The following is a 57,671-nucleotide window of genomic DNA, read 5'->3' as shown; positions in this document are numbered from 1 at the left end:
CTATGAACACCATTGTGAGTGTCTTTAACAAGGATAACGGTAAAAGCACAGTGGTGCGCATTAATGATAGAGGTCCTTTTGTGGAAGGAAGAATTATTGATTTGTCCAACGTTGCCGCTAGAGATATTCAAATGGTAGGCAAAGGAGTGGCTAATGTAAGGATTGAGGTGGTAGGGTTTGGTGGAGATTTGCAAAATAATAATCCCAAATCTGCGACAAAGATTACACAAGATTCTAAGAAATCTCCTGCGACTCCAAAAGCTACCATATCTGTTGCGCAAGATTCCCAAGTAGATTCTCATGTATCTAGTAGTAAGCCCGAGTCACAAAGAATATTAGCGTCTGACGAAATAAAATCTCAACCTCCTGAACCTATTCAGCTTTCTACTCCTCCAGAATCTCTTTCATCCAACACGTCTCTTGGAGCTGCTGATTCCAATGCGAATCGCTTATATAGTGATAACTCAACTGAAACTAAACAGCAAGTTAGTAGTCAGACTAAAACTAAGGGTAGCAATTTAGATTCCCATAAACTAGAGGTTATAGAAGACACATTAGATGAGCCTATTGTATCAATGGTTTTACCCAATCAGAATCCCCACCTTGTTAAAAGTGCGCCCCTTGCTCAAAATAGCCATTCTAACCAATTGACGCAACGTGATGTATCTAATAATTCAGATACTCCAGTGGCAGATTCAAAGAATATTCCGATAAACAAAGAAGAACAAAAGCAGGAGGCAACACAAGCCGTACAAAATGAAAATGCCAACAACGATTCATTTGAGCCTATTATGTCTGATATTGATAACACGATTCAAAAGCTTAAAGATTCCACTAATCACTTGCAAATGCAGCAAAATAAGGCAGAATCGCACAAACCACAATCCGAATCTGAATTTCAAGATTCTCCCAAAGAGATGTCAAACCTATTAGAATCGGAGATTCAAAAACCACTCGCCACGCAGGATATGTCAAAGGATACACCAATTAATAATTCAAAAGCACAATCCGCACCGGATACTAGCAGTACAGACAATCTGGGCAATACGAAAAAGCAAAAAGGTCGCTATATGATTTCCTTGAATGTATTTAGTCAAGAAGAGAGAGCTAAACGTTTCCGAGATGAGATTTATGCGAAGTTTCAGAATACTTCTTATGATGTTGATGTGATTAAAACAGATAAAGGGCTATATCGTGTTGCATTACGTGGTTTTCAGAATAGTGATGAAGCGAGAGCTTTTATTAATTCAAAAGCGATAGTTGGACATATTGTAGCAGAATAACAGAGATAAAAGTCAGAGATTAAAAATAGTCTGCTCTATACCTCAAATAATCTCGAATAATTAAGTTTTTGAATTGATTTTATATTCTGTATCACAATTTCTTTAGAATTGTAGATATAGCAATAGCATATTTTGTTGTTTATCTCGAATGGAATCTGTATGGATAACTTGAAAGATAGGCAATGATGAAATCAATGTAAATTACGTTAGTCTTGTCATGACACTAAAATTTTTGTGATAATTCTTATTATAGAATCTTACTTGTGCTAGATTAATGGCAAGCCTTTTGTGAATTTTATGATTGATTGTGTATAGCCTTTAGAGTTATCAAAGAAACGATTCTAATGATTCTAAAATGACTCTATTATTTGCTTTCTATGAGGAATCCTATTCTCTCGTGCGTGATCTAAGGTGGCAGAACAATAAATAATGCTATCTATATAAATAGGAAACTAACTATCTGCCAATAAACTTTGCTTAATGGCAGCAATTAATAAAAATATTATATAACTTTGCACAACAAAGAGAGCAATTATCTTTTATGTGGCATACCATGAGGCATGCCACCTTTCCCACCGCCCACGTGCGTTATTGTGCCGTCTTGAGCGATTTTATACGCTTGCCCAAAACCCTTAACAAAACGTCCTTGCTTAAAATGCAGTTTTATTAAATGGAAATCAGTCATTTCACGTATTGCGCCTATACCGCCTGATTTACCGCCCATCCTTTGTTCAAAAGCATCGTATACTGCGTCAAAGAATGAATCTCTTGGTAGAAATTCTGCGCTTGCGTTATATATTAGTCGTTTGCGAGCAAGAATTGTTTTAGTTTGGCTCTCGTCTTCAATGAGCATAACCTGTAAGCTTTCAGGATTATTTTTAAGATTAGTATAATGTTCAGCAACTTCACTGATATAGAGAAAATATTCTTTGTTGTAACGTAGTAATGGGGAATAGCTGATATTTGGCAGATTATCAGTAGAAAGAGTAGAGAGTAGAATGGTATTCAAAGATTCCATAAATTCTTCAATTTCTTGTTGAATATTTTCTGGTTTTTTATGAATTGTACTGCACAATGCGATAATTGCATTTTTGTAATCTTTTTCTTCTGTTTTTGCGGGGAATGGAGCAAAAACTTCTTTTTCATCTGCCTGTATTGTTAAGCCATGAGAATCAACATGCGTTAAACTTATTGTGTTGGCTTCAAATCCGCCATACAATCGAACCAATCCTTTGAGTTCCTCTATATGATGGTTATTCATGTGTTCTTTAATGCTTGCAACACTCATTGTGTCTCCTTAAAATAAGATAAACTAAAGTATAGCACATTTTAAAAGCAATAGCGATTTTTATTGAGTTTGTATCAAAGTTGCGAAGCAAAGCCTAATTGCCCAATGCTAATGCTGTAATCATTGCATGGTAATTGAGGGAAAAAGCTATTAATACCCACGGAATCTAAGAGCTGTTTTACTCTTGCGCACAAGACAAAATTTGCAAAGACTCCTCCACCAAATAGCGCATAATCAGCCCCCAAAAGCTTGAGGGAATCTTTTATGCAAAAACTCAAGGTATCAATGAAACGTAGAGCCATAACGCTTTTACTTTTGTTTTGTAGTGAATCTTGAAACATTGCATGAAAGCATCCAGATATATCAATGCCTTGCTTTGTGATTTCGTAAGGATAGGGCGAAAAATTAACAAATCGCAACAAAAAGGCTTTGTGCGATAATTTTTTCGATGCTTTATTGAATCCTTGTGGGAAATGAAGAGTGTATGGATTGGACATGTCGTGAAATTGTGGAATATCAACCGATAATGAAGCGAGCAGTTCCCCGCTTTGCCCTTCATAATCAATAGAATCTAATCCGCAAAAAAATCCTGCAATGTCAAAGAGTCTGCCCACAGAGCTAGTATATGGCGCATTTAACGCGTTGTTAAACATAGTTTGTAGTATTGTTAATTCTTGTCGAGACATTACGGTTTGTAGATATTCTATAATCGCATGTAGATGATTTTCCATAGCATAACTTAATGTGAGTTTTTGACAATCTTTGATATTTTTTTCTCCGCCTAGGATTCTAAAAGGTTTAAAAAATAATTTGCGTTCAATTTTCTTGAGATTTCCAGAGAGAAATTCGCCGCCCCAAATGCTTCCATCATCTCCTAATCCGCTTCCATCAAAGATTACGCCTATTGCTTCTTGCAAGCCAGATTCTAACAAAAGTGCATTGTGATGCGCATGGTGGTGATAAATACTTTCAATATGAATAGATTTTCCATTGCGATGGTATTTTTTTGTGAGAGTATGGGCTATTTGAGTGCTTGCGTAGCGTGGATGCTTGTCAGTGATAAAAACTTCTGGTGTGCCGTAAAGAGATTCAAAGAAAGAAAAAGTTTCTTGAAAATGCAAGCAATTTTTTGTGCTAAATAAGTCTCCAAGATATGGACTAACAACAAGAGAATCGTGGATTCCAAAAGCGAGGCTGCTTTTTTGCATAGCACCAAAACTTGCGCTAAGCACTTTTAAATGTAGTTTGCTGCTGACAATATGTAGCGGAGTGAAACCTCTAGCAAGACGTAGACTACGTAATGAAAGGCTATTTTGTAGGGACATATTAGAGAAAGAATGCTTAGTTTTCGAGTGAGAATCCAGATTGACTAAATCGCAGCCTACAACAATGCTATCGTCGATTCTATGGAGGATTTCACGTTCGTATTCAAAAACAGCGAGTTTCGGATAGACATTATTGTCTTGATAAGAATGAGATGGCGATATGTTATCTTGCGTAGAATCTTGTTGTGTTAGTGCGGCATTTTGACTAGCTTGTTGCGTACTGTGCTGTGCCATTTGATAGAGAATAGATTGTATGTTGAGTTCCGATATGTCTTTTGCAATCATTTCGCCTTTATTATTAGCAGAAGTATAAATAAGCACAAAATCCTTTGGTAGATATTCAAAAAGTAGCAATAACGCAGGAGTGTATGGACGCATAACGCCAATAGTCGCAAGGTTGCTTACTTCTTTTGGCAGGTTACAATGCCTGCTTTTTAAGACGATAACGATCGGAGATTCTGCGCTATTTAGAACTTGTTGGGATTCATCATTCAATATCGCGAGCTTATTTAATGTGTCTGTATTTGCCATAATAACGAATGGTTTATGTGGGCGCGATTTGATTTTACGTAAAAGCGATAATGATTGTTTATCATACGCATTAGCAAGAAAAGCAAAGCCACCTAGTCCTTTATAGAGGGCAATATGATTATCATTAAGAGATTGCGCTAAGGATTGGAGTGCAGATAAACCGTAGATTTCTTGCGTGAAAGAATGGTTATAGGCTATTTGATAATACCTCATAGGAATAGCGCATGTATTGCAACTTATTGGTTCAGTATGGAATCTCTTATTGTGTGGATTGTTGTAGTCATTTTGACAAGAATCACAAAGTGTTAGATTCTTCATAGAAGTGTGTTTTCTATCGTATGGTAAAGATTCTATAATGCTATATCTTGCTCCGCAATTTATACAGGCAGTGAAAGCATAAGAAAAGAATCTTGAATCCTTATTGCGCATATCCTGAAGGCATTCTTTGCAAATGCCCATATCCGTTGGTATATTCACACGAATGGCTTGAGATTGAGTGGTGATGTTTTGAGATTCTATGATTCGAAATTCATGTAGATTCTCAAATATAGGCAAATATTCAATAGAGAACGCGTGAATACAAGCGCGCATAGGAAGAAAGAGTGTCTTGCTGATAATATTGCATTTTTGCACTATGAGATGTGTTTTTCTGTCAATGGATTGAAGATGTTTAATTAATCGTGTTCTTTCATGTTCCTGTCTGCATGCAAGAAGTAGAGAAAAGAGGAATGTTTCTAGTATGTCGTTATGGTTTTTGGGCAGAGCATGATGAGTGAGGAGAATTTCTGTGCAATCATGCAAGTTTCGGATAAAACCGTGAAGTTTCAACGTCTTTGCCAATCCAAACACAAAAGGGCGAAATCCTACACCTTGAACATTGCCAAAAACCTGTATTCTCTGTGCTTGCGCAGAATCATTTTCTTGACAAAAAGTCCTCCATGTTTGTAAAAAATTTACTATATTAGTCTCTTTTGTTTCATGGAGCTTGTGCCATTTGCAAAATATTTTTGTTGGTGTTTCTCGTTGTAAATAAGCAGCATTCATGCTTGCCCCGTGATTCAGTATATTTTGAAAAATGCTACGAATAATAGCGCAATCTTTATAATTTTAGAAAAACAATATTTTTGTATTGCAAAACTCATAAAATAAAGGTAAGATTCTTTAAGTTCCTAAAAAGAGATGAGATTATGAAACTATATTTAGATGTGTTTTCATTTGATTCAAGAATAGATTTTCAGAATGGTTATATACGGGTTGAGATTCACTGTAACGTCGAATCTACCTTAAAAGATATTTTTCGGAAGATTCCGCAAAAGTTATTTGGCTATCAAGAATTTGGCGTGGATATGGATTTTGTGCATTGTCGTATTAACGGTATAGCAATATTGGAGGATATAGCTGTTGGGCAGTTGGTAGAGAAATTTGGCGTTTCGTGGATAATTGAGCCTCTTAGCAAAAGATATGTAAAGAAAGATTTGTTACTGGATTTAGATTTAGCTTTTCAGAAGTATCAAGGATTTTTTTATATGGCTAATTTTATTTATCCTACTGAACGAGAAGAATTAAAAAAGTACCTCCTTATGAATTTCATTGCAACATGTTATGAGGAAGAATATTATGGAGATGGGTTTTTACTTTATATAAAGTGGCTTATGGGAAGACATCCTATGCAAGCAACAAATCTTTTACGTTTTATTTCCCATAGAGAAAATGGTATATTCTCTCACGTCCCTGTGGCGAATCTTATTTTCCCTGAAAATCCTTTGATTGATGATGAAATACAATCATTGCAATCGCAGCTTATTAATAGTTCGCGTTGTCCAGTACATAAAGGCGAATGGGTTTTTTTGGGTAAACAGCTCGATATGAATTACGGATTCCAATGTGTCAATAAAATACAAATTGATGAGAATGCTATTTCACGTTGCCCTATATTCAGTGGCAATATGGGTACAATTGATATGCAAGAGATATTGGCAAAGAATCATGTGCAATAAGACGGCTTAGCAAACAGCTGTTATTAGAGTAAGCTTATTTGAGGAATAGCATAGTTGAATATGGTGGTTTGATACTCTCTACTAATATACTGATAACAAGAAGTTGATAAGGATTTTTATGTATTTACTTTATGATTGTTTTACGCATCCTAGTTCTTTTGCGGTTGCTTCACGGGCAGTATTAGAGCAACTTAATATATCGCAGCAAGTGTTAAATAGTAATGAGAAGTTTAAATATCATGGTGGTTATTATGGACGTATAGGTAAGATTGAACAGTTCGTTTTTGCTAATATTTATAATATTTGGTTAGCCGCAAAGAGAAACTGCATTTTACTTGCTTTAGAAGAAGATTCGTATGCGAATATCATTTGTGCAATTAGTTTTGTTTATAACAATGAAGCAATACGTGACTTTCTTGTAAAAGAGATGAAAATACAGAATATCGATATTGATATTTCTATGCTTCATAAATATGTAGCTTATTTTCCTACTATGGTTGCAGAATATATGCAGGATATAGAGCAACATATTAAATTGCGTTTTATGTCTAATGGTGGTTTTGCAGATAACACCGCATTAAAAAATATTTACTCTGTTAGTAGAAGTAGTGCTATGCCGCTGATTTTACCCAAACAAGATATTGGCAACGGCCATACGGGTTTTTCTACCTGCCTTTATTATTCTAATAGGCATTTTGATTGCAATCTCAATGGTGAATATCAGGGTTTGAGTAGAACTTTTGCACAAATAGGTTTACAGGCATTTGAAATGCCCTTTAGTATGCAATCTTACACACATTTGCTACCCTTTAACGAAAATATGGCATACCAAAAAAGTGGAGAAATTCTTTATGCTGGAATTGATTTAGGTGTAGATTTTCTTTGTGTATTTTCAAATTCTTCGCTTAATATCTTTGATAAACATTTTAAACTTTGTTCGAAATATTGTAAACGAGATAGAATCGAAATTCCCATATTACATTTGGCACAATTATTGCTACTTTGTTTTGACAAACCAAAAGAAGCTGCCTTTGATTTGCATGCCATAAAGCCAAGCTTTATTTTGGATAATGTAAAAGCTTCTTAATCTTTATGTTTGAAGAAAGATATGATTCCCGTATTGAAGATTTTTTTTGCTTGTTTGATAGGTGCTGCATGGTATCATCTTAATGGTCCACAACAAGCTCCTATTGCGGTTATTTTGTCTGCAATGATCTTGTTTGCATTTTTTATGAAACCTGTTAAATATCAAGATCCGAAAGAGAGAGATGCCTATCGCTTGAAAATTCAAGAAGCAAGAGAACGTAGAAGGCTTATCGCAGAAAAGCAATTAGAAGAGAAACGTACACTCAAGAAGCAAGCTCTTGAGGCAGAACAAGCTCGTAAACAAGAGTTGAGGAAAAAGTTAAAAATCTGAAAGGAAATTCTATGGAATTCTTATTATTTTTTATAGCAGCGGGCATTATTTTTTATCTTGTAAAAAGTTTCAAAATTTATCTTAGCAATCCACTTACGCCATTAGATTCAGAATCTTCTTTTACACAAAAGCAAGATATTCCTGTTCAAGAAGTGATATTAAATCCCAAAGAAAAATTAAAAATTTCTGAATATGGGATTCTAATGAGGATTTTAGGCAGATTGAGCTATGCCGACGGGAAAAGCTGTTTATTAGAACAAAAGCTTATTGAAGGAATAGTTGAAGATATGGCAAAAGATTCCTTGCAACCAGAATCTTTGTTTTTAGAAATTTATCGGGAATCCGGCAGTGAAGATATTCAAGAGCTTGCTATGTTGTTTCGTGATGAAACTATTGGGCAGTATAAAAAAAGGGTGAAAATTATTGAATTTATGTTTGCATTAGCTTATGCAGATGGATACTTTGCTCAACAAGAAGAGGAATGTATTATCGATGTAGCTGCAATTTTAGAAATAGAAAATAACGACTTTAATCAGCTCTATGATGAATTTAAGGCGATTAACGAGAAAGATTCTACCACTACTATGGATTTACAACGTGCCTTGTTATTGCTTGGGCTTACTGATGATTTTGATTCTAAACAGCTCAATGATGCTATGGATACGTTGTTTCGAGAGAAGCAACAACATATTCTTGATCATAAAAATCTTACTAAACCCTATAATCAATCAAGTGCTAAAGATTTGCAGGAAATTTCACGTGCTTATGCTTTTCTTTCTGAATATCTTTCAGCCAAGCAGAATCAACCTAAGGTAAAAGAGGATGACAAGAGCCAATAAAGATTTCAGATTAATCTGTTTTTAGGTAAATTTGTCTATTTATAATAAGTATTTATAACTATGTTTGCTCAAGATTCTATTGCTTTGCATATTGTTTTGGTTAATCCACAGATTCCGCAAAATACAGGTAACATTGCAAGACTATGTGCTGCGATGAATGCAACTTTACATCTTATACATCCGTTAGGCTTTAGTTTAGAATCGAAGTTTGTAAGAAGAGCGGGGCTTGACTATTGGGACAAACTTAATGTAAAAGAATATGAAAGTACAAAGGCTTTCTTTGCCGCATTAGATGCTCAATATTTTTCCCTAGCCCATGAATTAGAATCAAAGCCCACATTTTCTTCTTTGCATTTTGCCTTTAGTTCTAAAGTCAATACTTCTTATTTTATGCAGGATTTTTTTGCTATGCAAAAATCCAGTCAATGTATAAAATCTTTCCATTATTTTTTGTATTTTGGTAGCGAAACAAATGGATTAAATGATTGTTTCCAATCTTGTTTCTCTCTTATTCGAGGCAAATATCTTACTATTCCTATGGCTAAAGATTGTCGTTGTCTCAATCTTTCTAATGTTGTTGCTATTGTAGGTTATGAGCTAATACGGCAAGCACACATCTATTTGGCGGCTAAGAATCTTTAAGCATTGAATTTTCACTTTGACGATGCATGAATTGCTTAGAATTGCTTAACTTAAGTTTTCATAGAATCATGCTATAATGTTACTATTGTTGATAATTAAGGAAGCAAATGGGGCTTAAATCAGATACATGGATAAAACAGCAAAGTTTAGAAAATGCTATGATTACGCCTTTTGTTGAAACACAAATTAATAGAGGTGTGATTAGTTATGGACTAAGTAGTTATGGATATGATATTCGAGTAGGTTGTGAATTTATGATTTTTACTAACATTGGTGCAACCATTGTAGATCCTAAAGACTTTCACGAAAAAAATGTTGTTGAAGTGAAAACAAATAAGGAAGGATTTTGCATTGTTCCTCCTAATTCTTTCGCACTTGCAAGAACAATAGAATATTTTAGAATCCCCAAAAATGTTTTAGCGATTTGTCTTGGTAAAAGTACTTATGCGCGTTGTGGAATTATTGTAAATGTTACGCCATTTGAGCCAGAATTTGAAGGTTTTATTACGATTGAAATATCAAATACAACACCGTTACCAGCGAAAATTTATGCTAATGAAGGTATAGCGCAAGTTCTTTTTTTTACAGGAGATGAAACTTGCATGCAAAGTTATAGAGATAAGGGAGGAAAGTATCAATATCAGCAGGGCATCACTCTCCCAAAGATTGATGGATTGTTGGAATCATAACGTTCATTTCTTTTTACACTAACGATGATTCTACTAGGTTAGAGAACATTTTTTTGCAATTTTATGTTAATAGAAATACACCTTGACTATAATTTTGGATTACTTTTTGCTATAAATCTTAGTTTAATTTATTTATTTGGGTATTTCTATGAATAGGTTTTTTACAATGAACGGGTTGAGATTTGTTGAGTATGTGTTTTTTATGGCATTTTTTTTTAAAAAAAGTAATCTATCTGCGTTTTTACGATTCAATAAAACAAAGGTAATGGCAATTTACTGCATGGTATCTTGTTCAACTTTTGCTTTTTCCGCAACACCTCATAGCTACAATCAAAGTACGGAGGCGCAGAATCTTGTCGATGCCTTTTGGAAGAATGGCTACCACGATTTATCTGCCTCATTGTTTTATCAACAGGCTTTTGGTGATGAATTAACTATTTTGGATGGTACTTTTTTGGGTTATTATGAGACAGGTAGGTTAAAAGGTCTAAAAGCTGGAATTGGCTTTGTGCTTGCCGCTCCTATTCTTACCATTCAAAATGCCTCGCACGAACGTTATGAAGATGCTAAGCAAATATTCCTTTTGGATTCTGCATATATTGATTATATTGACAATCGATATGGCATTCACTTTACGGCAGGTCGCTACAGATCTAATGCAGAATGGAATACTTTTAATTCACAGGGTTTTGCTATTACCTATGATGGAATTAAATACACTTCGCTTCATGCTACTGCCTCCTATGGGAGTGCAATGGTTTCAAATGAGTATGTTACGCCCTTTCGAAGTGAATTAAGTAGTTTTGGTACATATCTTCTTCACGCAAAAATTAAGTTGCCACATCATATTTATTTAGAACCTTATGCTTATGTAACGGGATTTTTTAGCGCATTTGGTGTTAAAACACAAGTTGGTTATCACGTTACGCGAGACCTTGAAATGAAAACAAAGCTGCATATTGTAGCTTATAACAAATATTATAAAGCTCCACATACCTATGTTATTGGCAATACAGCACCTAGTCATAATTTTGAAAGTGCGGCTGACGCGAGTTCTAACGCAGGCACAGCGCGAGATTTATCCGCAATTGCATGGGCTGAACAAGAAATGATATGGAATCAATTTCTAAAGGTTAAGTTTGGGTTAATTGGTGTGAGTACAAGTGGAGCAGAGCTCATTGATTATTATGGGCATAAAGCACCTTTTAAATATAATGTTGGTATGTTTTGGGGAGGAGCAATTACTCCTTATGCCGCAATGAGTATTGGTATGAAGCATCTTTTTAAAGTAGAAGCTGGTGTAAGAGGTACTTTTTCAGAATTTGGTAATATTTTTAGTTTTGAAGCAAAAGGAGAATATGAGTTTTCTTTGTGGAAGCATTATGTACGCGGGAAAATCGGCTTAAGCTTTGTCGGTGTGTATAATAATACAGCTTATCCTTCCCCAACAAGTACTAATCCCCTTAATACTATTCCAGCTGTGAATTTCTATGGTGGAAATAATTATACGCTTATTCGTGGGTTTATTCGCGTTTCAGTGTGATGATGTTAATGTCTAAGTTTATTAAGCTCAATATTCAGTCGTTAGAGATTGAAACCATTATTGGTATATTGCCTCATGAACGTAAAGAAAAACAGCCTTTGTTAATTAATGCTTCCTTATATTATCGGTATGAGGGAGAATTCTTGGATTATTTACTCGTGCGCGATTCCTTAATTACTATCCTTTGTCAGGGAAAGTATGGTTTAATTGAGGATGCTTTATGCGATACAGCTTCCAAGCTTTTCTCACTTTATCCTTTAGTGCAAAAAATCAAATTAGCACTTATGAAGCCAAATATTAGTCAAGATTGTCAAATAAGTATGGGCGCAGTTTTTAAAAGAAAGACTTTTAAGTGCGAAGACTTACGGTAAGTTAGGAAATAAATTATCCAATTTTGTGTTATGATTTACTTTTGATTTTGCTTAATTTTTACTAAAGGCTTCAACATGGCGATGTCTAATATCGATCAAGTAACAAGTTTATATAAAAATAATGAGTTACAGCTTTTGTGTTTTCGGCTTGAAAAAAACAAGGATTTATATGCCGTTAATGTTTTTAAAATACGCGAAGTAGTGAAATATGATGGTGTATTGACTATTGTAAGTCATGAAAGCAATTCTCTCGTTGAAGGGTTGATTACTATTCGAGAGCTTACTATACCGCTGATTGATATGCGGAAATGGTTTTTTTATGATTCGGAACTGCCCAATAAAGATTTACGTTCTTTCAAGGTTCAAAGGGAAAAGGGAGAAGAAGATATTATTATGATATGTGAGTTTTCACGATGGACAATTGGTGTGAGAATCTATGAAGCTGATAGAATTCTCAATAAGAAGTGGACAGAAATTGAGCAAAGTGCAGGCGTTGGTGGAAGTAGCGGTAATGGTAAATTAGTATCCAGAACAAGGTATTTTGATGGAAGGCTTGTGCAAGTTGTAGATATTGAAAAAATGCTTGTAGATGTTTTCCCGTGGATTGAAGAAGAAAAAAATAAAGAAATGCAAAACGTTAAACAAGTTAATTCCTCAAAAAAGATTCTTTTAGCTGATGATAGTCCAACTGTTCTTAAAACAATGCAGGCAATTCTCAATCAATTGGGCGTGGCACATATAGATTTTGTCAATGGGCAGCAATTGCTTGACTATATTTTTGATCAAGGAACTGATATTAATGATATAGGGTTAATTATTACGGATTTGGAAATGCCAGAAGCAAGCGGATTTGAGGTTATTAAGCAAATAAAAACAGATTCTAGAACTAAACATTTGCCTATTGTTGTTAATTCTTCTATGAGTGGTAGTAGCAATGAAGAAATGGCACTTTCTCTTAATGCAGATGAATTTATCTCAAAATCTAATCCAATTCAAATTGAAAAGGCAGTACGCGAATTAATGTTATAAATAATAGAATATATAATTTAGGGTAGAACGTGCAAAAGGATAGAGCTACACAGACAAAGACTTGTTTGCAAGACTATTTAAAACAGATGTTATATATTCCAACAAATGAAAGTTATCAGTCGAGGTATAACAAACAATATAGAATCAATCAGCGAATCCGCAATGATTTAAGTGTTTCTACTGGGTTGGAAGCTTATGAGAGCGAATCGAAACTACATTGTAACGTTTCATTATATGATTTGGTTTCTGCTATACCTAGCCCCTGTTATGTTTTATATTACGATGCTTTGGAATTTAATTTAAAATTATTACATGAAATTGCCCATGCTAGCGATTGCAAAATACTTGTGGCACTCAAAGGTTATAGCTTTTGGCGTGAGTTTGATAGTGTTTGTAAATATCTTCATGGTGCTACGTGCAGTGGAGCATGGGAAGCTCGTTTGGCTTATGAAGAGATTATTAAAAGGCAAGAGCAGTGTCGGCAGGAAGTAGAATCTTTTGATAAAAATTCTACGCATATAGGAAGTAAGGATTATTATTCCGTTAAAGATATTTGTGTTTTTTCTCCTGCTTATAAAGAATCGCAAATGCAAGAGATTTTAGAGTATGCTACCCATATTATTTTTAATTCTTTTGGACAGTGGCATAGATTCAAACCGATGATTGATTCTAAAAATAGGCACTTACTTAAAGAGAATAAGAAAAAAATTGAAATTGGATTGCGTATAAATCCCCTTTATAGCGAAGTGCAACCCCCGATTTATAATCCGTGTGTTTCTAAAAGTAGGCTAGGTATTATTCCTAGCGAATTTTATAAAGATATAGAATCTTATGCATCGCTCTATGGATATGCAACTATACAGGATTTTTTTGCAGCCGAGTTTAATGGATTGCATTTTCATACACATTGCGAACAAGATTCTGAAGCTCTAGCTCGCACTCTTCCCCATGTGATACGGTATTTTGATTCATTTATCAAGCTTTCAAGTTGGATTAACTTTGGTGGTGGACATCATATAACAAGAGAAGATTACAATTGCGACTTGCTTATTTCTTTAATCAAGAATTTCAAAAATCAATATCATAATATCGAGATATTTTTAGAGCCTGGCGAAGCAGTGGGCTGGCAATGTGGAGATTTGATTGGCACTGTAGTGGATATTATTCATAACGAAGGAAATATTGCCATTTTAGATATAAGTGCGAGTTGTCATACTCCTGATTGTCTTGAAATGCCTTATCGACCGATGTGTTATAAAATTTCCTATCAAAAGAGCACTCTATCCCCAACTTTGCATATAGAGAGTGATTTGGGCGCAAATAAAGGGAAATATTCCTATCGTTTCGGTGGTCCTACTTGCTTGGCTGGCGATATTATTGGCGATTACAGTTTCGATACGGAACTTCATATTGGAGATAGAGTAGCTCTTTGCGATATGATGCATTATACAATCGTGAAAAATACTACGTTTAATGGCATTGAATTACCAAAGCTTGGTGTAATTAAGGAAGATAAATTTACACTTTTAAAGGATTTTAATTATCGTCATTTTAAAGATAGAAATTAAAAGCATACAGGATTTTGATAGATAGAAATAAAGCAAGACAACACAAGATTATATTGACTATATTTTGAAAGCAACTTAAGATTCCTTAGAGCGCTTAGATAGTTCTTCAGTGAATTTGACAATTATCTATCAAGAGGTTATTCTTGTAGCCTAGTGATTTTTGCTCCTAGCGCGTTTAATTTTTGTTCTAATTTTTCATATCCTCTATCCAAATGATAGATTCTGTGAATCCTGCTAATTCCTTTTGCAACAAGCGCAGCGAGCACTAACGCAGAAGATGCTCGTAAGTCTGTCGCCATTACATCAGCACCAATGAGTTCATTTTTGCCGTTAATTTGCGCTACATTGCCATCAATAGTAATGTTGGCACCCAAACGTTGTAACTCACTAGCATGCATAAAACGATTTTCAAAGAGAGTTTCTTTAATGAAGCTAGAGCCATTGCATTGCGTGCTTAAAGCCATGAATTGTGCTTGCATATCAGTCGGGAAGCCCGGATATTCAGTTGTGGTGATTCTAAAAGCCTTTGCTGGGCGAGACATAGGTAATATTTCAATTGATTGGCTATTTAGCGAGTCACGATAGAGAATCTCAAAGCCTATTTCGCGTAGTTTTGCACTAATACTCTCTGTGTGTTCTATATTGATATTCTGTAAGCAAATATGCGAATTGGTAATCGCCCCCGCACAAAGATATGTTCCTGCCTCGATTCTATCAGGAATGATATGAATGGGTTTGAAATCAAGTAATTCACCATTGCTACCTTCTATTTCTATTTCTGGAGTGCCAATTCCTTTGATTTGTAATCCAGCATCTTGTAGTGCCTGACAAACTTGTATGACTTCAGGTTCTTTCGCGGCATTGATAATTTTTGTTCGTCCCTTTGCAAGTGCTGCTGCCATGATGACGTTGCTTGTTCCTGTTACTGTGATTTTGTCAAAAACTATATCTCTGCCTTGTAGTTTGTTTGTGGCTTTTGCGATAATGTATCCACCATTGACTTCTATATCTGCCCCTAATTGCTGCAATGATTTGATATGTAAATCCACAGGTCGAGCACCGATTGCACAACCCCCGGGCAAGCTTACTTCGCAATGTCCAAACCGTGTGAGCAATGGTCCCAATACAAGTATAGAAGCACGCATTTTACGGACAATGTCATAGATTGCTTTGGTATTATGCACATCCTGCGTATTAAAAATCAGAGTTTTTTCTATGATATTTGTATTATTACTTGAGGGCAAAGAAACTTTTGCGCCTAGCATATTAAGTAACTTAATAAAGGTAGAAATATCACTAACTTGCGGTATATTTTGCAAAATAAATTCATTTTTAGCTAAAAGAGAGAGAGCCAATAAAGGAAGAGCCGCATTTTTTGCGCCAGAAATTTTAACATTGCCTTGTAATGTATGTCCGCCTTCAATTTCTAAATAATCCATTATTTTTCCTTAATGTTATCACGATGGTATGATTTTATCACAAGACGGCTTTATTTGATAAATATTTAATTTTTTAATTTTTTTAATATTTGCTATTGCAAATATTAAAGGATTTTTTGCTAAACTAGCAAGGTTTTTTAGTTGGAAATGCTATAATGATTTTCCATATACTTTAGTATTTTTTTCTATATTTTTCTATGACTTTTCTATTTCATTGTGCAGAGTAAAATGGTTTTTATTTAAAGATATAATTACAAAACAAAATATCATTGAGGGTAGAGTATGGGAAGAATTTTGTTGGTTGAAGATGATATTGAATTGCAAAATCTGTTGCGAACCTATCTTAGTCAAGCGAAATTTGAAGTAATATGTTCTAGTTCTCCAAGTAAGGTGTTGTCATTGCTTACAAAAGAGAATTTGGATTTGATTATTCTTGATTTGTGTTTGCCAGAGATGGATGGTTTTGAGTTATGTCAAAAAATACGCGCAATAACACAATCTCCAATTATTATTTCTTCTGCAAGGAATGATATATACAACAAGATTCAAGGGTTTGAACAAGGAGCTGACGACTATATCGCTAAACCTTATGAACCCGCAGAGTTAATTGCACGTATCAATGCTCTTTTACGTCGATTAAAACCCCGAGAAATGGTTTTTGGAGGTCTTAGCGTGGATACAAAACGTCGTGTAGTGAAGATTCAGAATAAAGTTGTGGATTTAACAAATACGGAGTTTGACATTCTTGTTTTTTTAATTGAGAATCGCATGCAGCCAATTAGTCGCGACAGAATAGCAAATACAATTAATGCTATACACGAAGATACTGGATTACGAAGCATAGATACGCATATTAGAAATTTACGTAATAAATTGGGAGATTCGGCAAAAAAGCCTAAATACATTCAATCTGTTTGGGGTATTGGTTATAAGTTTTGTCTTTGATTGTTTGCCTAATATGAGTAATGAATGAAAAAATATAATCAATATAATTTTTATGCTATTTGCAGTAGTATAATAGGATTCTTATTGATTATATGGCTGATTTATCAATTTAATAATCGAGATAAGCATAATTTTACAAAGAATTATGAGCAAATACTTTTTTTAATCAACGAAATTGTTCTTTGTACTAAAGATAATAATGAAGAAGCCATAATGACTTTATTGGAAAAATATGATTATTATCAAATAGTACATATTCCGACAAATGCAATAATCACTAGGAATCATCAAGCAGAAAATTTTCATTTTATCTTTTTTGAAGCGCCAGATATAGAGGGATTTTCATTGGAAGTTGACGGAAAGAAAATTTCAGCTATTACAGAGAAACATCAAACCTTAAATTCTTATGTTATTCCTTGTTTGCTTTTTGTGTTGATTATTCTTGTTGGTATTATCGTTTACTTGTTTAGACAAATCAATACACAATACTTACTTTTGTCCAAAGCTATACGAGGCTTTGTTGCTGGCGATTTTGCTATTGATCAAAAATTAAGCAATCCAACTAGAGAAAAGATGCGCAGGATTTCCACTCTCATTAGGAGTCGTGAGTTTGTGTTACGAACAATAGGGCATGAGCTCTCTGCTACTATTACGAAAATGAAACTACTTATAGGATTGCCTTCATTGCAACGTCTGAATCAAGAAGATATTAACTCTTTGCGGAAATATATCACTGAATTACATGCTATTTCAGATAATATGTTTAAATTTGAAAGAGCCTTAAGTTTTAATACGCAGCTCGATTGTCAGAGTTTTTCGAGTGAGACCTTACTTCTTGAAAGCCTAAAGAAATTTGAAGATGAGAAAATGAATATTTTTCTTAAAAGTGATTCCATTTTTATTATTTATGGCGATCTGTCGATGCTTTGTATTGCATTAGGGAATCTTATTCATAACGCATTAAAATACAGCATAAATAGACAAATTGGTATAGAAGTTATGCAAAATCAAATCACAATATATAATATCGGACATTCATTACAGCATGATATTACTTACTATCTACAACCTTTTTCAAGAGATAGAAAGCATTTTCAAACTACTGGTTACGGCTTGGGGCTTTATATTGTCTCTGAAGTCTTAAAATTACATAACATTACACTTTCTTACCGCTTTGAATATGCTGGTTTTGATGAGAAATCTAATAAATTTTTACAGAATTTACAAATAAGTACGCGGGAAACTAATAAAAAAGATCTGGGCATACATGCTTTTGATATTTTATTTAAATAACACAAATAGTTTAATATCCAATATCTCATTCTTTATTCCACAATAGGAATAAAGAATTGCGGATTGCTTTCTACCATAAAGCTTAGAGATTCGAATTGCACTCTCATAAAGGCTAAGACTCGACTTTTGGTGATACTAACTCTAAAGGGAATGAATTGCAAGACGGGCGTTTTGAGATTGCGTAAATACAGAATCGGATTATGTGAATTGGTTCGCTCAATAAAGAACTTGCGCTCAAAGATGCGCGAAATATTACTAAAGTGTTCGGCAATTTCATTACTAAAGTGATTGTCTGGCTCAAAATCATAAACTTTTATATTTAGTTGTAGCTGCTTGCTGATGTCAAAAATAACCGTTGAAATATGATAATCTTTATAGCTATCTCCAGTAACTACTAGCAAACTTTCCTTAACTGCCGGAGGATATCGAAGAGTATTTTTTTCATAAAGTTTGCTTTTTACTATATCCGTTGTATAGTTATTAGCACTTAACGGGTTTTTTGCTGTTTTAAATACGGGAATTTTGCTTTGCCATAGAATCTTACGATAATTTTTTTTAGAAAAAATCTCTCTACCCACAACAATTAATCCAATTTTCTTACCAAACTTATTCCGCACGGTTTGAATGAAATCAAAATTTTTATAGTCTACAATCACAGAAATATCATTTTGGCTCAAGCTATCAATTTCTTGAATAATTTGAAAATTTGTGGGATTCAGGATTTTAATCGTCAAACGTATGCTCTTTAGATGTTTATGCAAATAAATAGCCTCCCTACAATCAAAAAGCATTTGCTCTCTACGTTGCAACGACATGTCTAATATTAAATAGATTTCTCTCCCAAAAGGCAGCGGGAATTGCCCCATGTCGGATTTGATTCGATGATAGATTGTTTGCATAACATTAGGATTACCTGCCACTAAGAGTGTATCGCCTGGCATAATGATAGATTGGGAAGTAGCTAACATAAAATTTTGATGTCTGTAAATGCCTATGATTTTCCAGTTAATTTGTTGAATAGTTCCTATTTGTCTATGCGCGAAAACACTGCCGCTGGGCACACCAATTTCCATTACTTCGCCTTGTTCCAATCCAAAACCGCGTGGAATAACAGGCACATTTGGCAGGCGAGATAACAATCTTAGAGATATAGCATTTGTTTGTGAAATACACATAAGATTCGAATCTTGTTTCATTAATTGTTGGTATTTGGAATTTAAATCATAAATACTTTTTATAATACGCGTCTTTTTATAATTGTTTCGTAGATATTCATATACAGTATTAGATTCGTTAGGATCCTTTAGCACGATAAAAGCATCACTAATATCTTTGTTGGCTAGAAGATTGTTGAGTCTAAACGAAGAAGTATAATCACATTGATAGAATTGAAATGTACTTGGAATCTCCGAAGGAAGAAAGACAGGGTCTTGGTAAAAGACAATATAAAAGTTATTGCTGTAATACGCATTCACAACTTTTTGTAAGAAATACAAGGCAATTTCACCGTCAACAATAAGTAAAATATGCTTCAAAAGTTCTCCTCATTGGTTGAGTAGTTATGTTACAAAGTTTGTATTCTATCACATAGCCCAGAATAAAACAATAAATGAGCAAAAAAATCTTTTCTCAATAAAATATTGTATATAATAACAACACTGACAGAATATTCGTTTCTTTCAATGAAAATAGTTTTTATGAAAGAGAAATTCTTTTGTGTTAAGGATTCATTATGCAACAAGATAAGAGGTTTGATTCTACGACTAGTACCGTTATAAATGGCTCAAAGATGCTCATAGAAGCATTGCATCAAGAAGACGTAAAAGTGATATTTGGCTATCCTGGTGGTGCTGTGCTTAATATTTATGATGAAATTTATAAACAAAAGTATTTTCGGCATATTCTTACTCGACATGAACAAGGAGCTATTCATGCTGCAGATGGTTATGCAAGAGCTAGTGGTAAGGTAGGCGTAGCTATTATTACTTCGGGACCAGGATTCACTAATGCGGTAACAGGTATTGCGACTGCTTTTAGTGATTCTATCCCTTTAGTGATCATTAGCGGGCAAGTTCCTCTTACACAAATCGGTACTGATGCTTTCCAAGAGATTGATGCGGTAGGCATTTCTCGCCCGTGTACAAAACATAATTATCTTGTTAAAGATATTACGGAATTGCCACGTATTTTAAAGGAAGCATTTTATATTGCAAGAAGTGGGAGACCAGGACCGGTTCTTGTAGATATTCCAAAGGATATAAGTGCGCAAGTAGCTCCTTTTAATTATCCAAATAGCATTGCGCTTGCAAGTTATAAACCAACCATTAAAGGTAATACAAGGCAGATTAAAAAGTTAGCAACAGCTATTTTAGAATCTAAAAATCCGCTTTTTTATATTGGCGGTGGCGCAGTAATTTCTAATAGCTATCGGGAGATACAAAAACTTTTAGAAATAACTAAGATTCCTAGCGTAGAAACACTTATGGCAAGAGGAGTAGTACAAGGTAGCCCTTATTTTTTAGGTATGTTGGGTATGCACGGCTCCTATGCCGCGAATATGGCGACAAGCGAATGTGATTTACTGATTTGTCTTGGGGCGCGTTTTGATGACAGAGTTACAGGTAAGGTTAGTGAGTTTGCGAAATTTGCAAAAATTGCACATATTGATGTTGACCCTAGCTCGATTGGTAAAATTATCAACGTAAATTATCCTATTGTAGGTGATTTGAAGCTTGTATTACAAGAACTCATTAAAGAATTGCAGGATAAAGAGGTAGATTCTCATATCCTTAAAGAAAGGGAAATGTGGTGGCATAAGCTTAAAAAATGGAATGAAACACATCCTTTGACGTTTCGCGATATACCTGATGAAGTGAATGCTCCCTTAAAGCCGCAATGGGTTATACAAGAAGTAGGCAAAATATTGGGTGAAAGAGCTATTGTTACGGTTGATGTTGGACAGCACCAAATGTGGGTAGCGCAATTCTATCCTTTTAGCGCAAAGAGACAATTTATTACAAGTGGTGGTCTTGGGACAATGGGTTTTGCTCTACCTGCAAATATGGGAGTTTTTGTGGCATTAGAAGAAGCAAGAGCGGAGGGCAATAAAGAAAAAATTGCTCTTAGTTTTAGTGGTGATGGTGGCATACTAATGAATATTCAAGAATTAATGACTTGTGTAGAATCTGGTATCAAGACGATTAATATTGTCCTCAATAATGGATATTTGGGTATGGTGAAACAATGGCAGGATTTCTTTTATGAAAAAAGATTATCCCATGTCAATCTGAATCAACCTAATTTTGTTTTGTTGGCACAAAGTTTTGGTGCATTAGGCTTAGAGGTACAGACTAAACAAGAACTTAGGGAGGCTTTACAAATGGCTATAGATAGCGATAAGCCTAGTTTAATTAATGTATGGATAGATAGAGATGAGATTGTATTGCCCATGGTCCCAGGTGGCAATCCGCTTTATAAAATGATATTGGAATAAAGGAAGCGTAATGCAAAAAAAAATTGTTTGTATAACCGTTATTAATGAACATAGCGTTTTAGCTAGAATTTCGGGGCTTTTTGCGGGTAGAGGTTATAATATTGATAGCCTTACAGTCGCACCTTTACCTGATAATAATCTATCGAGAATCACAATTGCTACACGTGGCGATGAAAGAGTGTTAGAGCAAATTATTAAGCAGCTTCATAAGCTTATTCCCGTACTCAACGTGATAGAAAGTGAAGAGATTATCACACAAGAAATAGCATTAATAAAATTTGAGAATAATGAGAAAATCGGTGCAATTAGCGCGCTTATTAATGCTTCTGGAGGTAGAATTGTCAGCTGGGGCGAAAAATACATTGTGTATAGCGTTAATGGCGATACTCAAAAGATTACAGATGTTATTAATTGTTTAGGGATATTTATGCCTAAGGAGATCATTAGAAGTGGTGCTGTGTCTATTGAAAAGTAAAAGTATTGCAAGTAAATTTGAATCAAACTAGATATTTTAAAAGGTTAATTATGAAAAAAATACAAACACTACGAGCAGTGTTAGTCGTATTATTGATGAGTATTGTTTTGGGGGAATCGCTCTTTTCTCAAGAGAAGCAGAATCTTATTGTTGCGGGCAGTGAAAATGCCTATAAGCCTTTTGCTTATTTGGATTCTAAGAATAACCCGATAGGTTTTGATAATGAGGTATTGCAGGTAGTTATGTCCTATATCCCTAATGCTAGATTACAAATTGTCTCTGTTCCATGGAATGTTATTTTCACGGGATTAGATTCGGGTAAATTTGACGTTGTTGCGAATCAAATTGCAAAAAATGAGCAAAGAGAAAAGAAATATCTTTTTTCAAAGCAACCTTATTTTTATGGTGTAAGTGGGTTGATACTTGGTAAAGATTCTCGTATTACGCACATAAAGGAGTTAAACAATACTAAAATTGGCGTTACGGTAGGTTCGAATCATGCAGCAAATCTTGAAAAATACGTACAAGAACATCCAGAGCAAAATATCACTATTATGTATTATAAAACATCTCCTGCATTGGTAGCAGACTTAGGCAATGGCAGGATTCAAGCAATGATAAATGATCCAGCAAGCGCAGCTGATTATGCAAAATCACAACATGTACAGTTGACCGTTACAGATTTTGCTTTTGAAAAAATACCTGTCTATTTTATTTTCCGAAAGGATTCTAAAAGGCTAGCACAAACTTTAAATGAAGCTTTAGAACAAGCACTTCGGGACGGTAAAATTTCAGAGCTTTCTATAAAATATTTTGGTGTTGATCAAACCAAATAATTTAGACATCTGTAATATCAAGCAAATGAAATTATAAGGGGCTTATGTGTTTGATATTATGTATTTTTTCCAAACTGCAAACGTATTGCTTCCTAGTCTACCACTTACTTTTTTTATCGCTTTTGTTTCGTTCTGCGTAGGTAGTTTACTTGGTTTACTTATGGCATTAGCGCGGATTTATAATATTCCTATTATCAAACAAGCTGTGATATTGTTTGTTTCCTTTTTTCGTGCTACACCTTTGTTGGTGCAACTTTTAATATTTTATTATGGTATTCCTATTTTTTTGAAGAATTTGGATATGCAAATAGATATTAGCAACATTGAAGCTATTTATTATGCGCTTGTTGTTTTTTCTCTGTATGCAAGTGCGTATTTGTGTGAGATTTTTCGTTCTGCAATTTTGGCTGTTGATAAAGGGCAGCTAGAGGCAGCTTATTCTATTGGAATGAATGAATATCAGGTTTTAAAACGCATTATTCTTCCTCAAGCAGTTATGATAACTTTGCCGAATCTACTCAATTTTTTTATTTTACAGCTTAAGAATACTTCTCTTTGTTCTATTATTACTGTACCCGAATTGATGGGTGTAGCTGATATAGAAGCAGGAAGGAGTTCAAAATTTTTAGAAGCATATTGCATGGCTGCATTGTTATATTGGAGTATGTGCGTAGTGCTAGAAGCTTTGTTTTTTCGGTTAGAGAAAATTGCACAAAGATACAAAAAACGTTACCTATAAGGTTTTGTAATGCTAAGAGTAGAAAGTATTCATAAAAGTTTTGGAAATACAGAGGTTTTAAAAAACATTAGTTTGCATGTTAACACCGGGGACATTATTGCTATTATTGGACCTAGTGGATCTGGTAAAAGTACATTTTTACGTTGCATTAACGCTCTTGAGTTTGCACAAAAAGGCAAAGTGCAAATCGATTCGGTAACATTTGATTTTGCAAGATACACTAAAAAAGACGTGCTTGCTTTGCGTAGAAAAAGTGCTATGGTTTTCCAACATTATAATTTATTTATTAATAAGAATGTCATTGATAATATTATGGAAAGTCTCACCATTGTACAAAATATGCCCAAACAGCAAGCAAGAGAAATTGCCATGACAAAGTTACAGCAGGTAGGATTGGAAGATAAAGCAAAATGTTATCCCTATCAGTTGAGTGGTGGACAACAGCAAAGAATAGCAATTGCGCGGGCATTAGCTATTAATCCTTCAGTGATTCTATTTGATGAGCCAACAAGCGCACTTGATCCTGAACTCGTAGAAGAAGTACTTGCAGTAATTGTAAATATCAAACACACGACAATGCTAGTTGTAACACATGAATTAGATTTTGCGAGAGCACTGGCTACAAAGATAGTTTTTATGGCAGATGGCGTAATTATGGAAGAGAGTGAACCAGCAACATTTTTTTCTTCTCCTAAACATGTAAGAGTGCAGACTTTTTTGGAGAAAATGCTTGTTAGACAAAGATATAATTGTTTGCAATGATATTATCTTATGTTTATATAGAACCCATGAAAGGTAGCTTATGATATTGCAAATCCTTTATATTATCGCTATTGTTTCGGAGGCTATCACAGGTGCTTTAAGTGCAGGAAAATACCGTATGGATTTATTTGGTGTTTTGCTTATTTCTCTTGTAACTGCTATTGGTGGTGGCACTATTCGGGATATTGTCTTGAATATGCATCCTATGATATGGGTGCAACATCCTGAATATGTTATTATACTTTGTTTTTTTAGCATGCTTACAGTAATGATTCCTTATTTTTTTGCGAGATTCGATAAGCTTTTTTTGCTTTTGGACGCTCTTGGTTTGATTTGTTTTAGCATTATTGGTGTCAATAAAGCATTAGGACAAGAATTTGGATTTATTATTTGCGTGATTGCAGGCGTTATTACTGGAGTATCAGGAGGGATATTGCGGGATATTTTATGCAATAAGATTCCATTAGTTTTTCAAAAGGAGCTTTATGCGAGTATTTCCATTGTCGCTTGTATTTTATATTATTTGTTGTGTGTGCATACAACTATTCCTAATACATTTGCTATTCTTATTACATTGGTGTTCGGATTCGGATTGCGAGTAATCGCAATCCGCTATAAATTAAGCTTGCCTATCTTTATTTTCGATGAAGTAAAACAAAAAAAGCTTACCCACAAAGACAAAAAAGATTCTGTATAGTATGATGAACTTTACCTAAGAGCTATTTGCCAAAAGTTCTTTCTCTTTTCTTAAAATCCTTGATAATCTTTTTGCATTCTTTTTTTGTTAAGCCTGGAAATAGGGTATCGCTAAAAAATATTTCGGCATAGGCGCATTGCCAAAGTAAAAAATTGGAGATTCTTTGCGCATTTCCCACTCGTAAAAGCAAATCAACATCTTGGGTTAAATCAAGATTTGCTTGAATGTTTTCTTCATTGATAGTCAAGCCTTTATCAATGACACGTTTAACCGAACGTACGATTTCATCTTTTGCTCCATAAGAAATAGCCACATTAACGCATAATTTCATGCAGTTTTTTGTCATATTTTCAGCATTTTGAATCTTTTGACGCAATCTACTATTAATGTGTTCCAAATTACCGATTGCACGGAAACGAACTTCATTGGTTATGAAACGTTCCAAATTATTTTCCAAATATTTTTCTAGTAGTTCGAATAAATAAGTGATTTCTTCTTGCGGTCTTTGCCAATTCTCTGTGCTAAAGGCAAAGAGTGTTAAGTTAGTGATACCTTCTTCTATGCAAAGTTCTATGATTTTTTGGACAGTTTTTGCTCCGTGTAAGTAACCAATTTTCTCTAAAATACCATTTTTTCTAGCCCACCGCCTATTGCCATCCATAACAACGGCGAGATGTTTTAGTGTATTCATTGTGTGCCTTTGATTTAAATTCTTAGAAAGATTCAATTATCATCATTATGTAAAAACTCAATATACATAGCCAATGCAAGACTTATCGTAAATTTATTGCCACTTATTTGGTATTCGTTGTAAGATGTAGAGTTTAAAGAATATTTCGCATAGTGAGAATCTTTAAGATGTATGTTTGTATATGCAGAGATTAAACGTTCTAATTTTTGTTGTTCAAGCTGCATTGTATGAGTCGTATTAATTACTTCGGATTTTTTATGGAGAACATACAATGTATTATTTTCGCTACCGAACGCCTTATTATCATTTGCAATAATATTAAGACACACCATTGCACAATTCTTAGAATCCAGAAGAGACACAGCATTTCTTTTTGCATTATCTGTATCACATTCCGCCTTAAAGGCGATTTTTATAAGGTTTTTCTCGTTGAGAGTTTGGAGAATATCTATATTTTCATAAAGCTCAAGCCACATAGTTGGTCCCATCTCTCTTTTTTTTATTTTGCCTTGTTTACTATGGGGAATGTAATCGCTAATTGCTGCAGCCATAAATAAATAGATTTTTTCTTGTGTTGTATTGTTCTGTGCAATTTGTTGTTGTAATGAATCTAGATAATCTTTGGAGCTATAAACTTTAATGATAGTAATATCATTGGGCATTTTTAGCGGGATTTGCGAGCTAATTAATGAAACTTTTGCTCCCAAAAAATAAAGAGCCAAAGCTAGATTGCAAGCCTGTAACCCACTTGAATGATTGGTAATGCAACGTATTGAATCAATATTTTCACTGCTGCCACCTCCTGTAATAAGTACTTTTTTATTACGCCAAAAGTCTCTTGTATAAACAGCCTTTTTCAGAGCAAAGGTAATTTCTTCAATATCTGCCATAGCCCCATTACCTATTTCTCCACAGGCTAGATTGCCTTCTTGTGAGGGTATTATTGTGTATCCATTTTGTTGCAATGTTTGTATACTTGCTTGTGTAATCGGGTTTTCTAACATTTGAGTATTAGCACTTGGGGCAAGCAATTTTGGAATATCAGGAAGAGCTAAGGCACTTGAAAGATAAATATTATCAGCTATACCGTGCGCTAGCTTATTGAGGCTATTGGCTGTAATTGGGGCAAAGAGTGCTATGTCTGCCCATTTTGCATAATTGATATGATTGGGGGTATATACGTTAGATTCTGTATGCCAACATTCGCTATCTTCGGTTAAAAGTACCGTTTTGCTAAGCGTTTCAATGCTTAATCGCGTAATGAATTTTAACGCACTAGAGCTAGCTATAACGCGTATTTCCGCTTCTTCTTTTATCAGAGAACGTATTAATAATAGACTTTTATAGACAGCAATAGAACCACCAAGGAAAAGCAGAATTTTTTTGTTTTTTAACATCAATATTCCTTAACAAAAGGCATTATAGAATCAATTCAAAAGAGAGCGTGATTGGTCATTTATGCCATTATCTTATCATTCTTTGGTCAGAAATCCCAATTTCATAATACGAGAAAAAAGATTCTATAATATTTTTTACTATATCGTCCTTTTTAGCGGAAGTAGCTGACGTGTGGAATAGAGTATAAAGTTTTGATAGAGAGTGTATTGCCAATGGAGGATTTTTCGTTTTGGCAGTCATGTTAAAAGTTATATCTTTGGTTGTGCCATTAATGTTGCTTTCTAAAGTCTCTAATCCTTTGTTAGCAAATAAAAGAATCTTTTCTGTAGCGGGACTATCTTTGAAAGCCTCTAGTTCGCTCGGATAATCCGCTTTGGGAATATTAAGGAAATTCTTTGCAGTTTGTAGGTATTTTTGCAATTCTTGTATTGCCATTGATTCGGGTTGTGTATTTTCCATATTCTTCCAATAATGAAACGCTTTAGCAATGTTACCGTGTATGTTTAGAGAATATTGACTAAGGGATATATCATAGATATTTTGAAACTTTGTGAGTTGTTCTTGCGTGGAGAGAGTTCCCCCTAATATATCCCCAAACTCATCGCGTAATTGCGTGCTTGTTAGCAATGTATGTAAAGTTTGGAAGAAGTTTTGTCCCAAGAATCGAGAAAAAAGCGAATAAGTTTGTTGTATCTGCACATGCCATTCTTGCCCCTTGTATAAATACGTCTCTTGACATATTGCTTTGTTGTCTTGATAGATAATGTAGCCACTGTATTGATAGCTTATCGGCAAGAAATAATGCATGCGCGGATTCTTTAATGAATCTGGATATTCTATTTTGTTTATTTGGATTTTAATCGGCACTTTTGTTGGATTGTTCGCATTGACGAAGAATTGAATGTTGTGTAGTTTGAAAACGTCTGTGCCGTCATTTTTATCCGCTAGCGTGAGCGATTGGAGGTTGCATAAGATTCTTTTATCTCCTTTGCAGATTAACGGACTATACGTTAGACTAACCTTAGTGTCAACTTCAACCTTGTTTGATAGAATTTGCAACAAATTTGTGAGATACGTTTGTAGTATGGTTGAAAACGATTCGTCAAAATGTTGCTTAGAATCTAAACTTAAAGATTCTAATCTATGAGTAAGAGATTGGAAGAACATATTGTTGGTATTGGCAAATACACCATAGTAACTTAAGCCTAACCAAAAACCAAGAATCCTTATCAAAATCTTTTTCATTATTCTCCTTTTTATGTCAATTGAGATTTAGTAGGGGGCGGATTGTTTATTGTAGCAGGAATTTTATTATTTTTTGCTTGTGTTTCCATTTCCCAAGCTTTTATTTAGTCATTATGTTTTTTGAAGGCACTATTAAATAATGATTAGCTTTTATTGACTTGACTCTTGACTTTTTTTTGTAAAAATGCAGGCTTTATATTTATGAATAAGGAGAATGTATGTTTTTAAATTTACTGAATCAAGAAGAAAAAAATATATTTTTGGAATTTGCTCATCATATCGCATGGAGCAACAATGATTTTTCAGATGCACAAAAGCGCATTATTGCAACTTACTGCCTAGAAATGCAAGTAGAAGACATCAAGTATGATAGAAACAATGAGGATAATTTTAATATTACTCAAACATTAGCAAAGGTAACCAACCCGCAAAGCCAACGCATTATGCTCTTAGAATCTATGGCATTAGTTTTTGCAGAGCATGTTTCTCGTCTTGATAGCATTCATAAAGAAGAGAGGCGAGTAATTGATGAAATGATTCAAGCCTTTGGACTTAATACGTCTTATGCAGTTATTTATTCGGAATGGACAAAAGCTATGTTGTCTCTTGCCAATCAGGGTAGGGCACTCATTAAAATTTGATAGTAGTTTTCCTTGCACGATTTGCGGAGCGTGTTGCAAGAATATTGCAGGGATTGTAGAGCTTGCGGCTTATGACGCGGGCAATGGAATCTGCAAGCACTTAGACTCACAAAGCAATCAATGCAGGATTTATGACAATCGACCAGAGGTTTGTAGAGTTGATTTACTCTATGATAGAGTGTATGCGAAGTATTTTAGCAAGGATGAATTTTATTCGTTGAATATTCAGTCTTGCAGAGTTTTACAAGAAAAAGAAAATGTTGCACAAGATTTGAGAATCTAGATTCTTATTGTAATGTCAAAGTGTAATAAAAATAGATTTGTAATATGGAATAATAGAATATTTGATTGATGAAGATTCTATAAATTACAATAAACATAAATAATTTATATTGAAAGGAAGCATTATGCCATTACCGTTACTTCCACTGTTGGCTATTGGAGGAGCTGCTCTATGGACAGCAAAGAAAGGCTATGACACTTATAGCGATAAGCAAGAAGCAGAAGAATATAGTGATAGAGCTAGAAGTTTGTATTCCAATGCAGAATCTAGTCTCAAATACGCTGAAGAAAAGGCATAGCAAAAGTTTGAAGATCTAGGTAAAAGATAGCAAAAAATATCCGAAACGACTTTACAGAGATATAAAAAGATTATTGATAAACTTGATGTGCGGAGTCAAGAATGGGAAGATATTCTTGGTGAAGAAACACATACCAAGATGATTATAGTTCATCGAACTATTACGGATTTAAATACTACCCTTGGAGGATTTGCTGCGGGTACTGTAGCGGGGGCAATGGCTGGCTTTGGTGCATTTGGTACTGCTGGACTACTCGCAACTGCCTCCACAGGTACGGCGATTGCTTCGTTAAGTGGTGTAGCAGCAACTAACGCAACTTTGGCTTGGTTTGGTGGTGGAAGCTTGGCTGCTGGAGGCTTAGGTATGGCTGGGGGAACAATGGTACTTGGCGGTCTTGTTGCGGCACCTGTTCTTGCTGTATTTAGCACTTTTCTTGCGGCTGATGCAGAACGTAAAAAATATGATGCAAGATCATATTATCAGGGTATCCAAGCCTTAACAGAAGTGATGGAGGCGCAGGAGCTTGTATATCGCAAACTTTATAATAAAACAGATGAAAAAATAAGAACCCTATTACAGATAGATTCTGAGTTAGATAGACAATTAGATAAAGTTGTTTCGATTATTGAAGTCAATGGATTATCCGTAAGATATTGGGATGAGGATGAACAAAGAGAAGCGAGAAAAATGATTCAATTTGCAGAAACTGTTGTAAATGCCATCAATGCGCCAGTTATGCACGATAAGGACACTTTGACACAAAAATTAAAAAGATACCAAAAAGAAAGTGAGCGACTTATGGAGGAAATTAGGCAAAAATACAGCTAGGTAAGTACTTAGAAGATCGGCTTTACAACGAATTGGCAATATAACTACAAAGTAAAAGGTAAAAAGAAATGTAGGGATTGCGGTTATTTTGGCGAGTAGTTTCTTGAATAACTTGAATAATAAATTTAACACAATAATTAAAAGTGAGGAATTATGGCAAAAGCACTCTATGAAGAAGTAATAGATGAAATCGGCACGCAAACTCTTGCGCGTTTGGGGTTGAATATTTTTAGCTTTAATACGTATGCAGCGTATGGGGCGAGTGTTACGATGACCAACGATACAGCGAGAGCGTATAATAGGCACAAAAATAACGACAAGTATTTTGGGCAGACTTTCGAGGAGTTGGATGTTCAATACGGGGAATAAAACCTACACGACCGATACTCTCGCAGACATCAAAAAGACGCAAGAGATTCTGCGAAGCGGCAAGAATCCTGCTAACCTAGAACCAAAAGACAGGGCGAAAGTCGAGCATATTTGGGCGAACTATTCTGACGAAGTGGAGAGTATGGACTTTAGCAATCCCGATTCTGACTTGGGCAAACTCGCTACAAAGAATCATTTCACAACTGACACCGTTACGTTGAATAAAAACGGCGAAGTCGTACAAACCGCACAGCAAAAAGTCGTCAAAAAAACAGAGGATTTGCTCAAAGACCGCTATCTTGAAGGAGATTCTGCTGTCGATAAATTCAAAGTGCCTTCTAGCGATTACAAAAAGCACAAAGAAGAGCTTGAAAAGATGATTGCCAAAGGCAAGGATTCAGACGATCCGAAAGTCAGAGAAAAGGCGCGCAAGGCAGAGATTGCACTTGAAAAGCTCAATGCAAACAATGTCTACAATCGCCTGATGTGCGAGAATCCACGCATTGCGGCGGTTGCTACACAAGCCATTGTCGCAGGCGGGCATGTCCTCCAAGCGAGCGCGAGCGGTGCGATTGTCGCGGCGATTTCGACATTTGCGAGCGGCGTGGTTTGGGAAGTCAAAGATATGTGTGCGAATCGAGGAATTGATTCGGAAACATCGATTATGGACAGAATCAAAAGGCTTTTGCGAAAAGTTATCGATTCTTTCAAGGGTGTTTTTGCAAGAGGTGCGGGATTTGGAATCATAGATACAGCAATGGGAATCGTTGGGCAAATTTTTAAGTCTTTTGCTGCAAAGCTCAAGACATTATGGCACAACATTCGAGCAAGTGCGAAGAGTATCTACAATGGAATTTGCGATTATGTGAGTGGAAAAATTACAAGCATCCGTGAGTTACTTAGCATGATTCTAAAGTCTCTTTTCTCTGCTGCGTGGGTTATTCCTGTCATCGCGCTTGAGCAAAAGCTCGAACTCATGCTTCCTTTTGGGACGATTCTTGCACCTCTCTTCTCTATTGCGGTTGGAGCTTTTGTCGTTGTTTTGACGCATCGTAGCATCGATATGGCTCTTGATGTATTATTTACGATGTTTGCTCAAAGGGACAGGGCAAAAATGCGCGCCGAAGAAATCACTACGCTTGTTGTAGAGAAACTTCCTGCACTTATAAATGAACGCAAGGAGCTTACTGCGCTTATTGAATCAGTGCATAAACAAAGATTATTAAGTCTTGAATCTTCTTTTGCTGATTATCGGCAAGCAAGTATAAATTGCGATGATGAAGGCATATATCAGGCATTGAACAGAATCAATAAACTTTGGGGAGCGGAGTTAAGTGTTAAAACCATAGATGATGTTAAGGCTATTTTGCAAAAACCTAATCGTACAGGCAAATTGCAATGGTAGCAGAGCTATATAGCTTATCCTATTCTACTAAGATAAAGATTCTTTAGAATCTTTATAAAATAATAATAACTTGTATTTATACTCTCAATATGCGGTAGTTTATCACTGAACAAGAAAAGAGATTCTCAATTTTACGATAAATTTAAAAATTTGGTTGATAACATATAGGCATATTACATACAGCAAAACATAGCTTTGTTACTGCAAATTCTGCAAACTCATCACTTTTTGACGCAAGATTCTCATTGCAGTTTTGATTATTGATAATAATCTTTCGTTTCTATAAGAATACAATCCATAAAAACAAGACAATATTGCTTTTTATCTCGTTGTAGAATCATATTAATAAAATAATAATAATTTGTTTATTTAAAATTAAATAGATATAATTATTATTTTAATTAATGTAGAAAGGATATGCTATGTTAGATGTGAAACTAAAAAAATATTTGTATCCACTAAAGATTTGGAATATAGGCAATGAAATAAAAAATATGATTCCTAACGTTAATGCTGTATGTTGCGCTGCTGTGATGGGTTCTTTCAGCTATGCCGATAATCTGCAAACAAAAACACTTTCTGCTAGCTCAATAAACAATATTGCATTGCACAAGAAACAATCCGACTTGCTTATTGCTAAGGCAGATCTGGATTCCGCAATGTCAAATAAAAGAAATAATGAGCAGCAAAGTGAAGATATAGCGCATGCACGGGCTGATAAGGTTATCGCAGTTAGTGCTATGCAAACTACTTTTGATGATCTTAATCGTAATGTTTATGCAGTTTCGAGGGAGCAGATTCAGAATAAAGGCTATCGTTCGGCAGAGGATATTTTCCGTTATATGCCTTTTGTTGGATTGGCAAATGTCGGACTTGGTAGCAATTTGGATCTTCGTGGGCAAGGCAATCGAGCGAATACTTCCGTGCAGGTAATGGTTAACGGAATATACACAAATATGCTTGATTCAAGTCATGGCGTTAGCCCCATCAATACATTTTCTCCGACCATTATAGAATCTATTGATATTTTACCCGGCGGAGGCGCAGTTATGTATGGGAATGGTACGAGAGGAGGTGTAGTCAATATTACAACGCAAAGACGTTATGATAAGCCTTTCTTTAGCGCGGGCATGAATTATTCAAATATTATTGCCTCTATCGGAAATAATGTAAATGCTGATGCAAAATTTGGTACAAAAGTCGGGGAGCATACACATTTATCATTGGGAGCAGCCTATATTTTACGAGGTGGTTCTCGTGATGGCGATATAACTCAAGGCGCGCAAGCAAACTTCGGAATCATTCATGATTTTACACAGAGATCGAGCCTAGCCTTTGGCATTGATTATTTCTATGGTGATATTAAAACTTCTCCAAATAATTCTTTTCAGATTACGCCAAACCCTACGAAATCCGATAGGAAAACCAAAGGCTTAGGGAATTATCATAATCGACAACAGCGACTTGATGTTAATGTAAGCTATGAAAGTACATTCGCAGAGAATCATAAGCTTAATGTGACAACCTTTTATCATTTGAATCGACTGACTTATTTGGATTCTAAGGGTGTGATTGCTTCGTATATGGGATTAAATAATGTCGCGTATGATCAGAGTGGTTCTCTGTTTGATGACCAAAAATTGGGATTAATTGCAAAATATGATTGGAAACATTTGAATGGAAGACTCATTGCTGGCTATGAATCTCTCTATCAATTAGGAAAACGAACTTTAGAACAGCTGATTTATGGACGCGGTATGGTTGGACAAATCCCTAATTTCGTCTATAATCATCCTTTATATGTTTCATTGCAGGGGAATAAATGGAGCAATGCGCTTTTTGCAATAGAGAAATACGACTTCACGTCTAATTTTTCGCTTACGACAGGGGGTCGTTATGAAAATTCCTTTTATGATATTGATGTAACCAATCGTCAAACTATTTCTGTAGCTAACAATATAGCAAGTAGAGTGAATGAGCAAAGGCAATATACCACTTTTGTCAATAATTTCGCTTTTGAACTTACATCAAATTACAAATATTTAGATTCTGGGAATGTTTATGCCAAATATGAGAAAGGCTTTTTTTCTCCAAGTCCAAACAATCTACTGACAAGACAAAGCAATGTCAATAATGGTGCTTACTATCCTACGAATCTCAAACAGGAAAATTATCATACTTTTGAGATTGGACTTAAGGATTTCTTTGCGGATATGATAAGTTTTTCTGCAGCAATTTTCTATACGCTCACGCAAAATGAATTTTATACTATTGGGAATGCGCACTCTATTGGCGGTGTAGTTTATGGGAACTATGATTTGACAGGACGAGCGGGCATAGAGCTTTTCTCCGAACAATTTTTCTTCAATGATATGTTACGTTTGAGTGAAAGTTTTACTTATATTGATGCAAGGGTATTGAAAAATAATGGAGTGCATTCGAATCTTATGATTCCTTATGTCGCTAATTATAAAGCAACCTTTACCATTCATTATCAACCTCTCAAATCACTTGGAATTTGGATTCAAAATAGCTTCATTGGAACACAAAAAGATGTTGAATCTTTCACTACAACAGGACGACCAAACGTTGTTACAAGAAGTGAAGGGCAAAAGACTATTCCAAGCTATATTCTCACAGATATAGGGATACATTATAGCTTTGATGCTCGACATAAATTCTCTATGAGTGCTGGAGTGCGAAATCTTTTTGATGTGTTTTATTATAGTTACTTTAATGGCAACGCAAGCGATCCTATTGCTGGATATGGATACCTTATTGGGCAGGGTAGAAGTTTGTTTGTTGAGGGAAGGGTTGTTTTTGATTAGACGATTCTTCTTTATGTCGCTCGCTTCTTTATGGGCATGCGTTGATCTATGTGTTAGTCTATGGGATTGTGTAAGTAAGGCTTTGAGAGAAAAGTTCTCTCTTGCACAAATATTTGTTGTTAGGATTGAAACTAATCTTAGTGCAACGTGCAATAAATGCAATTTGCATTTGGATTCAATCTATTAAGAATCTTGCGCTAATTATTCAGAAATACTTAGGCGGTAATTTGGCGCATATCACCAAATTCTAAAAACTCATGAAACACACAAACAACAAGAGCAATACGATTTGTACGTAATGTTCTATCATCGCAATAAATTAACACATCATCAAAAACCTTATCAAGATACTCTTTTAATCCAAAAAGAGATTCTAATTGTTGCATGAGACTCGCAATATATGCTTCATTAAGGAAATCTTGTGATTTTGGCGAAAAATCATTATGAATAGAATGCAAAACTTTCTGTCGTTTTTGCTGTTGGTAGATTGATAAATTGGCATAAAGCTTTTTTTCGCTTTCTTCAAAGAGATGAGGATTAATCTCTTGTTGTGAAATATCTTGTGGGTTTTGCACAATATTTGCCACACGTTTAAAAGTGGCAGTAATGGCTTTCAGATCAACCCCATCGCAATAGCGAGCTAGTGCTACGATTCTATGGAAAGTCTCGCCAATATTTATATCAAGCTCTAACACAGCCCGGACAATGCTAGGGTTAATCTCACTGAAAATTCCATATACGCGTTCTATAATGAAACTATGAAACGTTTTATGATCAATATGCTGATAATTTTTGTCATGTAAAGCCAAATTGCAAATATCATAGATTCTAAAATTGCAATTAAATTTCGCGCATATTTTCAGAATGGCAGTTGTCTGACGTCTTAATGCAAAAGGATCTTTTGAACCTGTTGGAATCTTATTGAGATTAAAAAGGCTAAAAACGGTATCGAGTTTGATCACAAGATTGACAATCGCACTGAAAGCAGTACTTGGCAGTGCAGAATCTTGTCCATGTGGAAGATATTGTTCTTTTATTCCTAGACATTCATTTTCGTTTAAGCCGATTAATGCTGCAAAATTTGCCCCCATAATCCCTTGAAGCTCTGGAAATTCACCAACACTTTGAGAAAGCAAATCATTCTTTGCATAATGGAGTGTTTTTATAACGCTTTCTTGTTGGTCGACGAGTAAAGACAATTCATTGTGTTGATTGACATTTGGATTCTGCAAAAAATGAAAGACTTTTTTGACAAGATTAATTTCGCGCAATACTTTATCTTGTAAATTACCAGCCCCTTCAATGAAACCTATATTTTCTAAGCTGCCAAAATTCATATTAGCTTTCTTATCATTATGATAGAAAAAAAGAGCGTCTTCTAATCTTGCCCGTAGGACTTTTTCATTGCCTTTTAGAATTAAATCAAAATTGCCTTGGAAAGCATTGCTTACCACGACAAATCCAGCGTAAAGATTGGCAAATGATTTATTGGAATCGCCATGTTTATTTTGTTGATAAACAGCAAAATACCGCTGATTTTCTTTCATGGAGGCGATAATCATTTCCTTTGGAATCTCTAAAAATTTTTCATCAAAATGTCCTAGCATTGCAGTAGGATATTCCGTGATAGCTACAATTTCTGCTAATAGCTGCTTGTCGATTTCGATGTCTACATTATGTTTTTGCTCAATAGCATAAAGTGATTCTAAAATAATTTTCTCACGTTCATTTTGATTCACTATTACTCCATGATTTTGTAAAATGTCGAGATAAGAATCTATGCCTGTTGCCTGCAAATTGACTTGAGTATTTTCTGTGTTGTAAGAAGTTTTTGTAGCAATTTTTGCTTGTCTATGCGGGGTAATAATATTGCTTGACTTTATGCCATAAGCCTCACAGGGAATAAGCTGTCCATCAAAAAGAATACATATATTACGAATTGGACGAATAAAAGTCTGGTGATAGTTGCCCCAACGCATGGTTTTCCCGAAATGCAGACTTTCTAACCATGCTATTACCATATCAGCTAGAATCTTTGTGGATTCAGTGCCCTGTATTGTTTGTTCCACATAAACCACTTCTTTATTGTCTTTTATTGTTGTAGTAAGCTGTTCTTGTGTAAGTTGGTTTTTCGCGAGAAAACTTAATAATGCTCTTGATAACGTTTTATCATCGTTATAGGCGATTTGAACGGGCGGTCCATAAAGTGCGAGATGAGAATCTGCTTGTTTGCAGGCAAAGTCCCTATGCAGGAGAACCAATCGTCTCGGCGTATAATAGAATGTAAAGTCCGTTTCCAATCGATATTGTTTGAGAATTGTTCTCCATTGTTCCTGAAAGGAGTGGAAATTCTTTAATAAAGGGATAGCGGGCAATTCTTCTGTAAGAATCTCAATAAGTAGTTCTGCCATTATGATTCCTTATGGTTACTTGGTAAATAAGATTGTAATATTGAAACACTGAACACTCACTCTAGGTCAAATACACGGTTGATAGAATCATTCTTGTTGAATCTTTCACAGCTTAAGATTCGAGCGATTTTCTACGATAAATTATATGAATTACGTAAGAATCCGTTCAAGTATTCGACTAACGAAGTTCGCACTAATTGTTGCACTTGATTGTAAAAAATCATCAAAACTACTATTGGCTTGTTTATCGGCAACATCACTAATGGAGCGGAAAATACAAAAAGGGATTCTGAAATTATCACACACACAGGCTACGCTTGCCCCCTCCATCTCTACCGCAATTGCATTAAACTCTTGAGTAAGAAAAACCTTTTTGCTACGATCTGCAATAAATTGATCACCGCTTGCAATAGTACCCTCCTTAATGTCAAGATTCATTTCCCTGCCAATATCATGGGCTATTTGCCGCAAATGCTTATCGCTTTCATAGAAAAGCTTCCCCTCCGGGATAAATCCCAACTTATGCCCGAAGGCTGTAATATCCACATCGTGCTGACAAAGTCTAGTTGCTATAACCAAATCTCCCACCTGTAAGTCCTTTGATAGTCCGCCAGCGACTCCGCTAAAAATGATATTTTCACAGCCAAACCTTACAATCATTATTGTTGCACTTATTGCTGCGTGTACTTTGCCTATTTTGCTATATGCAATAATAATTTCATGTGTGTTATGGGATACTTTATAGTAAGTATTGTTGCCAATTATAATTTTTTGATAATTGTTGTATTTTTCAAGTAACGGAGCAATTTCCTCTTGCATTGCCCCAATAACTCCAATAGTCATAGCATTCCTTTAAGTGATATTCTTTAGAATCTTATCATAAGATTAGGTTGAATAATTTGTATTCTCTAGTGCAATACATAAGCCGCTGTATTTTGCATAATGTTGTTACTAACCAATCCAATGAATAGAAGCGATAATTGCGCGACAATCATTATAAATGATGTTGTGTATTAGGATTAATAAAACCATCTAAAAGCCAATCAATAAGCGATTCATTGGTAGCTACTACTAAATCAGTAGGAACTTCTTGTCCTATGGAAAAATAACTAATTGGCTTTTTCGTTTCATAAGCGAGAGAAAAAATGTTTCCTAGCCCGCGACTTTCATCGAGTTTACTAAATATTAAGGTATCAAGATTCAAGATTCCAAATGCGTCATAAATATCACGTAAATCTTCAAATTTCGTTGTTGCGCTCATAACAAGTGAGGTGTTAACTTTATAGTCGCTTTGCAAATATTTTTTAATCTGTGTGATCTTTTCACCGTCATTTTGACTACGTCCTGCGGTATCTACGAGAATATAATCACAATAGCGCAACGAATCAAGTGCCTTTAAAAAATCCTCTGGGGCTATTACTAATTGTATGCTGATACGCATACGTTCGGCATACCATTCAAGTTGATCTAACGCACCAATACGATAGCTATCAAGCGTAATAATCCCTACTTTCGCTTTTTTTTCTAATGAGAATCTTGCGGCAAGCTTTGCTAAAGCGGTTGTTTTGCCTACGCCAGTTGGACCGACAAGCATCATAATTTTTTTTGTCATGTCCTTGCTTTCTGGTCTACAATATATCATTTTCCTTAGAACTTCTCTAAAATATCGTTTGATTGTTAATGAATTTTCGCGCATTTTTAACGGCATGAGCTCGAGGCTAAGACTCATAATTGCATCAAGATGACTCTTGATAATGCCGCTCGTCTTAGCAATGCGATAGATTTCTGCAAACTCATACGGAATGTTAATACCTTCACCTCTTGGGCTTCTATCCTCCCAAACCATGTTTTGGATAAGCTTTACCTTATCATTGAGTTTATCAAGCTCTTGCTTGATTCCTCGTAATTCTTCGATATTGCCACCTTGATGCAGATTCTGTCTCTCTTGAATCTTAGAACCAACACGTTTATTGAGGGTTTCAATTGTATTGCTTACTTGCGTTATAGGTTGTTCTACTGGTCGCATACTTTGTTGTGGGAGAAATTTTTGCACACTTCTTTCACGCGGTACTTTATTGCTGAACTCCACTTTGATGTCATCGTTTTCGACTTCATTAGAAAGTTCAGAAATCTCACGCACTGCACGACTTAGCTGTTTGCTAATATTGTCATCAAAAATACTCTGATTTTTTTGTGCTCTTTTTCTTTCTAATTCTCTTTGAGCAATGCCATCCAATCGTTCTTGTATGCTATTTCTCGCGATAGCAATATCTTTTGTTTCTTCTTTTAAGGTAGCTGGTATATTTTTTTCATCAACTTGCACGACAATTTCGTAGAGACCAGGTTCTGTCAATGTTTTCTTGCGAATCGTTTTATTCTCCACGACTAATGCTTCATCACCATGTACGCTTTGCGCTTTCTTTAACGCTTCTGTAGGAGTTTCTCCTGAATAAGTATAAAGTTTCATATACTTAAGCCTAAGTGAAATTTTAATGTGGACATGATATTTTCTCGGTACGAATAGGCTGGATGTGGCAAATATAAATGATTGAAACGAATCTTCATATTATTGTAAAAAATAATATCTATATCTAAGGTACGCGGACTATTTTTAAATATTCTTTTTCGCATTCTGCCAAATTTACGTTCAAGATAAAAGAAAAGAGTAAAGATATTTCTTATACAAAGACTGGTATATAAGACAAGAGAGGCATTATAGAAATCTGGTTGTTTAGTATATCCAAAAGCTGGGTTTTTATAAATATAAGAAGCTGCATAAATAACAATCTTAGGATGTTTTTGTAGAAAGGTAAAAAGATATTCGAATGTTTGAATACAATATGCGATATTTGCTCCTATATTACAAATAACTTGATTGTTAAAAAAATGATTCGTAAGATATATTTGTTTGTAATCAGAGCATACGTAAGGAAAATGTTTGCTAAATATCTTCACAAAAACTCCTCAAACACATAGACTAAATAATTTTGTAAACTACAATTATAGCTAAAAATTTCTATTTTGCATTCTCGAGTAGGAAAAAACAAAAAACCAATTTATTACTTTATTATTACATTGAATAACAATATAATGTTTAGAATCGAATTTATTACTAGTTACTATATGGATTTTGAAGTTTTATAATCGTATTAAGCCATTCTTGTACAATACAATTATTTTCCCAACCATTCTTTCTTTCAATATGCCACACGATTCCAAAAATAGGATATTTTTTATGTCGAAAGGATTCAATTGTATTATCTGTTGACGTAGCTAAAGCCACAAGCTGTTTCCCCAACTTAGTAATACAATAATTATGAAAAGAATTACCAACAAAAGATTGCTGCGAAAACTCCTGTTTATTCTGCATTTGCGCATAGGATAATGTCCTTGCATCTTGTGTATAGATAATTTCGTGCAAACCCACATGATCCTTACACCTTTCTATATTGCTTCCAAAGTGCCACGCTATCATTTGCGCGCCACGGCAGATTCCAAGCAGAGCGATTCTATGTGCGATACAACATTGAATGATGGTTTTTTCATAGCTATCACGTTGTTGGGATAATATCTTTTGTTGTGCGAGATAGGTATCATCATCTGCAGAATCTTTCATGCAGCAGGACAAATCATTCCCTCCGCTAAGAATCACACCAGCCAATCTATCTCCAAGACTAGATAGATAATCTTGAAAATTCATATTATAACTAAGTGGCAGTGGTAAAAAACTATCAAAAATATGCCCTTTGTTAAATAAGATTCCCCATTCGCTACTTAATGCTTCTCTTATTTCAAAATACTGCTCATGCGCAATCAACCTTTGTGTAATGGCAATCATTTTTTTTGACATGGTTTCTCTTTACTTTTTAAAATGTATATTGATTAAATACTCTTATTTTACTAGAATCTCATAGACTAAACACGTCAAAAAGGATTCTTTGCCCTCTGTTGCAAATTCCACATGCTTTTAATATATCTTTATTGATATGAAATAATTATGTTATAATGATTCTCTATCACAAAATTAGGAGTTGATAAATGCATTTTACAATTCATAGAAAATCAAGAAAATATTTACATAATTATTGCAAATTTTTTGTAAGTGCTGCTTTATTAACAAGTTGCAATTTTGTAATGGCTAAGGCAGCACAAGCACAAAAAGAAAATGTCGAAGTAAAACAGGCACAAAATACAAAACCACGTAATACAACAAACCACTCACAAGACAATTTATTTGATAATGGATTCGGTTTTATAGGAGCAGAAATAGGTGTAGGTGGCTTAGGAAATTTTAGTGCAGGTATTATGGGTGGATACCAGTATTATTTTCCGGAAGAATGGCAGTTTCATACATTTCGACACGGAGTAAGAGGGTTTGTATCGGCTAACTGGTTGCAGTATAATTACACGTCGTATTTGAGAGATGTTAATTATAGCGGATTGTTTATTCAAGCTGGAGCAGATTGGACGTTGGAATTTAATCCACAGAGCAATTTTGTATGGGGAGTATTTGTCGGTTTGTCTTTAGGGTATTTGAATATCTTTAGTAACGATTCATTCTTCGTACATCCGAGATCGTTTGTCGTGTCTGGCAATGGAGGTGGCTCTTTAACTATGTATAAGAATCACAGAGTTGATTTAGCATTAGGTAGTGGGTTTTCTTTGTTTGCAGTCAGATACCTCTTTATGTTTTAAGGTAGTTTTAGATTCCGATAGAATCTGTTTTTATTACTAGAGTCAATTTGCTTCATTCATATAATAGATAATGACGTTTTTTATTATCTATATCTATGGTGTAACTTGGATTATTAAAGAGTGCTATGTGTTGCAATTGAGCAGATATTTCTAGAATCATAAAAGAGATATGTATATTAACTTTTCATTTTGTCTATGTTGGTATTGCTTGGCTTGTTTTGGGACGTTTTAACATTTCTTTTAAATATTCTTTAATAGTCAAGAGAATATCGTCATCGTCTTTTGTTGGAGAACGTAGTACAATCTTTGTATTATCATGGTAAACTAATGAAATATTATGTGCCATGTTGCTGATAGCTTTAATTTGTAATTGTGTAGCAAGAATCTTAATAATAATAAGCTCCAAAAACTGCAAGCTATATATATCTAATTTACCAAATCGTTCTTCTATCTCATTTTCAATCTCATGTACTTCATATTCGCTTTGCACTTGTGCTAAACGTCTATATAATTCCAAACGCATACGTTCGCTAGTAATCAAATTGTCATTTAAAAATGCAGAGACAGAAAGTTTTAAATCCACTTTATTGTTTTCTGTGTTGCTTTGTAAAAGATTATGCAACGTTTCCTCTAGCATACGCACATACATGCCAAATCCTACATGTTTAATATGACCACTTTGTGCCTGACCCAATAGATTACCTCCTCCCCTGATTTCTAAATCTCGCATTGCAAGATTAGCTCCACTTCCTAAATATGAGTTTTTCTCAAGAGCTAGAAGTCTTTGCTGCGCTTCTTTATTTGGAATTTCATTGACTAAAAGATAACAAAAACCAACCGTTTTACCCCTGCCTACTCTACCTCGTAATTGATGTAAATCAGCTATGCCAAAATTGTCAGCATTATCAATAATAATGGTATTTGCATTGGGGAGATGGACTCCAGATTCTACAATAGATGTACACAGCAATATGTCGTATTGTTTATGTAGAAAATCTATCATACCTTTTTCCATATCTTTGGGATTCACTTGCGAATGTAATACTAAGATTCTTAAATGTGGCAATAAACCAAGTAAATAGCTTTTGCTATTTGGCATTTTTGCAATATTGTTATAGATATAAAAGACTTGTCCGCCTCTCCTTAATTCGCGCATAATAATTTCTTTAATAAGGGAATCTTGTTTTTGCTTTACGAAAGTTTTACTTTCTTGTTTATAGGTGGGCGGTGTGTATAAGTGGCTAATTGCTTTGAGTTTTGAATAAGCCATATTTAATGTGCGTGGGATAGGAGTGGCAGACATAGAGAGTACATGCGTATTGAGGCTTTTTTGCTTTAATATTTCTTTTTGTTTTACGCCGAATTTATGCTCTTCATCGATCACTATTAATCCTAGCTTTTTTACTTCTAAATTAAAAAGTGCATGTGTTCCAATGACGATCTGAATCTTGCCGTCTGCTAAATCCTTTTGCAAAATTTCTTTTTGTTTTGCGGTAGTAAATCTATCAATTTTTGCAATAGCTATTTGCTTTCCATTAGCCAATAGTGTGGCTTGGAATCTTTCCTTAAAACTTTCGAAATGCTGATTGCAAAGCAGGGTAGTGGGCACGAGAACAAAACTTATAAAATCATTTAAAGCACTTACAAAACAAAGGTTCATAGCTACTTCTGTTTTGCCAAATCCCACATCGCCATTTAATAGTCTATCCATCACTTTGCCACTTGCCAAATCTTTAAGGCTTTCTTGTATTGCGAGACTTTGGTCTTTTGTAAGTTCAAACCCTCTACTTTCTTCAAATTTCTTATATGCTACAAGATTCTGTGGAGATTGCAAGGAAATAATAGCTCCTTGACTAAGTTCCCTTTGTGCTTGTAGTTTAATGATTTCGTTGGCAATTTCTAAGAGTTTTTCTTTGATAGAATCTTTTAATCGTAAAAAGCTAGATTTTCCTAATTTATCTAATTTCACAATAGCATTATCAAACCCTGTGTATTTTTCAATCATGTTAAGATTTTCTACTGGCAATAGTAACTTATCTTCATTAGCGTAGACAATACTAATGAAATCTTTCAATCCGCCCATAATGCTTACTTGTTGTATTGATTGAAAGATTCCTACACCATATTCATTATGCACAACAAAATCCCCAACTTTTAGAGAATCTAAATCTAATTTAACTGCTTTTCTTTGTATTTTTTGTGGTTTTTGTAAACTAATAAATATTTGTGTTTGTGATTGGATATGCAAATAAAAAGGAGTAATAATAGTCTGCATGGAATCTTGTTTAGATTCCATGGCAAAGGATAATTCGTGAGTGTTTAGAACGTTTTTTAATAAGGCATTAGTAGGACTTAGGATAGCAATTTGTTTCTGTCGGTGTAATTTTAAGGTATTTTGTAAATTACTTAAACGTAAGGCTGCCATATCTTGAAATATGCTTGGTTCTTTGAAGATTCTTATTATTTTGTCTTTGTTTGGGATTAATAAAGGATCTATATATTCAAGATTCTCTTGATATTCTATTAATGCCTGCAAAGAAAAGATAGTCGAGTAATGCTCTAAAAAGTTTATTCCTCCAATATCCTTAAGAAACCAAAACCCCATAGTATTTACGTTTTTTTCTAAGACAGATTGGGAATTATTATTTACGGAATCCATTGTTTGGATTTTAGATTCTAAAAGCGCATAGTCTTTTGCGTTAAGACTAAATAGGGCAGGGTAAATAGTAATAGAATCTAATTCTTCTTTTTTGCTTAATTGCGTTTGATAATCAAAGTAGCGAATACTTTCAACTTCCGTGTCAAAGAAGCTTAAGCGCACAGGCAAATCTGTATTGGGAATAAATATATCTATAATATCACCCCTATGAGAAAATTCGCCTTGCATTTCTACAATTTCTACACTTTCATAACCGTAATATAAAAGCTGTTCTATTAATCGTTCTAAAGCACTTTTGTGTATGTTAGATGTCTCATGGAGCACATTTTGCGGATTGGCAACTGCAGTAGAGGAATTTTTGCAATAGTCTTGTGTGGCAATATCCTCTCCCACATGAATAACAAAATAATCAAGTAATTGTTTATTTGGCATAAACGACATAAGCGTTTGAGTGGGAGAAATTATTATTTGAGTACATCCATTCTTATACCACAAGGCAAGTTGTGCAAATAATTCTCGAAATTCTGCATAAAAGCTCTGCATGCTATCAAATGGTTTTGCGCGAATATCTGGGAGTAAGATAGGCAATAACGAATCTTTCGAAATCACATATTTTTGACTAATCAGAAAACTTAAGGCTTGATAGCATAGATAGGCTTCGTCGCTTGTGCAAACAATAATTTGTGGTGGATTTTTCTTAATGGATTCTTGTTTGCAATTGGAACGGAAGGAATCCAAACTCATGTTTACGTTTGTTGGTTTGAGCAATGTAAGATTTTCCGCATGGCATTGGTAACAAACAGAATCTTTCTGAACGAAAGACTCATAAATAGCACTTTGAATATGTGTTTGAAAAAAAGACATAATACTTGATTCCTTTAGGCTGAATGTTATCTTGTGGTCTTTGTTTAAATAAAATCTGCAATTATAACAAAATAGATATATTCCCAAATTGATTTAATTAGTAATGTTTCCTAACTAAACACTTGATTTTACTTACTTTTAATGTTAAAATAGCTTTTTTAATTAAACGCATTTGTGTTAGCAAAAATATTTATGAGACAGACTCAGTAAATAGGGTTGCATAATATTATGTTATTGACAAGTTTATTTTAAGGATTATTAATGGAGCAGACGCTATCTATCATTAAACCAGATGCTGTAAAAAAGAACGTGATTGGCAAGATAGTTTCACGGTTTGAGGAAAATGGTTTAAGAATTGCTGCTGCAAAAAAAATGCAGCTTGATAAAGAAGAAGCAAAAAGGTTTTATGCTATCCATAAAGATCGCCCTTTTTTTAATGATTTAGTGGATTTTATGGTGAGCGGTCCTATTCTTGTTATGGTTTTAGAAGGTGAGAATGCTGTTGCTAAAAACAGAGAATTAATGGGAGCAACAAATCCCAAAGAGGCTAAACAGGGGACGATTCGAGCTGATTTTGCTGAAAGTATTGATGCTAATGCTGTACATGGTAGCGATTCTAAAGAAAATGCTTCTATCGAAATTGCTTTCTTCTTTGCGGGAACTGAAATTTTTTAGAGATTATTCGTATTACTGCTACTTTTTTGTGTTGTGCATGATATGCGAATTGCTTAATAGAATCTCGCTTTTTGGGTTTATTAATGGTAAAAGTTAATGAGATTTTTACTTAGCTTAGTATTCTATGTAGAAACATTATGAGAATAGCATTTAGAAAAGTTTACTCCGGACCAAAGGAGATACATTGCGAACTTGATGTAGATTCTTCGTATATAGATGAGCATGAAAAGGCATTTCTAAGTGGCAATATTGAGAGGGTTAGTCCTAAATTAGTAAAGTTTCAAGGCAAACTTTATGCAAAATTAGAATTGATCTGTGTAAAGAGCGGAGAGCCTTTTTATAAAGTTATAGAACAGGATTTGACTTTGTATTTTTCAGATGGTATCTGGAATATACAAAGTCAAACATTAGCTATCGAATCATTGGATGTTATAGAATTTTTCGATGGTTTTATAGATTTTGACTTTGTGTTAAAAAGCGAAATAGAATCTATTCGCCTAGATTATAATGTTAAGGAGTAATTATGGCAGTTCCTAAAAGAAGAGTAAGCAAAACAAGGGCAGCCAAGAGGCGCACGCATTATAAAGTATGTTTAGCCCAGCCAATTAAAGATAAAGATGGTAGTTGGAAACTTCCACATTTTATTAATAAATTCACTCAAACTTATAAATAGATAGGCATTATGTTGCGGATTGCATTAGATGCAATGGGTGCAGACAATGGTGTAGCACCTGTTGTCGATGGTTTGCTTAGTTCTTTACAGAATAAGCAGTTTTATGCTTTATTAGTAGGCAATGAGGCATTACTGAAATCTTTTCTTGATTCTAAACATTTATCTGATGCAATTTTACAAAGAATACAGATAGTTCATGCCAATGATTTTATACAAATGACAGAATCTGCTAGTACTGCTAACAAACGTGTTGACACTTCAATTTATCAGGCTATGCAGCTTCTGAAGAAACATGAAGCAGATGCTTGTGTGAGTGCTGGGCATAGTGGTGCTACAATGAGTCTTGCTACTTTGCAAATAGGAAGGATTAAGGGAGTTTCTCGACCTGCAATCTGCACATGTATGCCTACTATTACTTCTAATCCGAGTGTGATTCTCGATGCAGGTGCAAATACAGATTGCAAGCCAGAATACTTAGTAGACTTTGCAATTATGGGATTTCATTACGCAAAAAAAGTTCTAGGCTATGCAAATCCGAGAGTTGGCTTACTTGCCAATGGAGAAGAAGATTCTAAGGGTAACGAATTAACAAAAGAAGCTTTCAAACTATTAAAATCCTATGATTTCTTTAAGGGCAACGTTGAAGGTTCGGATATTTTTAATGGTAGCGTAGATGTTATTATCTGTGATGGTTTTGCAGGAAATCTCGTATTAAAGGCAAGTGAGGGAGTGGCTAGTTCTATCAATATTATTTTAAAACAACAAATTAAGAAGTCTTTTCTGAATATATTGGGCTATATGCTTATGAAACCAGCTTTCCAATCGTTACGCAACAAGATAGATTATGCAGAATATGGTGGAGCACCTTTACTTGGTGTCAAGAAGCCTGTGATTATTAGCCACGGTAAAAGTAATGCTAGAGCTATGGAATGTGCAATTTATCAAGCAGCAGTTGGATGTGAAACACAAGTGTGTGATATTATCCAAGAAGCATTTAATAATCAAGATAAGGGTAGCTAGGTGTGTATTTTATATGATTGTTAATTGTGCTACCCACCATTCAATTGCTTATAGTAAACTAAATTAAGGAATAACATGCCTATTTATGCGTCTATGAAATCTGTTGCTGCTTATGTACCTAATCATTGTATCCCTAATAGTTTTTTTACGAATTTTTTAGAAACAAGTGATGAATGGATTATACAAAGAACGGGTATTAAGACACGTTATTTTGCTCCAAGTCATATCAAAAGTAGTGATTTGGGAGTAGAAGCTGCGAAAGTGGCACTTCGAAGAGCGAATTTAGAAGCTAAAGACATCGATGTCCTTCTTTGTGCGAGTATTAGCCCAGATTTTTTTGGTATGCCTTCAACAGCTTGTATTATTGCATCAAAGCTAGGAATAAGTGATGTGCCAGCTTTCGATATTGTAGCGGCTTGTTCGGGTTTTATTTATTGTCTTTCGGTAGCAAAATCTTATATTGAAAGTGGTTTATATCGTAATGTGTTAGTAATAGGCGCAGAAAAAATAAGTACCGTTCTTGATTTTAGTGATAGAAGCACTTGCGTATTATTTGGCGATGGTGCTGGTGCTTGTGTAATAGGGCAAAGCGATGAAATAGGCATAAAGGATGTACACATTTCATCAAATGGTAATTTTTCACATTTACTTTATACACCGAGAAATAATAATGTCCCGAATCATTTTCAGGCTGATATTGCTTTATTGGAAGGAATTATAGAAGATGGGCAAATAGATGAGCAGTTTGTTAAAATGAAAGGTAATGAAGTGTTTAAAGTGGCAGTTCGAACCATTAGTAAGGATGCAAGGGATATTTTGCAGAGAAATCACATTTCATCAAATGAGCTAGATTTTTTTATTCCACATCAAGCAAATTTGCGAATCATACAAGCAATAGCTAGTTCACTAAAACTATCAAATGATAAACTTATTTTGACTGTGCAACAATACGGTAATACTTCAGCTGCTAGCATTCCTATGGCATTGGATTTTGGTTATACGCAAGGTAAATTTAAGAATCGCGATTTATTGTTGCTTGATGCATTCGGAGCGGGTTTTACTTGGGGAAGTGCGCTTGTTTATGCTGATTTTGTAACCTAATGTATAAATATTGCTTTTTCTTGTTTGATTGATAGAACACGGAATATTGCCAAAAGATTCAATTAAGTAGTATAAGTATAGATGTATAAACTAACGTAATTGTATTGCCTTTGATATGGGTTAAGGTAAATAAAAATTTATAGCCTTTGTTTTATCATAAGTTACTGATTTGATTGTATTTATCAAACGGTAGCTATTGGAATGTTGGAAGATTATAATATGGTTATGCTGTTAGAGGGTTGATGATTCTGTAGTTAGAATCTATATCGTTTAGTTTCTGAATATTTTGATTGTAAAATTTGGTGGGATTCTTACAATTTTGGTTAATGCTAAGATTAAAATACATATTCTAATTTTATGTATTGGATCGGCTTGCAAGATTTGTATGCCACTGTTTCATAACACCTTTTCCTTGCGATATATCATAGAGTTCTTTTTGTAAATGTTTAATTGAAGGAGTTACCATAGCAATAAAGTAAGATTCTCGCAGCAATCGCTCAACTGCACTATCCCGCATATAGCCTTTAGCTCCCGCAAATAAGCATGCTGCATTGCTAGCTTTGAGCGCAAGTTTAGAAAATGCCAATCGAGTAGAAAGGACATCTATCATATAGTTTTTATCATTACTTTGATAGGGTGTTTTGGCAAGACAAAAAGCCTTATCGCTAAGTGTGTGATAGGAATGTATTAATTCTTCTTGATCAATATTAAGAAACTTATTAATATAAGCATGTGTTAGATTAGCTTTATGTATTTGGTTAAGACAAGAAGAAATAATGCCCATTGCCATACCCATTTGCAAGATAATAAATCCAGCAGTAATTTTTATTAGGAGAGATTCTGCAGGATTAGCAAGACAATCATCATGTGGCATAAAATAATTTTTAATTCTCACGGACTTTGTTGCGCTCCCATCCAAACCACTAAAGCTAATATTATCGCCTAGCATTATGCCTTTTTCTTCTTCACAGCGAATAAGCCCCATTACAAATGACGATATTTTTGTATCGTGTATTACGGGAAAAATGGCGGCAAAAATATGTCCATATTCGAGGTTAGACACCCAAGGAAGAGTGCCCTTTATAGTATAGCCTTTATCATTTATAGATGCTTTTAGGGAGTTATTTTCAATATTAGCATAGGATTTAATAGGATTTGATAATCCCGTACCACCGAGCATGTATCCTGCATGAATAGCTGCCAAGATATTTTCTCGCAACGTGACGTTTTGACTATTTGCGAGATACCAAGAGAGTGCTTGCTGGCACCAAAGACAGAAGCCAGTTGTTCCACATATTGATGAAACAGCAGAAATACTCTGTAATGCCTGAATGAGAAATCCCGAAAAATTGCCCTGTTTTATTTCTGCTTCTCTATCATGGGCTGGAATTGTGTCTTTTAGTAAACCTGTGGTAGTAATATTATTATTAAAATATCCTTTTTTTGCTAAAGATCGCAAAATGTATTTTGGATAATATCCTCTGTCGATTTTTTTGACCTTGCCAAGTAGCCATGTTTTAATATCAGAATCTAATAAGGCAGTAAATGTATCGTCTGAAAAATTATTTGCTATATTCATCATGTCTCCTAATAGAATCTATATATTATGTTATTTGTAATTTTACCAATAAATAGTGTGTAATATAGGTACTTAACAATTCTTGCACTTTTTATTTTACCAGTAATAGAACTATTTTATTATAGCATAGTAAATCGAATCACACATAACTTTTCTCTCTTTGCATATCTGTTACAAGATAAGGGTTATCATCTTGCATTCGGTCGATGAGTTTTTGTATCTCTTTTTTACTTATATCCTCATCTTCAAAATTGGCTATGTATTCTAATTCTGTTTGCGTAATACCTACTAGTTGTAAAAAATCCAATCTACCGTGGGGAGTATCCATGCTTGGTATTTCTGTATCATAGACGACAATCATTCCAGTGATTGAAGAATTACTCAATCTATCTAATGGCTTATTATCCCCCGCTATAAATTGCAAATTTTGTAAAAAATTTTTTTTAGTGTTAGTAAAAAATGCAAGATTAGCTAGCACATTGAATACCCATAGACAGTCTTGTTGATTTTTTGAGTTGAGTTTAAAAGTCATTTCATATCCCCATCCACTCCATTCTCCGCCAAAAGATTCCTCATTAACATACAGTTCACTCATGCCGTAAGTAACGATATGAAAATAATCATGCAAAGAAGTATAAATGCTATATCCATCTAAATATTGGTCACCACCAAGATTTGCGCGAGAAACTAAATTGGTTGCGTAATGCTTGGGTTTTTGCTGTGGATAAAGAGATTCGAATGCTGCATCTATTGCTTCCCAACCCGGCGTCCATTCTTCATTGGTCTGGGCATATTGTTTGTATTGTTCTAAAGTCATTTTTTTCCTTTCGAAACTTATAGAAAATATTAAATATTGTATAGTATTTAACTTAAGTTTTGTTGAAAATTCATTTACTTGAAATTAATATTTTTTGTAATAGATTTAGTATTCATTTTTATAATTATAAATACTCAACATTTCATTCTGTTCAGACAATGAAAGCATTGGATGTTTTCATTCTAGCATTAATGAAATATGAAAGAGTGAAATGAGTATTTAACATGAACACATAACGCACATCTCTATGCAATATTGTCGTAATTTATGAATCTTAAATACTTTTGTATTAAGGTTATTTCTTTTTGATTTTGTGCTATGATTTTCGAAGTTGATAATAAATGAGGATAATATGCAAGATGTCAATACATGCCCAAGTCTTTCTACATTCTCTAATGTTGCAATACGTACTATTCATTCATACTTTATAAAATCTGCAAGCAATATTACCGAATCCATTCCTAGTCAATATACAGAAGTAGCCATTCTTGGTCGTAGCAATGTAGGAAAAAGCTCTTTTATCAATAAGATTCTTAATGCTAAATTGGCAAAAAGTTCTAGCACACCAGGCAAAACAAGATTGATTAATTTTTTTCAAACAATTTGGGAAATAGAGCATAAAGATGCACATTCTCAACAGATTAATCGATATAGATTCCCTTTGGTTATTATTGACTTTCCCGGTTTTGGTTATGCAAAAGTAGATAAAAAGCAAAAACAACAATGGGATAAGAGTCTTACAGAATTTTTGCATTTGCGTAACAATATTAAATTGTTTTGTCATTTAATTGATTCAAGACATAGAAATTTACTTATTGATAGGGAAATCCGTTGCTTCTTGGAATCTATACATACAGATAGAGAATGCCAAATTTTAGAAATCTATACTAAGAGCGATAAACTCCCGAAAAATATGCTACGAAATTTACAAGCACAAGCTAAATTAGATTGTTCTATCACTCAATATAATACAAAAGACTTACAAAAAATTTATTATGCCATTGCGACAAAAAGTTTGGGGAAACACTCATTGTAGACTTAACTTTTGTGAAAATCAAACTGAATAATTTGTGTATTCATATCATTCAATGAATTTGGTATGTTACGCAGCCGTGAAATTAATTATATTATTGCTTGTGCTATCAATATATGCAATATTCATTTCATTATATAATGTAAAGGTTGCTTATCATGTCTTGTAGTTTACTACTTTTTAGAGAGTATTACTATTTCATAGGAGCTTTTTGCAATTGTTAAATCTCCAGAAGTTGCATTTTGTTGTTTATGCAAATTACTACGTAAATTGTCATTCAGATTGTCGAGCTCATCCATACGTTCTTTTAATCGCAAAATAATATCCACCCCTGCAAGATTCACACCTAAGTCACGTGTTAATTTAAGAATTGTTTTGATTTTATCCATATCACGTTGAGAATAAAGTCGCATTTTACCGTCCGTTCTTGAAGGTTCAATTAGACCTTCCTTTTCGTATTGTCGTAATGTTTGCGGATGAATTTCGAGAATCTTCGCTACAACACTGATTGGAAATACGGGCTCATCGTATCCAGCTTCCATAAGCAACTCCTTAATTTAGGCATACATTAGAATCTTAACATAAAACTTTATGCTTTCATTGCATCAGGTCTATTTAAAGTTCCTTTTGCATAAGTTCTTGTAATTCCTTACTGAAATTGTCGCTATTTGGCAATAATACATATAATCGTAGCAACAAGCTTCCTTGTTTATTGTTTTTTCTATCCTTGAAAGCCATATTTTCAACGCGCATTTTTAAGCCGTTTTGTACATTTTTTGGAATTTTAATAGTGATTTTTTTTTGTATGGCTTGAATGGTCATCTCTCCTCCAAAAAGCATTAATTTCAAAGGAACATGGACATCTTGGATGAGATTGATTCCGTCAATTTCAAAACCTTCATGTGTAGAGATTTTTACCGCAATAATAGCATCGCCTGTCATATTACCTAGTTTTCTCCCCTTGCCTTTCGCTCTTAGCTTTGTGCCATCGCAGATTCCCTCTGGAATCTTTAACTCAAAACTCGAGTGATTAAGTGTGATTTTCACTTTTCCACCTAAAATTGCTGTTTGTAGCGGAATTTGTACAGAAGCCTCAATATCTAAATCAATATCATTACTTGCAAATCCATCATATCCCCCAAAACCTCCAAAATGAAAATTCTTCGCACTGTTATAACCGCCAGTCTTACCAAAAATGGAGTTAAATAAGTCATTTAAATCGCTAGTGTTATAATTGCGAGTAAAATCACTAAAGTTTTGTCCATTGAACATGGCATCTCCATATTGGTCATATTGAGATTTTTTTTCTGAATCGCTTAAAATTTCATAAGCAGCATTAATTTCTTTAAACTTCTCTTCAGCTTCTGGTGATTTATTAACATCAGGATGATATTCCCTTGCTAATTTTCGGTAAGCCTTTTTAATTTCATCGTTACTTGCATTTTCCGAAATATTAAGAGTTTCATAGAGACTTTTTGCCATAGTAAATCCTTACATATTTAATTAAGCTTTAGTAAAAGTATAGTATAAAAATTTAGTATAAGAGTATAAGGGTTGTTTAGTTTTACCGTGAAATGATGATTCTGTATATTTGTAATATTTACTGCAGTGTCATTGTTTATCCAATTTATTAGCCTTGATTTTTAATTAATTTTAGGTTATAGTAAACCCGTAAAACATTATATTTATTAGCTTAATTATGCCAAAAATTGAGTATTGATTATAGAACATATTTTAAGAAAAGTGGTGAATCATTAAATTATGATAATAAGAGCAATGTGGCAAAAATTACAAGTCCTTAGCGAACTGGTAGTCTTTAAACATACTGTTTTTAGTGCAAGTTTTATTCTAATTGCTATGATTGTTTCCTCAAATGACGTAAATGCTAGCGGATTTTTTGGTTTTGAAGTATTATTACTTTGCATTCTCGCATTGATTAGTGCAAGAAACTTCGCTATGGCATTCAACCGATTTTGTGATAGGGATATAGACATTACCAATGCGCGTACTAGCAATCGTCCAAGCGTTGATGGAAGGATTTCTGTTGTCTCTTTATTGTCTTTTTGTATTATCAACGCGTTGATTTTTATTTTAGTAAGTTATTTTATTAATAATTTAGCGTTCATGCTCTCTATACCTTTTCTTATTATCCTAGGATTTTATAGTGTGATGAAGCGATTTTCTTACTTAGCACATTGGATATTGGGATTATCTTTAGGACTTGCTCCTATTGCTGGAGATATTGCCGTTAGTGCTTCTTTACACCTGTGGACTGTATTTTTATGCTGTGGAGTATTGTTTTGGGTGGCTGGATTTGATATTCTTTACTCCTTGCAAGACATAGAACACGATAAAGCAAATAAATTGCATTCTATACCCGCCAAATTTGGTATTAATAACGCCTTACACATTTCTCGAATATCCCATATATGTGCAATATTTTGCTGGGCTATGTTTCTCAAATGTAGTCAGACTTACCATCTAGCAATTATAGGATTGTTGTTGGCTGCTGTTATGTTGGTTTATGAACATAGTATAGTCAATAGAGATTTTAATAACATTCCAAAAGCATTTTTTATTACCAATGGATATTTGGGGTTTGTATTTCTATTTTTCATTATCTTAGATAGCATAATAAGGTTTTAATATGGAATTTCAAACTCGACTTGTAGAATCACGATTGCAAATTGAATTACAGCTTGTAGACGAAAATATTCATGATAAAGCTTTAGAAGAATATCATGTTATTACTCAAGTTCACAATAATTCCATTGAAAAATGGTTGAGCTCTTTAAAAACTAAGAGTGGGGATTGCAAATGCGGAGGAGGAACACTCGTACTAGGTGAAATGCTTGTGCAAATTTATAAAAAATTAGAGCATATTGAGAATCTTCTTTCTGGCAATATAACAAAATATATTGACTTAGCGCATATTACATATACTTTCAAGCTAGGGCACGGCATTATTGTATTGTGTAATGATAACATCACTACCCACCAAACTAACACTAGCGATTCCTTACAGGACAGAAATACTATGCAACACACTTTAAATGATAGTACCCAAGAGACTCAATTGGATTCTTCAAAGATTGATGATTCTAGCGAAGAAAAAGCGAACATTGAAAAATCGCAACTAGAATGCCCTAACAATGCTTTAGAAATAGGGAAGCCCTATTATGCAAGATTATTTTTACCCACTTTTCCTGCTCGCTGTATTCCTATTTTTGCAGAAGCCTTGCAATCTTATGTTTTACGTATAACAAAAATTGGTGAAAGAGATTTAAAAGACTATGACAGTTATATTGTAAGTGTAGAACGAGAAATGCTTAAAGCACGTAAATCCGATATTTATTGATAGATAAGGATAAATATGACACAAGCCTTAATGAATATAAGTTATGAAATGATGAGCGTAATCATTGCTATATGTTTTATCATAGTAATTGTTATTATTTTACTTTATATTATTATGAAAGAAAAAGAATCTTCCAAAAAAATCATTCAGTTAGAGCATTCAATAGAAGACATTAATAAAGAAATTTATAAGATTCAAAAGTGGATTATAGAATCTGAAAAACCAAAAGATTCTACACGTCATAATGAATTGCTTAAACTTATTACCGAACAAAAAACCGATATTAATACATTACAGCACGGTTTGCAGAGCGATAGAGATTATTTTGAAGATAAGATTCTGATACTTGAAGAAAGATTACGTAGTCTTGGGCATTTTAACGCTCCGACACAGCAAAGAAATGAGAAACAGATTTTAGATATGTTTAAGAATGGTTATACTATCGAAGCAATAGCCAAAGATTTACGTATGAGCAGAGGAGAAATAGAATTTGTACTTAAACTATCAGAGTTACATAAGGAAAGATTATGAGTTCTTATCAACCATTAGAATCCTCTATGAATAGAAGAACTTTTTACCTTGCCATTTTTTTATTCGTTTGTATTATTACTTTTTCTAATTTCTTGGTAAATTTTAGAATCATGGACACGTATGTTACTTACGGTGCACTGATATATCCTCTATCATTCCTCCTTATGGATATACTTAGTGAAAAATATAGTCGTAAGGAAGTGCTGCGCGCGCTTAGGGCTGGTTTGTTGCTTGCTTTGATTCCATCACTGTGCATAACTAATGACATAAGAATAGCATTTGCTAGCATAGGCGCATTTTTTGTTTCACAATTTCTGGATATATTTATATTTTATAAACTGAAAGAAAAATTTCCATCATTGTGGTGGTTACGTAACGGAGTAAGTACAAGTTTTGCGCAATGTATTGATACTTTCATATTCTTTCACATAGCCTTTTTATTTGTTTTGCCATACTATGAGGTTTTTATGCTGTTCGTTTTTGATTATCTCATAAAATTTGCAATCAGTATTTTTGATATTCCAATTTTCTATCTCGTTGCAATAAAAACTTGCAAGAAAATAAAACTTTTCCGTTAGTTTGGATGGCAAATGGAATATTTTGATTTTTTCTCTGAATTACATCCTTGTTCATACTTTGAAGGATTGCAAAGTCAATTTCGTTATCTTTGCATTAAAGATTGCACTCCTTATTTTTACAATGGATTACTAGCAAGAGGCTATCGCCGTTTTGGAGAATATTACTTTGTACCAAAATGTTCAGATTGTAATAAATGTGTTACTATTCGCTATCTTGTTCAAGAATTTATAATGACAAATAGCATGAAAAAAGTTATTAAAAAGAATATTGATACTCTAATACAAATTAGAAGACCCTTAACTAATGATGCTCGAGTATGTTTATATTTACAATACCACAACAAAATGATGCATAAAAAAGGTTGGAGTATGAATAGTATCGATAGACAAAGATACACAAATTCTTTTGTTGCCGGCAGTGAATTTTTTGGTTATGAAATGTGCTTCTACCGTGAAGGGCATTTAGTCGGAGTAAGTTACTTTGATATTG

General features: G+C 34.3%; 55 protein-coding genes and 1 pseudogene (2 of these 56 cut by a window edge). 39 read left to right on the top strand and 17 right to left on the bottom strand.

Translation table 11 applies throughout. The features are described from left to right. A pseudogene (locus tag CQA66_RS09415) lies at positions 1 to 281 on the top strand (septal ring lytic transglycosylase RlpA family protein) (its annotated part extends 277 nt beyond the left edge of the window); the annotation flags it as partial. A 294-nt stretch (positions 282 to 575) separates the two neighbouring features. Beyond that, positions 576 to 1,283, top strand: coding sequence for an SPOR domain-containing protein (locus tag CQA66_RS09640; RefSeq protein ID WP_324843341.1), 708 nt, complete (start codon positions 576 to 578; stop codon positions 1,281 to 1,283). 532 nt (positions 1,284 to 1,815) lie between these two features. Here CQA66_RS09640 and CQA66_RS01720 read toward each other — a convergent pair. Next, positions 1,816 to 2,571, bottom strand: a complete 756-nt coding sequence (locus CQA66_RS01720; RefSeq protein ID WP_104763020.1) for a HugZ family heme oxygenase — start codon at positions 2,569 to 2,571, stop codon at positions 1,816 to 1,818. A gap of 74 nt (positions 2,572 to 2,645) precedes the next feature. Next, positions 2,646 to 5,471, bottom strand: coding sequence for a Kae1-like domain-containing protein (locus CQA66_RS01715; RefSeq protein WP_104763019.1), 2,826 nt, complete (start codon positions 5,469 to 5,471; stop codon positions 2,646 to 2,648). 143 nt (positions 5,472 to 5,614) lie between these two features. Between CQA66_RS01715 and CQA66_RS01710 the strand changes: the two genes are divergently transcribed. The 10 genes from CQA66_RS01710 to nspC all read left to right on the top strand — a co-directional run bounded on the left by CQA66_RS01710 (position 5,615) and on the right by nspC (position 14,522). Then, complete coding sequence (locus tag CQA66_RS01710) at positions 5,615 to 6,424, top strand: DUF5644 domain-containing protein (RefSeq protein WP_104763018.1); 810 nt, start codon at positions 5,615 to 5,617, stop codon at positions 6,422 to 6,424. A 118-nt stretch (positions 6,425 to 6,542) separates the two neighbouring features. Continuing rightward, positions 6,543 to 7,511 (top strand): HdrB C-terminal domain-containing protein, encoded by a 969-nt coding sequence (locus CQA66_RS01705; RefSeq protein WP_104763017.1) that lies wholly within the window; start codon positions 6,543 to 6,545, stop codon positions 7,509 to 7,511. Positions 7,512 to 7,532: 21 nt separating this feature from the next. After that, the gene (locus CQA66_RS01700; RefSeq protein WP_104763016.1) at positions 7,533 to 7,841 is read left to right on the top strand and encodes a hypothetical protein; all 309 of its coding nucleotides are present in this window, start codon (positions 7,533 to 7,535) and stop codon (positions 7,839 to 7,841) included. 11 nt (positions 7,842 to 7,852) lie between these two features. Beyond that, entirely contained in the window at positions 7,853 to 8,680 is an 828-nt protein-coding gene (locus tag CQA66_RS01695) for a TerB family tellurite resistance protein (RefSeq protein WP_104763015.1), read from the top strand. 60 nt (positions 8,681 to 8,740) lie between these two features. Further along, positions 8,741 to 9,322, top strand: a complete 582-nt coding sequence (locus tag CQA66_RS01690; RefSeq protein ID WP_104763014.1) for a tRNA (cytidine(34)-2'-O)-methyltransferase — start codon at positions 8,741 to 8,743, stop codon at positions 9,320 to 9,322. A 107-nt stretch (positions 9,323 to 9,429) separates the two neighbouring features. Further along, complete coding sequence (gene dcd, locus CQA66_RS01685; RefSeq protein WP_104763013.1) at positions 9,430 to 10,011, top strand: dCTP deaminase; 582 nt, start codon at positions 9,430 to 9,432, stop codon at positions 10,009 to 10,011. A gap of 148 nt (positions 10,012 to 10,159) precedes the next feature. Further along, a complete protein-coding gene (locus CQA66_RS01680) occupies positions 10,160 to 11,554 on the top strand; it encodes an outer membrane family protein (RefSeq protein ID WP_244910946.1) in 1,395 nt (464 codons plus the stop codon). 8 nt (positions 11,555 to 11,562) lie between these two features. After that, positions 11,563 to 11,925 carry a dihydroneopterin aldolase gene (locus CQA66_RS01675; RefSeq protein WP_158657008.1) on the top strand — a complete coding sequence of 121 codons (363 nt, stop codon included), beginning with the start codon at positions 11,563 to 11,565 and terminating at the stop codon, positions 11,923 to 11,925. Positions 11,926 to 12,000: 75 nt separating this feature from the next. Then, positions 12,001 to 12,954: a chemotaxis protein gene (locus CQA66_RS01670; protein ID WP_104763011.1), complete on the top strand. Its 954-nt coding sequence runs from the start codon at positions 12,001 to 12,003 to the stop codon at positions 12,952 to 12,954. A gap of 29 nt (positions 12,955 to 12,983) precedes the next feature. Then, positions 12,984 to 14,522: a carboxynorspermidine decarboxylase gene (nspC, locus tag CQA66_RS01665; RefSeq protein ID WP_233707730.1), complete on the top strand. Its 1,539-nt coding sequence runs from the start codon at positions 12,984 to 12,986 to the stop codon at positions 14,520 to 14,522. Between the two features lie 137 nt (positions 14,523 to 14,659). Here nspC and murA read toward each other — a convergent pair whose 3' ends face one another. Beyond that, positions 14,660 to 15,961, bottom strand: a complete 1,302-nt coding sequence (gene murA, locus CQA66_RS01660; protein ID WP_104763010.1) for a UDP-N-acetylglucosamine 1-carboxyvinyltransferase — start codon at positions 15,959 to 15,961, stop codon at positions 14,660 to 14,662. 282 nt (positions 15,962 to 16,243) lie between these two features. Between murA and CQA66_RS01655 the strand changes: the two genes are divergently transcribed. Next, positions 16,244 to 16,906 (top strand): response regulator transcription factor, encoded by a 663-nt coding sequence (locus tag CQA66_RS01655; RefSeq protein ID WP_104763009.1) that lies wholly within the window; start codon positions 16,244 to 16,246, stop codon positions 16,904 to 16,906. A gap of 24 nt (positions 16,907 to 16,930) precedes the next feature. Then, positions 16,931 to 18,199, top strand: coding sequence for a sensor histidine kinase (locus CQA66_RS01650; RefSeq protein ID WP_115582527.1), 1,269 nt, complete (start codon positions 16,931 to 16,933; stop codon positions 18,197 to 18,199). Positions 18,200 to 18,231: 32 nt separating this feature from the next. Here the strand turns inward: CQA66_RS01650 and CQA66_RS01645 are convergent, their stop codons facing one another. After that, a complete protein-coding gene (locus tag CQA66_RS01645; RefSeq protein WP_104763007.1) occupies positions 18,232 to 19,734 on the bottom strand; it encodes a TrkA C-terminal domain-containing protein in 1,503 nt (500 codons plus the stop codon). Between the two features lie 197 nt (positions 19,735 to 19,931). On the opposite strand from CQA66_RS01645, the gene CQA66_RS01640 reads away from it, so the two are divergent. The 6 genes from CQA66_RS01640 to CQA66_RS01615 are packed head-to-tail and all read left to right on the top strand — an operon-like array spanning position 19,932 to position 25,201. Beyond that, positions 19,932 to 21,692 (top strand): acetolactate synthase large subunit, encoded by a 1,761-nt coding sequence (locus tag CQA66_RS01640; protein WP_104763006.1) that lies wholly within the window; start codon positions 19,932 to 19,934, stop codon positions 21,690 to 21,692. A gap of 10 nt (positions 21,693 to 21,702) precedes the next feature. Beyond that, on the top strand, positions 21,703 to 22,167 hold the full coding sequence (gene ilvN, locus CQA66_RS01635) for an acetolactate synthase small subunit (RefSeq protein WP_104763005.1): 465 nt from the start codon (positions 21,703 to 21,705) through the stop codon (positions 22,165 to 22,167). 50 nt (positions 22,168 to 22,217) lie between these two features. Further along, on the top strand, positions 22,218 to 23,003 hold the full coding sequence (locus tag CQA66_RS01630; protein WP_104763004.1) for a substrate-binding periplasmic protein: 786 nt from the start codon (positions 22,218 to 22,220) through the stop codon (positions 23,001 to 23,003). A gap of 46 nt (positions 23,004 to 23,049) precedes the next feature. Next, complete coding sequence (locus CQA66_RS01625; protein ID WP_199770433.1) at positions 23,050 to 23,742, top strand: amino acid ABC transporter permease; 693 nt, start codon at positions 23,050 to 23,052, stop codon at positions 23,740 to 23,742. Between the two features lie 9 nt (positions 23,743 to 23,751). Next, positions 23,752 to 24,504: an amino acid ABC transporter ATP-binding protein gene (locus tag CQA66_RS01620; protein ID WP_104763003.1), complete on the top strand. Its 753-nt coding sequence runs from the start codon at positions 23,752 to 23,754 to the stop codon at positions 24,502 to 24,504. 40 nt (positions 24,505 to 24,544) lie between these two features. After that, on the top strand, positions 24,545 to 25,201 hold the full coding sequence (locus tag CQA66_RS01615; protein WP_104763002.1) for a trimeric intracellular cation channel family protein: 657 nt from the start codon (positions 24,545 to 24,547) through the stop codon (positions 25,199 to 25,201). Positions 25,202 to 25,223: 22 nt separating this feature from the next. Here the strand turns inward: CQA66_RS01615 and uppS are convergent, their stop codons facing one another. From uppS to CQA66_RS01600, 3 genes are all read right to left on the bottom strand, one after another. Further along, on the bottom strand, positions 25,224 to 25,892 hold the full coding sequence (gene uppS, locus CQA66_RS01610; protein ID WP_104763001.1) for a polyprenyl diphosphate synthase: 669 nt from the start codon (positions 25,890 to 25,892) through the stop codon (positions 25,224 to 25,226). A gap of 32 nt (positions 25,893 to 25,924) precedes the next feature. Then, on the bottom strand, positions 25,925 to 27,289 hold the full coding sequence (gene coaBC / locus CQA66_RS01605; RefSeq protein WP_104763000.1) for a bifunctional phosphopantothenoylcysteine decarboxylase/phosphopantothenate--cysteine ligase CoaBC: 1,365 nt from the start codon (positions 27,287 to 27,289) through the stop codon (positions 25,925 to 25,927). A gap of 67 nt (positions 27,290 to 27,356) precedes the next feature. Continuing rightward, positions 27,357 to 28,535, bottom strand: a complete 1,179-nt coding sequence (locus CQA66_RS01600; RefSeq protein ID WP_104762999.1) for a hypothetical protein — start codon at positions 28,533 to 28,535, stop codon at positions 27,357 to 27,359. Between the two features lie 218 nt (positions 28,536 to 28,753). Here CQA66_RS01600 and CQA66_RS01595 point away from each other — a divergent pair, with 218 nt between their 5' ends. The 7 genes from CQA66_RS01595 to CQA66_RS01575 all read left to right on the top strand — a co-directional run bounded on the left by CQA66_RS01595 (position 28,754) and on the right by CQA66_RS01575 (position 35,187). Further along, a complete protein-coding gene (locus CQA66_RS01595; protein WP_104762998.1) occupies positions 28,754 to 29,176 on the top strand; it encodes a hypothetical protein in 423 nt (140 codons plus the stop codon). After that, a complete protein-coding gene (locus CQA66_RS01590) occupies positions 29,142 to 29,459 on the top strand; it encodes a YkgJ family cysteine cluster protein (protein ID WP_233707729.1) in 318 nt (105 codons plus the stop codon). The genes CQA66_RS01595 and CQA66_RS01590 overlap by 35 nt, the downstream gene beginning before the upstream one ends. Positions 29,460 to 29,583: 124 nt before the next feature. Further along, positions 29,584 to 29,757: a hypothetical protein gene (locus tag CQA66_RS09215; protein WP_158657007.1), complete on the top strand. Its 174-nt coding sequence runs from the start codon at positions 29,584 to 29,586 to the stop codon at positions 29,755 to 29,757. A gap of 87 nt (positions 29,758 to 29,844) precedes the next feature. Then, entirely contained in the window at positions 29,845 to 30,585 is a 741-nt protein-coding gene (locus CQA66_RS09210; RefSeq protein WP_181882211.1) for a hypothetical protein, read from the top strand. Between the two features lie 153 nt (positions 30,586 to 30,738). Then, on the top strand, positions 30,739 to 30,954 hold the full coding sequence (locus CQA66_RS09405; protein WP_233707728.1) for a hypothetical protein: 216 nt from the start codon (positions 30,739 to 30,741) through the stop codon (positions 30,952 to 30,954). Beyond that, positions 30,935 to 32,359 carry a hypothetical protein gene (locus tag CQA66_RS01580; RefSeq protein WP_233707727.1) on the top strand — a complete coding sequence of 475 codons (1,425 nt, stop codon included), beginning with the start codon at positions 30,935 to 30,937 and terminating at the stop codon, positions 32,357 to 32,359. Before CQA66_RS09405 ends, CQA66_RS01580 begins: the two co-directional genes overlap by 20 nt. A gap of 422 nt (positions 32,360 to 32,781) precedes the next feature. After that, positions 32,782 to 35,187 carry a TonB-dependent receptor gene (locus CQA66_RS01575; protein ID WP_104762997.1) on the top strand — a complete coding sequence of 802 codons (2,406 nt, stop codon included), beginning with the start codon at positions 32,782 to 32,784 and terminating at the stop codon, positions 35,185 to 35,187. Between the two features lie 215 nt (positions 35,188 to 35,402). Here CQA66_RS01575 and glyS read toward each other — a convergent pair whose 3' ends face one another. From glyS to CQA66_RS01545, 5 genes are all read right to left on the bottom strand, one after another. Next, positions 35,403 to 37,598: a glycine--tRNA ligase subunit beta gene (gene glyS, locus CQA66_RS01565; RefSeq protein WP_104762995.1), complete on the bottom strand. Its 2,196-nt coding sequence runs from the start codon at positions 37,596 to 37,598 to the stop codon at positions 35,403 to 35,405. 150 nt (positions 37,599 to 37,748) lie between these two features. Next, positions 37,749 to 38,441 (bottom strand): 5'-methylthioadenosine/adenosylhomocysteine nucleosidase, encoded by a 693-nt coding sequence (locus tag CQA66_RS01560; RefSeq protein ID WP_104762994.1) that lies wholly within the window; start codon positions 38,439 to 38,441, stop codon positions 37,749 to 37,751. A gap of 151 nt (positions 38,442 to 38,592) precedes the next feature. Further along, positions 38,593 to 40,065, bottom strand: a complete 1,473-nt coding sequence (flhF, locus tag CQA66_RS01555) for a flagellar biosynthesis GTPase FlhF (protein WP_104762993.1) — start codon at positions 40,063 to 40,065, stop codon at positions 38,593 to 38,595. After that, on the bottom strand, positions 40,062 to 40,553 hold the full coding sequence (gene folK, locus CQA66_RS01550) for a 2-amino-4-hydroxy-6-hydroxymethyldihydropteridine diphosphokinase (protein WP_104762992.1): 492 nt from the start codon (positions 40,551 to 40,553) through the stop codon (positions 40,062 to 40,064). Before folK ends, flhF begins: the two co-directional genes overlap by 4 nt. Before the next feature lie 157 nt (positions 40,554 to 40,710). Then, on the bottom strand, positions 40,711 to 41,448 hold the full coding sequence (locus CQA66_RS01545; protein WP_104762991.1) for a gamma-glutamyl-gamma-aminobutyrate hydrolase family protein: 738 nt from the start codon (positions 41,446 to 41,448) through the stop codon (positions 40,711 to 40,713). A gap of 188 nt (positions 41,449 to 41,636) precedes the next feature. Between CQA66_RS01545 and CQA66_RS01540 the strand changes: the two genes are divergently transcribed. After that, entirely contained in the window at positions 41,637 to 42,293 is a 657-nt protein-coding gene (locus CQA66_RS01540) for a hypothetical protein (protein ID WP_104762990.1), read from the top strand. 193 nt (positions 42,294 to 42,486) lie between these two features. Here the strand turns inward: CQA66_RS01540 and mfd are convergent, their stop codons facing one another. Beyond that, positions 42,487 to 45,816 (bottom strand): transcription-repair coupling factor, encoded by a 3,330-nt coding sequence (gene mfd / locus CQA66_RS01535; RefSeq protein WP_104762989.1) that lies wholly within the window; start codon positions 45,814 to 45,816, stop codon positions 42,487 to 42,489. A 261-nt stretch (positions 45,817 to 46,077) separates the two neighbouring features. Between mfd and ndk the strand changes: the two genes are divergently transcribed. From ndk to CQA66_RS01510, 5 genes are all read left to right on the top strand, one after another. Beyond that, on the top strand, positions 46,078 to 46,491 hold the full coding sequence (gene ndk, locus CQA66_RS01530; RefSeq protein WP_104762988.1) for a nucleoside-diphosphate kinase: 414 nt from the start codon (positions 46,078 to 46,080) through the stop codon (positions 46,489 to 46,491). Positions 46,492 to 46,628: 137 nt separating this feature from the next. Next, a complete protein-coding gene (locus tag CQA66_RS01525) occupies positions 46,629 to 47,012 on the top strand; it encodes a hypothetical protein (protein WP_104762987.1) in 384 nt (127 codons plus the stop codon). Positions 47,013 to 47,014: 2 nt separating this feature from the next. Then, positions 47,015 to 47,164: a 50S ribosomal protein L32 gene (gene rpmF, locus CQA66_RS01520; RefSeq protein ID WP_104762986.1), complete on the top strand. Its 150-nt coding sequence runs from the start codon at positions 47,015 to 47,017 to the stop codon at positions 47,162 to 47,164. A 12-nt stretch (positions 47,165 to 47,176) separates the two neighbouring features. Then, positions 47,177 to 48,184 carry a phosphate acyltransferase PlsX gene (plsX, locus tag CQA66_RS01515; RefSeq protein ID WP_181882210.1) on the top strand — a complete coding sequence of 336 codons (1,008 nt, stop codon included), beginning with the start codon at positions 47,177 to 47,179 and terminating at the stop codon, positions 48,182 to 48,184. A gap of 75 nt (positions 48,185 to 48,259) precedes the next feature. Further along, entirely contained in the window at positions 48,260 to 49,285 is a 1,026-nt protein-coding gene (locus tag CQA66_RS01510; protein WP_104762984.1) for a beta-ketoacyl-ACP synthase III, read from the top strand. Positions 49,286 to 49,640: 355 nt separating this feature from the next. On the opposite strand, the gene CQA66_RS01505 is transcribed toward CQA66_RS01510, so the two are convergent. Both CQA66_RS01505 and CQA66_RS01500 read right to left on the bottom strand, forming a co-directional pair. After that, positions 49,641 to 50,864, bottom strand: a complete 1,224-nt coding sequence (locus tag CQA66_RS01505; protein WP_104762983.1) for an acyl-CoA dehydrogenase family protein — start codon at positions 50,862 to 50,864, stop codon at positions 49,641 to 49,643. A 139-nt stretch (positions 50,865 to 51,003) separates the two neighbouring features. Next, a complete protein-coding gene (locus CQA66_RS01500; RefSeq protein ID WP_104762982.1) occupies positions 51,004 to 51,681 on the bottom strand; it encodes a suppressor of fused domain protein in 678 nt (225 codons plus the stop codon). A 352-nt stretch (positions 51,682 to 52,033) separates the two neighbouring features. On the opposite strand from CQA66_RS01500, the gene yihA reads away from it, so the two are divergent. Continuing rightward, the gene (yihA, locus tag CQA66_RS01495; RefSeq protein ID WP_104762981.1) at positions 52,034 to 52,717 is read left to right on the top strand and encodes a ribosome biogenesis GTP-binding protein YihA/YsxC; all 684 of its coding nucleotides are present in this window, start codon (positions 52,034 to 52,036) and stop codon (positions 52,715 to 52,717) included. A gap of 170 nt (positions 52,718 to 52,887) precedes the next feature. On the opposite strand, the gene CQA66_RS01490 is transcribed toward yihA, so the two are convergent. Next, positions 52,888 to 53,256, bottom strand: a complete 369-nt coding sequence (locus CQA66_RS01490; protein WP_104762980.1) for a heat shock protein transcriptional repressor HspR — start codon at positions 53,254 to 53,256, stop codon at positions 52,888 to 52,890. 73 nt (positions 53,257 to 53,329) lie between these two features. Then, positions 53,330 to 54,196, bottom strand: coding sequence for a DnaJ domain-containing protein (locus CQA66_RS01485; protein WP_104762979.1), 867 nt, complete (start codon positions 54,194 to 54,196; stop codon positions 53,330 to 53,332). 282 nt (positions 54,197 to 54,478) lie between these two features. Here CQA66_RS01485 and mqnP point away from each other — a divergent pair, with 282 nt between their 5' ends. The 5 genes in view from mqnP to CQA66_RS01460 are tightly spaced (at most 15 nt apart) and all read left to right on the top strand, a layout consistent with a single transcriptional unit that may run on beyond the window. Further along, positions 54,479 to 55,360 carry a menaquinone biosynthesis prenyltransferase MqnP gene (gene mqnP, locus CQA66_RS01480; RefSeq protein ID WP_181882215.1) on the top strand — a complete coding sequence of 294 codons (882 nt, stop codon included), beginning with the start codon at positions 54,479 to 54,481 and terminating at the stop codon, positions 55,358 to 55,360. Position 55,361: 1 nt separating this feature from the next. Further along, on the top strand, positions 55,362 to 56,072 hold the full coding sequence (locus tag CQA66_RS01475) for a hypothetical protein (protein ID WP_104762977.1): 711 nt from the start codon (positions 55,362 to 55,364) through the stop codon (positions 56,070 to 56,072). A 15-nt stretch (positions 56,073 to 56,087) separates the two neighbouring features. After that, complete coding sequence (locus CQA66_RS01470) at positions 56,088 to 56,603, top strand: DUF6115 domain-containing protein (RefSeq protein ID WP_233707726.1); 516 nt, start codon at positions 56,088 to 56,090, stop codon at positions 56,601 to 56,603. Then, positions 56,600 to 57,181: a queuosine precursor transporter gene (locus CQA66_RS01465; RefSeq protein ID WP_104762976.1), complete on the top strand. Its 582-nt coding sequence runs from the start codon at positions 56,600 to 56,602 to the stop codon at positions 57,179 to 57,181. The genes CQA66_RS01470 and CQA66_RS01465 overlap by 4 nt, the downstream gene beginning before the upstream one ends. A 12-nt stretch (positions 57,182 to 57,193) precedes the next feature. Next, a protein-coding gene (locus tag CQA66_RS01460; RefSeq protein ID WP_104762975.1) for an arginyltransferase crosses the window boundary here: on the top strand, positions 57,194 to 57,671 show its 5' portion. 245 nt of this gene lie beyond the right edge of the window; only the first 478 of its 723 coding nucleotides appear in the window; it begins with the start codon at positions 57,194 to 57,196; its stop codon lies off the right edge, out of view.

Origin of the sequence: Helicobacter aurati (genome assembly GCF_003364265.1) — a bacterium.
GTDB classification, from domain to species: domain Bacteria; phylum Campylobacterota; class Campylobacteria; order Campylobacterales; family Helicobacteraceae; genus Helicobacter_A; species Helicobacter_A aurati.
This window is presented reverse-complemented; position numbering and strand designations above follow the sequence as displayed.

Excerpts from the sequence above, each read along its gene's own strand:
- CQA66_RS01560 (WP_104762994.1), bottom strand. The coding sequence starts at position 38,441 with ATGACTATTGGAGTTATTGGGGCAATGCAAGAGGAAATTGCTCCGTTA.
- murA (WP_104763010.1), bottom strand. The coding sequence starts at position 15,961 with ATGGATTATTTAGAAATTGAAGGCGGACATACATTACAAGGCAATGTT.
- CQA66_RS01475 (WP_104762977.1), top strand. The coding sequence starts at position 55,362 with ATGGAATTTCAAACTCGACTTGTAGAATCACGATTGCAAATTGAATTA.
- CQA66_RS01620 (WP_104763003.1), top strand. The coding sequence starts at position 23,752 with ATGCTAAGAGTAGAAAGTATTCATAAAAGTTTTGGAAATACAGAGGTT.
- CQA66_RS01470 (WP_233707726.1), top strand. The coding sequence starts at position 56,088 with ATGACACAAGCCTTAATGAATATAAGTTATGAAATGATGAGCGTAATC.
- CQA66_RS01680 (WP_244910946.1), top strand. The coding sequence starts at position 10,160 with ATGAATAGGTTTTTTACAATGAACGGGTTGAGATTTGTTGAGTATGTG.
- CQA66_RS01500 (WP_104762982.1), bottom strand. The coding sequence starts at position 51,681 with ATGACTTTAGAACAATACAAACAATATGCCCAGACCAATGAAGAATGG.
- uppS (WP_104763001.1), bottom strand. The coding sequence starts at position 25,892 with ATGAATACACTAAAACATCTCGCCGTTGTTATGGATGGCAATAGGCGG.
- CQA66_RS01465 (WP_104762976.1), top strand. The coding sequence starts at position 56,600 with ATGAGTTCTTATCAACCATTAGAATCCTCTATGAATAGAAGAACTTTT.
- coaBC (WP_104763000.1), bottom strand. The coding sequence starts at position 27,289 with ATGTTAAAAAACAAAAAAATTCTGCTTTTCCTTGGTGGTTCTATTGCT.
- CQA66_RS01670 (WP_104763011.1), top strand. The coding sequence starts at position 12,001 with ATGGCGATGTCTAATATCGATCAAGTAACAAGTTTATATAAAAATAAT.
- CQA66_RS01710 (WP_104763018.1), top strand. The coding sequence starts at position 5,615 with ATGAAACTATATTTAGATGTGTTTTCATTTGATTCAAGAATAGATTTT.
- mfd (WP_104762989.1), bottom strand. The coding sequence starts at position 45,816 with ATGTCTTTTTTTCAAACACATATTCAAAGTGCTATTTATGAGTCTTTC.
- CQA66_RS01720 (WP_104763020.1), bottom strand. The coding sequence starts at position 2,571 with ATGAGTGTTGCAAGCATTAAAGAACACATGAATAACCATCATATAGAG.
- ilvN (WP_104763005.1), top strand. The coding sequence starts at position 21,703 with ATGCAAAAAAAAATTGTTTGTATAACCGTTATTAATGAACATAGCGTT.
- glyS (WP_104762995.1), bottom strand. The coding sequence starts at position 37,598 with ATGGCAGAACTACTTATTGAGATTCTTACAGAAGAATTGCCCGCTATC.
- CQA66_RS01695 (WP_104763015.1), top strand. The coding sequence starts at position 7,853 with ATGGAATTCTTATTATTTTTTATAGCAGCGGGCATTATTTTTTATCTT.
- CQA66_RS01630 (WP_104763004.1), top strand. The coding sequence starts at position 22,218 with ATGAAAAAAATACAAACACTACGAGCAGTGTTAGTCGTATTATTGATG.
- CQA66_RS01650 (WP_115582527.1), top strand. The coding sequence starts at position 16,931 with ATGAAAAAATATAATCAATATAATTTTTATGCTATTTGCAGTAGTATA.
- CQA66_RS01675 (WP_158657008.1), top strand. The coding sequence starts at position 11,563 with ATGTCTAAGTTTATTAAGCTCAATATTCAGTCGTTAGAGATTGAAACC.
- CQA66_RS01600 (WP_104762999.1), bottom strand. The coding sequence starts at position 28,535 with ATGAAAAAGATTTTGATAAGGATTCTTGGTTTTTGGTTAGGCTTAAGT.
- CQA66_RS01640 (WP_104763006.1), top strand. The coding sequence starts at position 19,932 with ATGCAACAAGATAAGAGGTTTGATTCTACGACTAGTACCGTTATAAAT.
- CQA66_RS01525 (WP_104762987.1), top strand. The coding sequence starts at position 46,629 with ATGAGAATAGCATTTAGAAAAGTTTACTCCGGACCAAAGGAGATACAT.
- ndk (WP_104762988.1), top strand. The coding sequence starts at position 46,078 with ATGGAGCAGACGCTATCTATCATTAAACCAGATGCTGTAAAAAAGAAC.
- CQA66_RS01540 (WP_104762990.1), top strand. The coding sequence starts at position 41,637 with ATGCATTTTACAATTCATAGAAAATCAAGAAAATATTTACATAATTAT.
- CQA66_RS01700 (WP_104763016.1), top strand. The coding sequence starts at position 7,533 with ATGATTCCCGTATTGAAGATTTTTTTTGCTTGTTTGATAGGTGCTGCA.
- CQA66_RS01580 (WP_233707727.1), top strand. The coding sequence starts at position 30,935 with ATGTTCAATACGGGGAATAAAACCTACACGACCGATACTCTCGCAGAC.
- CQA66_RS01615 (WP_104763002.1), top strand. The coding sequence starts at position 24,545 with ATGATATTGCAAATCCTTTATATTATCGCTATTGTTTCGGAGGCTATC.
- CQA66_RS01690 (WP_104763014.1), top strand. The coding sequence starts at position 8,741 with ATGTTTGCTCAAGATTCTATTGCTTTGCATATTGTTTTGGTTAATCCA.
- yihA (WP_104762981.1), top strand. The coding sequence starts at position 52,034 with ATGCAAGATGTCAATACATGCCCAAGTCTTTCTACATTCTCTAATGTT.
- CQA66_RS01510 (WP_104762984.1), top strand. The coding sequence starts at position 48,260 with ATGCCTATTTATGCGTCTATGAAATCTGTTGCTGCTTATGTACCTAAT.
- CQA66_RS09640 (WP_324843341.1), top strand. The coding sequence starts at position 576 with ATGGTTTTACCCAATCAGAATCCCCACCTTGTTAAAAGTGCGCCCCTT.
- CQA66_RS01715 (WP_104763019.1), bottom strand. The coding sequence starts at position 5,471 with ATGAATGCTGCTTATTTACAACGAGAAACACCAACAAAAATATTTTGC.
- CQA66_RS01655 (WP_104763009.1), top strand. The coding sequence starts at position 16,244 with ATGGGAAGAATTTTGTTGGTTGAAGATGATATTGAATTGCAAAATCTG.
- CQA66_RS01485 (WP_104762979.1), bottom strand. The coding sequence starts at position 54,196 with ATGGCAAAAAGTCTCTATGAAACTCTTAATATTTCGGAAAATGCAAGT.
- CQA66_RS01505 (WP_104762983.1), bottom strand. The coding sequence starts at position 50,864 with ATGAATATAGCAAATAATTTTTCAGACGATACATTTACTGCCTTATTA.
- dcd (WP_104763013.1), top strand. The coding sequence starts at position 9,430 with ATGGGGCTTAAATCAGATACATGGATAAAACAGCAAAGTTTAGAAAAT.
- CQA66_RS09215 (WP_158657007.1), top strand. The coding sequence starts at position 29,584 with ATGCCATTACCGTTACTTCCACTGTTGGCTATTGGAGGAGCTGCTCTA.
- CQA66_RS01705 (WP_104763017.1), top strand. The coding sequence starts at position 6,543 with ATGTATTTACTTTATGATTGTTTTACGCATCCTAGTTCTTTTGCGGTT.
- flhF (WP_104762993.1), bottom strand. The coding sequence starts at position 40,065 with ATGAAACTTTATACTTATTCAGGAGAAACTCCTACAGAAGCGTTAAAG.
- CQA66_RS09405 (WP_233707728.1), top strand. The coding sequence starts at position 30,739 with ATGGCAAAAGCACTCTATGAAGAAGTAATAGATGAAATCGGCACGCAA.
- CQA66_RS01545 (WP_104762991.1), bottom strand. The coding sequence starts at position 41,448 with ATGTCAAAAAAAATGATTGCCATTACACAAAGGTTGATTGCGCATGAG.
- CQA66_RS01575 (WP_104762997.1), top strand. The coding sequence starts at position 32,782 with ATGTTAGATGTGAAACTAAAAAAATATTTGTATCCACTAAAGATTTGG.
- CQA66_RS01595 (WP_104762998.1), top strand. The coding sequence starts at position 28,754 with ATGTTTTTAAATTTACTGAATCAAGAAGAAAAAAATATATTTTTGGAA.
- rpmF (WP_104762986.1), top strand. The coding sequence starts at position 47,015 with ATGGCAGTTCCTAAAAGAAGAGTAAGCAAAACAAGGGCAGCCAAGAGG.
- CQA66_RS01490 (WP_104762980.1), bottom strand. The coding sequence starts at position 53,256 with ATGGAAGCTGGATACGATGAGCCCGTATTTCCAATCAGTGTTGTAGCG.